This is a genomic window from Nocardia pseudovaccinii (assembly GCF_050942345.1).
Classification (GTDB): Bacteria; Actinomycetota; Actinomycetes; order Mycobacteriales; family Mycobacteriaceae; genus Nocardia; species Nocardia pseudovaccinii.
This window is the reverse complement of sequence record NZ_CP192074.1, coordinates 7,105,700-7,163,370: the sequence shown is the minus strand read 5'-3', so window position 1 is coordinate 7,163,370 and position 57,671 is coordinate 7,105,700. Positions and strand designations below refer to the sequence as shown.

The window sequence follows — 57,671 nt, the reverse complement described above, 5'->3', positions numbered from 1 at the left end:
CGGGTTCCGGCTTGCCGGTGGTCACCACCCCCAAAGCCCCCGCTACCCCGCCATTTTCGATGAGCAGCGGCTGTGCGATCAGTGTTCGCCCGGCATGTTCACTGCGACCAGGCCCCGACACCAGCACCGGTCGCTCGGTCGCCACCGCCCGCCTGGCCGCATCGGCGAACGGTTCGGCCAGATCCGAATGCGGCCCGTCCCAAGCCAGCAGCATGCCGTCCGGATCGGCGACGCCCAATGCGTCGGCCCCGGTCAGTGTCCGCAGATGCGGCGCGGCCTCCTGGGCGGACCGATCGTTCAACCCCTGCCGCAACGGGCGCGCGGCCAGCGAGGCCGTATGCAGTGCGCTGTACACCGCCCGCTCGGCCGGAGTGGTCACCACTCGTCGGGTTCGAGACCAGACCAGCAGCGCGCCGACGATCAATACCGCCCCGGCGACAACCGCGACACCGGCGGTCGTCATCGCGGGCTCACCGAACGTCTCCGCCACCTCATCGCCTGATTATCGCGGTGGTCCCACCGAATCAGCGCCCAACAGCGCCGCATACAGTCGTGTCCATGACCGCGGGCTACTCCGGGACGCCGCTGGCGAAGAAGATCGGAATCAAATCCGGCCATCGTGTAGTGCTGCGGCATGCGCCCGCAGGCTGGGCGATACCGGATCTACCACCGGACGTCGCGATCGCCACCGATGAGCCCGAGTCCGCGGATGTCGTCCTCGCTTTCTTTCGCGAACTCGCCGACCTGGCCGACGAGGCCCCGGAACTGGCCGCCGCACTGAAGCCGGGGGCGATGCTGTGGATCGCCTGGCCGCGCAAAGCGGGTGGGCACGTCAGCGATATCGCCGAGAACGATCTGCGCGAGCTATTGCTGCCCATCGGTGTCGTCGATGTGAAGGTGGCCGCGCTCGACAACGATTGGTCCGGTTTGAAATTCGTCTGGCGCAAGCGCGCTTGATCGAGGGCTCGCGTAGTGTCGAGCGATCCGTGGACCACCCCACTGTCGCGGAAATCGGACAGCCGCAATGCTGGGTCGCGAGACGCGCCGGTGATCTTCACCACCGACACGCCGAGCACCTGCGTCAGCCCGGCGCGGGAAGCCGAACTCGTCGGTGGGGACCCCTAGAATCGCTACACCAACCCCCGTCGAGACCTTGGGAGGAAGGACCGTCTTGGCCGCCTCGTCCGGATCGTTCGTTCACCTGCACAACCACACCGAGTACTCCATGCTCGATGGTGCGGCCAAAATCTCTCCGCTCTTCGCCGAGGCGAACCGGCTGGGAATGAACGCGGTCGGGATGACCGACCACGGCAATATGTACGGGGCTTCGGAGTTCTACAACTCCGCCAAGAAGGCCGGTATCAAGCCGATCATCGGCATCGAGGCCTACATCGCACCGGGTTCCCGGTTCGACACCAAGCGCGTGCAGTGGGGTGATCCCAGCCAGAAGGGCGACGACGTCTCCGGTTCCGGCGCCTACACGCATATGACCATGGTCGCGGAGAACGCGACCGGCCTGCACAACCTGTTCAAGCTGTCCTCGCTCGCCTCGCTGGAAGGTCAGCTCGGCAAGTGGGCGCGCATGGACGAGGAGATCATCGCCGAGCACGCCGCGGGCATCATCGCCACCACCGGCTGCCCCTCGGGTGAGGTGCAGACCCGCCTGCGCCTCGGCCACGACCGCGAGGCCCTCGAGGCCGCGGCCAAATGGCAGGAGATCTTCGGACCGGACAATTTCTTCCTCGAGATCATGGACCACGGCCTGTCCATCGAGCGCCGGGTCCGCGAGGGACTGCTCGAGATCGGCAAAAAGCTCGGGATCCGGCCGCTGGCCACCAACGACTGCCACTACGTCACCAAGGACGCCTCGACCAACCACGAGGCGCTGCTGTGCATCCAGACCGGTAAAACACTCAGTGACCCAACGCGTTTCAAGTTCGACGGTGACGGTTACTACCTGAAGTCCGCGGAGGAGATGCGGGCGATCTGGGATATGGAGGTGCCCGGCGCCTGCGATTCCACCCTGTTGATCGCCGAGCGGGTGCAGTCCTACGACGAGGTGTGGCAGCACCGCGACCGGATGCCGATCTTCCCGGTGCCCGATGGCCACGACCAGGCAAGCTGGCTGCGCCGCGAGGTCGACCTCGGGCTGCGGCGTCGTTTCCCGGACGGCGCGCCCAGGGATTATCTGGACCGCGCCCAGTACGAGATCGGCGTCATCCTGGAGATGGGCTTCCCGGCCTACTTCCTCGTCGTCGGCGACCTGATCAACCACGCCCGCGAGGTCGGCATCCGCGTCGGTCCCGGCCGTGGTTCGGCGGCCGGTTCGCTGGTCGCCTACGCACTCGGCATCACCAATATCGACCCGATTCCGCACGGTCTGCTCTTCGAGCGGTTCCTCAATCCCGAGCGCGTGTCGATGCCCGATATCGATATCGACTTCGACGATCGCCGTCGCGGTGAGATGGTCCGCTACGCGAGCGAGAAGTGGGGCGCCGACCGGGTCGCCCAGGTCATCACCTTCGGCACCATCAAGACCAAGGCCGCCATCAAGGACTCGGCGCGAGTGCTGTTCGGCCAGCCCGGATTCGCCATCGCCGACCAGATCACCAAGGCGCTGCCGCCGCCGATCATGGCCAAGGACATCTCGGTGTCCGGTATCACCGATCCGGAGCACGAGCGGTACAAAGAGGCCGCCGAGGTGCGCGAACTCATCGGGAGCAATCCGGATGTCGCGAAGATCTACGAAACCGCGCGCGGCCTCGAGGGCCTGATCCGCAACGCCGGTGTACACGCCTGCGCGGTCATCATGTCCTGTGATCCGCTCACCGACGCGATCCCGGTCTGGAAGCGGCCCCAGGACGGTGCGCTCATCACCGGCTGGGACTATCCGTCGTGTGAGGCCATCGGCCTGTTGAAGATGGACTTCCTCGGTCTGCGCAACCTGACCGTGATCGGTGACGCGCTGGAGAACATCCAGGCCAACCGCGGCATCGACCTGGATATGGACCGGCTGCCGCTCGACGATTCGCGCACCTACGAATTGCTTTCGCGCGGTGACACGCTCGGCGTGTTCCAGCTCGATGGTGGGCCCATGCGTGATCTGCTGCGCCGCATGCAGCCGACCGCGTTCGAGGACATCGTGGCCGTCGGCGCGCTGTATCGCCCCGGCCCGATGGGCATGAACGCGCACAATGATTACGCCGACCGCAAAAACGACCGGCAGGAAGTCAAGCCGATCCATCCGGAGCTGGAGGAGCCGCTAAAGGACATCCTCGGCGAGACCTACGGCCTGATCGTCTACCAAGAGCAGATCATGCACGTCGCGCAGAAAGTGGCCGGCTACTCGCTCGGTCGAGCAGATATTCTGCGCCGCGCGATGGGTAAGAAGAAGGCCGAGGTGCTGGCCGCGGAGTTCGAGGGCTTCGAGGAGGGCATGCAGGCCAACGGATATTCCAAGGCGGCCATCAAGGCGCTGTGGGACACCATCCTTCCGTTCGCCGGTTACGCGTTCAACAAATCGCACGCCGCCGCCTACGGCCTGATCTCCTACTGGACCGCCTATCTCAAGGCGAACTATCCCGCCGAATATATGGCGGCCCTGCTCACCTCCGTCGGCGACGATAAGGACAAGGCCGCGGTCTACCTGTCCGATTGCCGCCGCCTCGCGATCACCGTGCTGCCGCCGGATGTCAATGAATCCGAGATGAACTTCGCCTCGGTGGGTAAGGACATCCGCTTCGGCCTCGGCGCGGTGCGCAATGTCGGCGCCAATGTCGTCACCTCGATCATCCAGGCGCGCAAGGAGAAGTCGAAGTTCACCGATTTCTCGGACTACCTGAACAAGATCGACGCCATCGCCTGCACCAAGAAGGTCACCGAATCCCTCATCAAGGCGGGCGGATTCGATTCGCTCGGACATCCGCGCAAGGGTCTGCTGCTGGTGCATTCCGATGCCATCGATGCGGTGATGTCCACCAAGAAGGCCGAGGCGATCGGCCAGTTCGACCTGTTCGGCGGCCTGGACGACGGCGACGAGTCGGTGGCCTCGGTCTTCAATGTGAAAGTGCCCGAGGACGAGTGGGAGACCAAGCACAAGCTGGCGCTCGAGCGGGAAATGCTCGGCCTGTACGTGTCCGGGCATCCGCTCAACGGTGTCGAACATGTCCTTGCGGCACAGGCGGATACGGCGATTCCGGCCATTCTCGAAGGTGATATCAAGGACGGCGCCCAGGTCACCATCGGCGGCATCCTCGCCTCGGTCAACCGTCGCATCAATAAGAACGGCCTGGCCTGGGCCTCGGCGCAGATCGAGGATCTGACCGGTGGTATCGAGGTGTTGTTCTTCCCGCAGGCCTATTCGGTGTACGGCGCGGATGTGGTGGAGGATGCGGTCGTCCTGGTGAAGGCAAGGGTGTCGGTGCGCGACGACCGGATCTCCTTGATCGCCAACGATCTCGCCGTCCCCGACCTCTCTTCGATCGGTGTGGCCAAGCCGTTGGCGGTCGTCATGCCGACGCGGCTGTGCACGCCCGACAAGATCGGCGAGCTCAAGCGCATCCTGTCGAGACATCCGGGCACCGCGGACGTCCATGTCCGCCATGTGGGCGCACGCGACAATACGTCGCTGTGGAAATTGGATGACAGCCTGCGGGTTTCACCGTCCTCGGCCCTGATGGGCGACCTCAAGGCGCTGCTCGGTCCAGGCTGTCTCGCGGGCTGACGGTGTTCGTCTGAATCGATTGCGGCGGTCCCGCGAACGTTCTCGTGTGGTCGCCGCATCTCGGAGATCGTGCGTGTTTTCGGTGCGAACCTCGGCGGACGCGAAGACGGTGCGCGGCCACCGGAGCAGGGTGAATCGCCCGACTGCCCGAACCCCGGACGGGTTCGGGCAGTTGCGGCACTGGCGAAGGTGGTGCAGTCCGCGCCGTATTCACTGTCGGCGGGGTCCGATCGAGAAGCGTTGCGGTGGTGCGTATTCAGACCTGAGTCCGACCATGGCGCAATCCACCGGGCTGACCGTCTCGACCTGCTGGGCCCGGCGGTATAGGGCGGCCGCGCAACCAAACGGGGCCAGTGCCGCGAAGACCACGCCGATCGAGGCGATGACTTCCAGCTGGCAATACGCGTTCAGGCAGTAAGTTCGGCCATTACCCGATCCGGTGGGCCGACCGTGTCAACCTCCTGGGCCCGGCGGTGTAGGGCCGCCGCCCAAGCGACGGTGGCCAGTGCCGCGATGGCGAAGGCCTCGCCGATCCAGGCGACCGACGGGTAGCCGAGACCACCGCCGATGGCCAGGCCGCCGAGCCAGGGGCCGACGGTGATGCCGACATTGAATGCGGAGAAGTTGATTGCGGTCGCGAGGGTGGGTGCGGCCCCGGCGAGTGCGAATACGCGGGTGTTCAGTGCCGGATTCGTGGCGAATCCGAAGGCGCCCAATAGGAATACGAGGAGTACGACCGGTGCGGGCTCGGTCGCGGTCAGTGCCAACACCGCCGAGATGACGATCAACCCGATCATGCCGACGGTCAGTACTCGGAAGGGATGGGCGTCGGCGGCTCGGCCCCCGACCGTGATACCGATGAGCGCACCGATGCCGTACAGGGTGAGCACCAAGGGAATCCAGCTCTCCGCGATTCCGGTGGCGCGGGCCAGGAGTGCGCCGAGGTAAGCGAAGATGACCAGCTGTGCGCCGGTCGAGAGCGCGGTCGTGCTGTAGGACAGCCACAGGCGCGGATTGACCATGGTGCGCAGTTCGCGGCGCAGATCCGGCACCTGGGCAGGGCGTCCGCCCGGAATCTTGGCCGCCACCCCAGCCATGGCCAGCGCGGACGGGATGGCGACCGTCCAGAACGCCGCCCGCCAGCCGAGATGCTGGCCGATCACCGTACCTGCCGGGAGCCCGACGATATTGGCCACGGTCAGCCCGCCGGCAACAATGCTCATGGCCCGACCCCGGGCGTTCTCCGGCACCAGGCTCAGCGCCGTGGTCGCGGCGACCGCCCAGAATCCGGCGTAGACGAATGCCCCGATCACCCGTGTTCCGAAGAGCACCCAGTAGCCCGGGGTCAGCGCGGCCACCACATGGGCCGCGATGAACACTCCGAGGAAGGCCAACAGGGCGGTGCGGCGCGGCCAGTGCAGGGTGATCACGGCCAGTGCGGGTGCGCCCACCAGCATGCCCAGAGCGAATGCCGAAATCAGCAGGCCTGCTTGGGGTATGGAGACACCCAGGTCACCGGCCATTTGGGTGAGCAGGCCGGAGAGCATCAGCTCTGAGGTGCCCTGGGCGAATATGGATAGCCCGAGTATGTAGACGGCTAGTGGCATCGAGAGCCCTCTTCCATTTTGGATTGATCAGTTCAAAATTCGAGCAGAAAGAAGCGACGCTGGGCTGAATGCTGCGCCGGGCGAGCAGCGGTGGCCTAGTTCCCGCTAGTGCTCCCATTCGACGTTGATGGCGGCGGAGGTGGAGGCTAGAGCACGCTCAACGCTGTGGTGGCGATCGCCTCCAGAGTTTCCCTATCGGCTCCACCGCGTGCCGCGACGCGCATACCGCTGATCGTGGTGATCACGAAATGGGCCAGCGTGCGGGCATCTTTGCCCGCATCGATCTCGCCGGACCGCTGGCCCGCGCGGATGGCCGCCGTCAGTGCGTCGAGCCTGCGCTCCAGGTCGGCGCGCAATGTCGCCGCCACTCCCGGATCGCGCGGCGCCAACTCGACCGTCGAGTTGACCACCAGGCAGCCGATGGGGTCGTCGGCCGGTGCATCGATGGTGTGGCGCAGTAGCGTCCGGATCTTCGCTCGCGCGGGCAGGTCGCCGTCGAGCACTTCGAAGATGGAGGCGTTCTTGCTGCTCATATACCGCCGCAGTGCCCGGTCGAACAGTTCGTGCTTACTGGTGAAGGTGTTGTAGATGCTGCTGCGGCCCAGACCTGTTGCGTCGCAGAGGTCTTGGGTCGAGGTGCCCTCGTAGCCCGCGGACCAGAACGCCCGCATGGCCGCGTCCACCGCTCGGTCCTCGTCGAACGCCTTCGGTCGTGCCATGGGTTCAAGCTAGCACGTTTTGAACTAATCAGTCCAATATGGATGGGACTACGGCGAGACCACGACTCCGAGCGACAGCGCGGCGAGGAACTTGGGTCCGTCCGCATAGAACTCGTCGAACTCGCGGATCTCGAATCCGGCGCTCTCGAGGGTGCCGCGAATATCGCGATCGAGATTGCAACCGCCCGCAATCGCCTTCTCGATCGGATTCAACCGGTGCTGCCACGCCTGGACACCCGGATCCGGCGCGAGCCCGTGTTCGACGAAATGCAGGGTTCCGCCGGGAACGAGCACCCTGCGCACCTCGGCCAGCGCGGCCGCGATATCCGGAATGGTGCACATCGTCCAGGTCGAGAGTGCGGAGTCGAAGCTGTTATCGGCGAAGGGCAGCGACTGGCCGTCGAGTCCGGCGCGTTCGATCGGCACGGTGGCTTCGGCCAGCCGCTTGTCCGCCAGGCGCCAGCCGAGGTCGGCGGGTTCCACGGCGCTGATCGACTCGACCCCAGTCGGATAGAACGGGATATTCAGTCCCGATCCGAAGCCGAGCTCCATCACGCGTCCGTGCAATCCGGCGCAGGCGCGCTCGCGCTGCGGATTGTTCATCTTGGCCCCGCAGACCAGATTCACCAGCCGCGGCACGAACTGATCGTTGTAGATGCCCACGCACCCACTCTGTCAGGATCCGCGCGCCGCGGGCAATGGTCAGTCGGTCGGAAAGGGCGCGTCATGTGTCGGCGGGCCGTGCGATCGCCGACATGCGATGCTGGCTCGGTGACCTTGTTCGAGGTATGGGCCCCGCGACCGGAACGGGTGCGCATCGAGGTCGATGGCGCCGTGCATCCGATGACAAGGTCGCCCGACGGTTGGTGGCGGGCAGATGTGCACGCCGTACCGGGTACGCGCTACGGCTACCTGCTCGACGACGACCCGACCGTCCTGCCCGATCCGCGCTCGGCGCGCCAGCCCGACGGCGTGCACGGCCGCTCGGCGCTGCACGCCCTCGATCCGGCCGGATGGACCGATGCGAACTGGACCGGCCGCCCACTGGCGGGCGCGATCATCTACGAACTGCATCTGGGCACCTTCACTCCCGAGGGAACCTTCGACGCCGCCGTCGAGCGCCTCGACCACCTCGTCGAACTCGGTATCACCATGGTCGAGTTGATGCCGGTCAACGCCTTCGACGGTAGCCACAACTGGGGCTACGACGGTGTGCTCTGGTATGCCGTCCACGAGCCATACGGCGGACCGGATGGTTTGCAGCGCTTCGTGAATGCTTGCCACGCAAAGGGTTTAGCGGTCGCCCTCGATGTCGTCCACAACCATCTCGGTCCCTCCGGCAACTATCTGCCCCGCTTCGCGCCCTATCTGACCGAAGGCCGCAATACCTGGGGGCAGAGCCTCAATCTCGACGGTCCGTACTCGGATTCGGTGCGCCGCTTCATAATCGAGAACGCCCTGCGCTGGCTGCGCGACTTCCATATCGACGCACTGCGACTCGATGCGGTGCACGCACTCGTCGACCGCACCGCCACCCACCTGCTCGCCGAACTGGCCGCCGACACCGAATCCCTTGCCGCACATGTGCGTAGGCCGCTGACATTGATCGCGGAGAGCGACCTCAATGATCCGCGGCTCATCACCCCACGCGCCGCAGGCGGCTACGGCCTGACCGGTCAATGGAACGACGACCTGCACCATGCGGTGCACACCGCGGTTTCCGGTGAACGCCAGGGCTACTACACCGATTTCGGTTCGCTGCGCTGTCTGGCCCAGACACTGACGCGCGGATTCTTCCACGCCGGAACCTATTCCAGCTTCCGCGGTCGCATCCACGGCCGTCCGATCGACACCCGGCTCATCCCGGCGAGCGCGTTGCTCGCCTATACCTGCACCCATGATCAGATCGGCAATCGGGCGATCGGGGACCGTCCCAGCGCCTACCTCACCGACGGGCAGCTGGCGATCAAAGCCGCATTGGTGCTGTTCTCGGCATACACGCCCATGCTGTTCATGGGGGAGGAGTGGGGCGCGCGCACCCCGTTCCAGTTCTTCACCTCGCACACCGATCCGGTGATCGCGGCCGCCACCGCCACCGGCCGCAAGGACGAATTCGCCGAACACGGCTGGGACAGCGACGAGATTCCGGATCCGCAGGACCCCGAAACCTTCCTGCGGTCGAAGCTGAATTGGTCCGAACTCGAACACGATCGCCACACACGGCTGCTGTCCTGTTATAGAAAGCTGATCGGTTTGCGACGCGAGCGAGCCGAAATAACGGACCCGCGGCTCACGCATGTATCTGTCGACTATGACGAGAATGCCCGCTGGATCGCGGTGCGCCGTGGCCCGCTGACGCTGGTGTGCAATCTTTCCGAAGAGCAGGTCAGCGTGCCTATCGCCGGTCTTTCGCTGCTGTCTTGGGAACCCGCGACCGAAGGCGTCTCCGCGACGGAGATACCGGGCCACTCGTTCGTGATACTCACCGGCGCATAGCGGAACCCCAGGTCGGAAAGCGTTTACCGAAAACCTCCTGAATATAACTGTCCGAGACACAATATTGCCGAGTGTGACCAGCGCCATTACCTTTGGAATATGAGCAACGTGGCTTCACCCGGGGACCTAGCGAATCTCCCCGATGGGGTGGGTGGCAGCGCCGCCACCGAATTCGCACCATTGGTACGCGCATTCGCGAAGGTCTTCGGGCGCCGTCGGGGGGCGGGCGGCGCGTTGGCCGTCCATCTGCACGGCGAACCGCTGGTCGATATCTGGACCGGGAGCGCGGGTGACAAACCCTGGAGCCAGGACACCGGCGCGATCATCTTCTCCGCCACCAAGGGCATCACCGCGACGGTCATCCACCGGCTGGCCGATCGGGGTCTGCTCGACTACGAAGCGCCGATGGCCGAGTACTGGCCGGAGTTCGGCCAGAACGGCAAGGGCGATATCACCATTCGTCAGGTGATGACGCACAGCGCGGGACTCGGTGGCCTCAACCCGATCGCGGCCGGGCTCGAGGATGTGCTCGACCACCAGCTGATGGAGCGGCGTCTTGCCGCCGCGAAACCCGATCGTCTGCTGGGCACCCCTGCCTATCATGCGCTCACCTTCGGTTGGTTGCTCGCCGGATTGGCCCGCGCCATTACCGGCCAGGGGATGGCGGAGCTGTTCCGCACCGAGGTCGCCGAACCGCTCGGCATCGACGGTCTGCACCTGGGCAAGCCGTCCGCGCAATCGTCGACCGTCTACGCGCCGTTGGCGGGATCCCAGCTCAGTCTGATCGGAAAGCCGGTCAGCACAAGGGTTCTGGGTCGCAGCTACGGCCTGCCCGGTGCGCTCGGCGCGGCCGCACGGTGCCTGTTCCTGCCCGGACTGGAGACCATCCTGGAGGGTGAAATCCCGCCGATTCTCGATACCGAACTCGGTGCGGGCAACGGCGTCTGCACCGCCCCCGCGCTGGCCACCATGTACGGCGCGCTGGCCAATGGTGGCATGGCGGGCGGCGTGCAGTATCTGACGCCGCAAACCATCAAGGCGCTCAGTCGAATCCGGACCTACCGGCTCGACCGCACCCTGTTCTACGCGCCCATGCTCTGGCGCCTCGGCTATCACTCACTTCCGATGCCGGGCGCGCACGGCGGCTTCGGTCATATCGGCCTCGGTGGCTCCTTCGGCTGGGCCGAACCCCGTCTCGGCCTGTCCGTCGGATTCGTCCACAATCGCCTCTCGGCCGCGCAGTTGAGCTTCGACCAGGCCGCGGCCGGTTGGCTGTTGCCGATGGTCATGACGGGTGTGCGCACGACCCGCCGGTCCGTCACCGTAGTGGAGACGCCAGAGGCCGCATAAACGCTGAAACCGGCCGCGCGGACGATGTTCGCGCGGCCGGTTCGGGTCGAGTGGGTCTCTAGGTGAGGTAGCGGTAGGCCGGGGAGCCCGGATCCAATCGCTCGCACTGGATCGGCGAGTCCTGCATCCGCTCCAGCAGTGGGCCGAGCCCTTCCGGCGCACCGAGTTCGATACCGACCAGCGCGGCACCGGTTTCCCGGTTGTTGCGCTTGACGTATTCGAACAGGGTGATGTCGTCGTCGGGACCGAGCACTTCGTTGAGGAAGCGCCGCAGCGCGCCCGGCTCCTGCGGGAAATCCACCAGGAAATAGTGCTTCAGGCCGCGGTGCACCAGCGAGCGCTCGATGATCTCGCCGTAGCGGGACACATCGTTATTGCCGCCGGAGACCAGGCACACCACCGTCGAACCGGGTTCGATCGTGATTTCGGCCAGCGCCGTCGCCGACAGCGCGCCCGCGGGTTCGGCGATGATGCCCTCGTTCTGATACAGCTCGAGCATGGTGGTGCAGATCGCGCCCTCGTCGACCTGCATCATGCGGAAAGCGCCTGCACCACTTGGTGATTCGGTCGCGGTCAGCAGCGGCAGCGAGCCGTGCGATACCACCCGGCCGCCGAATGCGGCGATCGCCGCATAGGGCAGGCGGCCGATCCGGCGCACGGCGGCGCCGTCGACGAAAGGATCGATCTCCGGCAGCGTCACCGGGCCACCCGCGACCAGGGCCGCGGTCATCGAGGCCGCGCCCGCGGGTTCCACACCGAGGATGCCGGTGCTCGGCGAGCGCTCTCGCAGGTAGCTGCCGATGCCCGCCAGGCAACCGCCGCCGCCGACCGGGATCACCACCAGGTCGGGGGTCCGACCGCCGAGCTGTTCCAGGAATTCGGGCGCGATGGTGCCCTGTCCGGCCGCCGTGCGCGGATCGTCGAACGGCGGCACCATCGTCGCGCCGGTGCGCTCGACATCCTCGGCGGCCGCCGCAGCGGCGGCGTCGTAGGTTTCCCCGACCGCGATCAGCTCGACGAATTCGCCGCCGTGTACCCGGATGCGGTCACGCTTCTGCTTCGGTGTGGTGGTCGGCACGTAGATGCGGCCCTTGATGCCCATCGCATTGCAGGCGAAGGCCACCCCCTGGGCGTGATTACCGGCGCTGGCCGCGACCACGCCCGCGGCTCGCTCGGAGTCGGTGAGCTGCACGATCAGGTTGTAGGCGCCGCGCAGCTTGTAGGAACGGACGGCGGTGAGGTCTTCGCGCTTGAGGTAGACCTGCGCCCCGGTCAGCGCGGACAGCCGGGGACTGTGCTGCAGCGGGGTGGGCTCGATAATGTCGGCAATTCGCTTGGCGGCGGCGTCGATCTCGTCTGCGGTCAGCGCGGGACGAGAAGTGGACTGGTCGTCGAGAAGTTCAAGCGGATTGGACACTCGAAATATGGTGCCACCCGCCGCGTCGGGCGGACGCGTCGGGTGGGCGTCGTAGGACGGCAATCGGTCGGTTTCCCGGCCGGAGCTACCGCGGAGTGAGGACGAAAACCGGGATCTCGCGGGTCGTCTTGGTCTGGTAGTTCGCGTAATCGGGCCAGACCTCGACCGCCCGCTCCCACCACAGCGCCTTCTCCTCGCCGGAGACCTCGCGCGCGGTGTAGTCCTTGTTCGCAGTGCCGTCACGCAGCTCGACATGCGGCTCGGCCTTGATATTCCAGTACCAGACGGGATGCTTCGGCGCGCCGCCCAGCGAGGCGACGACCGCGTACTCGCCGTCGTGTTCGACCCGCATCAGCGCGGTCTTGCGCAGCAGCCCGGTCTTCGCGCCCTTGGTGGTCAGGACGATGACGGGCTTGCCCTGCAGGGTCAGGCCCTCGGTGCCGCCGGAATTCTCGATCAGCTCGGCCTGCTCACGGGCCCAATCGGATGTGCTCGGTGCGTACTCACCTGTCAATGGCATGACACCCGCAACAACGCGGCGCCCGCCTCTGTTCCCGCCGAAATGTTAGGTAGCCCGAACTTCCCCATCCGTGTAGCCTGACGACATGGCAGTGGTCCCCCTTCAGACTCGCCCCACGGCGGTGGATATCGCAGGCAGCGCGTGGCCGATGTACAAACTCGAGGCGATCGCCCTCGGTCTGGTCCTCTGCCTGGTCCTCGCGCTGATCACCGGGTCGCTGCAGGTCGCGGTGCTGGTCGCCGCCGGGGTCGGAACCGGCCGCTGGGTTATCGGCTGGGTCGGCGCGCGCGGCACAGCGTAGGCAAACGGTGCGTCGTCCCTGAGGCGCTCTCCGCGGATCGGGAAGTTGTAGCCGAAGGTTCCGATGAAGCCCACCATCACGATCGGCCAGAGCAGTTGCGGATGCGCGCGCACGTAGCGAAGACCCCTGCGCAGTCCGGAACCATCGAAGAGCCCGGCGCGCCCGCCGGGGGAGTCAAATGACGGCTAGAGCTCATCGACCGCAGTCATTTGGTGGCCCATAACCCCCCTCACCATCAACCAGCATTTGACCACCTTCGACAACGCCCGAGAACGCAACCACAGCCGGTCGACTGAGCTGGAAGCCGCGGGCCTGCCCACCTGACTGCGGAAGGTAAGCCGGGTACGGCACTCGACGCGCCCAGCATTACCCCGCAAACCCACCGAACGGCAAACTATCCGAGGCCACCGAACACGAGGAGTCGGTGCCCAACCACAGCACCCACCGCAGCCCAACCAACCAACAGCGACGTGGCCATGGAGGCACCCCATTTCAAGATCAGGTGGAATCCGTGGCGGCATCGGCCGAGAAGCCCCCGCCACCAGTGCCACCTGATCTTGAAAGAGGCCTAGGCGACGTCGAGGGGGAGGGTGCGGAGTTCGGTGCGGGAGAGGACGCCGAGTTTGGGGTAGGCCTTGTAGAGGTGGTGGCCTACGGTGCGGGGGCTGAGGAAGAGTTGGGCGGCGATGTCGCGGTTGGACATTCCTTGGGCGGCGAGGCGGACGATCTGGAGTTCTTGGGGGGTGAGGCGGGCGAGGACGCCCGTGGTGGGGCGGGTTGTGGTGCCGACGCCGAGGGCGGCGAGTTCGGTGCGGGTGCGTTCGGCCCACGGTGCGGCGTCGAGGCGGTCGAAGGTTTCCAGGGCGGGCTGAAGTTGGTTGCGCGCCTCGGTCTTTCGACGGTTGCGCCGTAGCCGTTCACCGAAAAGCAACTGGGTTCTGGCCTGTTCGAAGGGCCGCCCGCCGTGTTCCAGTGCAGCTTGAAAGTGGCTGTCCGCCTTGGCTTCCGGCCCGGTCAATGCCAGGCAGCGCTCGACCAGCGCGGTGACCCACTCTTGTCGCGAGACTTTCGCCCAGCCGCGAAGCCGATCCAGCGCGTCACCCGCTCGCTCGGGGCTGCCCATGCGCACCGCCGCCTCGATCAGATCTGGCAGGGCCCGCAAACCGATCACGTGGTGGCGGGCGGGTTCCACGGTCAACAGCTCCAGCCTGGTCAGCGCGCTGTCGACCCTGCCGAGGCCGAGATCGAGCACGCCGAGCGCCGCCTGCGTCCACGGTGCGCCGGGCGCGGCCGCACCGCCGAGTTCTTCGGCCAGGGCACGGTCGACCAACTCGCGGCAATCCTGTTCGCGCCCCTCCAATGCCGCCAGATAGGCGAGATAGCTCGACATCTGGCTGATCCAATGCCGCTGCCCGATATCCTCGGCGATCCGCAGTCCTTCGAGCGCGGCGATGCGACCCTCGCGCGGTCGGCCGAGGAACAGTTCGGTCTCGGCGCGGAAGAACAGCAGGGTGGGCAGCAGTGCGATGCGGCCCTGGTCGCGGCATTCGGCAATGAGGGTCTGCGCCAGCTCCGCGGATTGTTCGTCCTGGCCGACGACCAGCCCGACGCCGCACATCTGCACCAGGTCGCGCGGGCTGTCCGCACCGTTGCGGCGGGCGGCGGCGGCAGCGTCGCGCAGGTCGATGGTGAATCGGCCGTCGATGCCAGCGACCGTGTAGCGGGCGATGGGTGTCATCGGTTCGGCGTCGGGCAGGTCCAATGCGTTGATGTGCGCGGCGATCTCGGCGAGTTCCGGTGCGCCGAGGTACCAGGCCGTGTGCACCGCCTGCATGAGGATCCGCGCGGCGCGGGCCGGATCGTCGGTGCGCACCAGATCGGCGTCCGCGAGCAGCAGTTGATGCGCCGAGAGTGGTTTGCCCGCACTGAATTCCGCGGTGGCGCGAACCAGATCCAGTCGCGTCCCGAGCATTCGGTCGGTGCTCAAACCGGCCGCGCGGTCGGCCAGACGGCTGGCGCGGTCCAATTGTCCTGCCTCACTGGCGGTTTCGGCGGCAGCCACCAACCGTCGGACGCGGGCAAACGCGTCGGTGCTCAAACCCGCGGCGCGTTCGTACGCGGCGACGGCACCGGAATAGCCGCTGCGCCGACGCGCGCGATCGGCTGTGTCCTCCAGCGCTGCTGCGGTGGTCTCGTCCGGCCCGGTCGCCGCCGAGGCCAGATGCCAGGCGCGCAGGTCGGCGTTCTCGGGTTCGGTCAGTGCGGCGGCGATGGCGGCGTGCGCGGCGAGCCGCTGCGTCAGCGGCGCACCCTGGTAGACCGCCGAACGCAGCAGGGGATGCCGGAAACTCACGCCATCGCTACCGACCAACCCGGCGTCTGTGGCGGGCTGTAGGTCCGATAGGTGTGCCCCGAGCTCGTCGGCCGCACGCAGCACCGTGGTGAGATCGTTGGTGCCCGCCGCGGCCGCGATCAGCAGCAATGTCCGAGTGGCTGAAGGCAGTCTGGAAACTTGGCCGTGAAATGCCACCTGGAGCCGCTGTGTCAGCGGCAGGGGATTCGGCCCGTGACCGGAATCGTTGCCCTCGGCCGCCAGAACTGCGGGCAACTCCAGCAGCGCGAGCGGATTACCGCCCGCCTCGGCGAGCAACCGGTACCGAATAGCGGGTGAAAGATCCGGACCGCGCCTGTCCACCAGCGCGGCCGCCGACTCCTGCGCCAGGCCGGTCAGCGCGAGCTCGGGCAGGCCGGGCGCGGGAAAATCCTGTTCGCCGGTCCGCGTCGCGAAGATGATCACCACGCCTTCGGCATCGAGTCGCCGGGCCGCGAACAGCAGCGTCTCCGCCGTCGCCCGATCCAGCCAATGCGCGTCATCGATCAAACAAAGCAGCGGCCCCTCGGCCGCCTCCTCCGCCAGTAGCGACAGTACCGCCAACCCGATCAACATCCGATCCGCCGGATCATGCTGTGCCAGACCGAATGCCCCGCGCAGCGCATCCCGCTGCGGTGCGGGCAACCCGTCCACCAGTGCGATTCCCGGCTTGATCAGCAGATGCAGGCCCGCGAACGGCAATTCCGCTTCGGACTCGATTCCGGCACTGCGCACCGCCGGAATCCCCTGCGCCGCCGCATAATCCAACAGCGCCGTCTTTCCGATCCCCGGCTCGCCGCGCACCACGAGCACCCCGCTGCGTCCGGCGCGAGCCGCCTCCAGAAGCCGATCGATCCGAGCTTGTTCGACTTCTCTTCCGTGGAGCATCTGCTCACCGTAACCGCCGACCGAACCCGAGTGACCGACACCCGTTTCATCGACGCCTGGGTGGCAGCGGCATCCGGCGATTCCACTCGGTCGTGGCCGCGCCAGGATACTCGCGAAAATCCCGTTCGGAGCGTGCCTTTTGCGTTGAAAGACAACATTTTCATTAACATCCGCCGCGGATGCCTCGATGATTCGGGTAGTCGAGTACGCAGGTTTCGACGGCAATCGGGGCGGAGGATCTACTCATGAAACGACTGGTGGTCTGTTGCGACGGCACCTGGAAGGCCGAATCCAGCAGCACGGTATCGAATATCATCAAGATCGCGCAGACGATCAGGTACGAGGCGCCGGGACCGTCGGGGGAGTCGATCCCGCAGTGGGTCAGCTACGTATCCGGGCCGGGCGCGCGCGGCTTCCTGGCCGACCGCCTGATGGGTGGTGCGTTCGGACTCGGACTCGAGGCGAATCTGTCCTCGGCGTATTGGCATCTGGCACTGAACTGGCAGCCGGGGGACGAGATCTACATCTTCGGTTTCAGCCGCGGTGCGTACACCGCCCGTAGCCTGGCGGGTCTGATCGGCCGCATCGGAATCATGACGCCGGATGCGATGATCGAGGGAAAGTACCCGGAGGCCTTGCGGATTCACCATCAGCCCGCGCCACAGCGGACCCCGGAGAATCCGGATCCGAAGGAGCCGCGGGAGTGGATCGACTTCCGCAAGGCGAACTGCTGGGATGCTCCGGCCAAGATCGACTTCATCGGGGTCTTCGATACCGTCGGCGCACTCGGCGTGCCCGGACTGACGTCGCTGCGGCACCGGTTCCACGATGTGAAGCTCGGACGCAATGTCTACTGCGCGCGGCAGGCCCTGGCACTCGATGAGCGGCGGCGCAATTTCGAACCGTGCCTCTGGGAGGTGCCGATCGAACCGGATGTGAAGTACTCCCACGACTACGACCGGGTGAAGCAGGTCTGGTTCGAGGGCGTGCACAGCGATGTCGGCGGCGGCTACAAGGAATGCGGACTTTCCGATATCACGCTGCGCTGGATGGTCGAACAGGCCGAGGCGGTCGGACTCGTCTTCGACCGCGACCGGCTCGAGGGACTGTCCCAGCGGTGCGCGGCTTCGGGTGCGAAACATATGGAATTGCATCGCTCGCTCGGCATCGGATACCGAATCCTCAATGTGCTGCGCACCATTCGCCAGCCGAGTAATCCGCGGTTCTACTGGGATTCCTGGCGGCGGCTGTATACCGACGGGGATCGCGGCGTGCGCCTGGCCTCCACCGCGCACGACGCCGCGGACTACCAACCCGCGAATCTGCGGCGTTGGCTGAAGGACAACGACGGCATGGTGCCCGAGACGCTGATCGAGAAGACCGGCACGGTAACGGCCATCACGCCGGAGGAGCCCTCAGCGCACGAGTAGCGCTACCGGCAGCCGGGCGAACAGCTTTTCCAATCGAGCTCGGCCCTGGAAGGTATGGCCGGTCAGCCGGTCGGTCCAGTTGCCCTGCGGCAGCTCCAAAGTGGTATCGGTCCACCCGGTTTCGGCCAGGCCGAGGCTGTGCCGGGTGGCGGCCACGATCACCTCGGGCGTTTCACCGGCCCGGCCGCGCGCGTAGGCGACCAGCCTGCTTTCCTGCTCGCCGGTGGCGAAAAGCGGCAGGTAGGTGCCGCCGACGAAACAGTCCGGACGTTCACGCCGTAACCACAGCGCGTAGGCGACGATCCACATCTTGGCCGCGCCGGTGGTATCCAAAGCCGGTGTACCGGTGAGTGATTGCAGCAGTCCGGCGCGGGCCGCGAAATCCACGGGGCGGCGGTTGTCCGGATCGACGAGCGTGTCCTCCCATAGCTCGCAGCCCTGATAGATATCGGGAATTCCGGGCCCGCACAGCTGCAGCAGCTTCTGCGACAGTGAATCCGACCAGGCGTGCGGGGCGAGTTCGTGCACCAGATCACCGATTTCGGAGCCGATCGGCCCGTCGATCACCGCGTCAAGCCAGCCGTGCACCTTCTTCTCGAATCCGACATCCGGTTCCTCCCAGGAAGTATGGACACCGGCCTCGCGAATCGCCTTCTTCGCGAACAGATGCAGTCGCTCGCGCAGTCCGGCCACGGACGAGGCCGGTCGGCCGTCGGCGGGCCAGACACCGAACATGTTCTGCAGCAGGAACAATGTCGTCGCGCCGTCGGGACCCGGAGTGATCTCCTGCCAGGATTCGACGGCACGCGCCCAGGTCTCCGCGGCCTGTGACAGCAACCCGATCCGGGCGCGCACATCCTCTCCGCGCTTGGTGTCGTGCGTCGACAGTGTGGTCATGGTGGCGGGCCAGCGTTGCGCGCGTTCGCTATTGGACAGGTGGAATTCGTTGAGCGAGTGGCCGAATCGGGCCGGATTGCCGCCCACCTCCTGCAGCGAGACCAGCCGCGCCGCCTGGTAGAACATGGTGTCCTCGACGGCCTTCGCGGTGATCGCACCGCAGACCTGGCTGAACCGAACGGCCGCCTCGCCATCGGACGCCAGCGCCGCCACCAGCACGCTCAGCGGCACCGTCAGTTCGCTATTGCGCTTCTCCACCTCGGCGACCACCGCGCCGGTCATACCCGCCAGCGGTGCGTAATCCACCCGGTAGACCGGCATGAAGGCCAGCACCTCGATGGTGGCATTGGTCAATGCCATGGTGTCGAAGCTTTCGGCATGCGCGTCGCGCTTGATCGCGGCGACCAGGCGCCGGATCTCCGGGGCCAGGATGTTCTCCGCCACCGCGCGTTTGATGCGGTGTTCGGTTTCGCCGATCCAGGCGCGATCGCTGCCGTGCCCGGCGACTTTGCGCGACAGTTCGGTCAGCGTCTGTTCGCCGTCGGGGTCGATCAGTACGCCGCCGTAGTCGGACAGTGCGTCGTAGCCGGTGGTGCCGTCGACCGGCAGTGTCTTGTCCAAGGGTTCGCGGTTGGCGAGGATCTTTTCCACGAGTAGTAGCCGGTGCGGGCCGATGAGCCGACGCAGCTTCGTCAGATACGCGGTGGGATAGGACAATCCGTCCGGATGGTCGACCCGGACGCCGTCGATCAGATCGTGTTCACACCACGCCGCCAGCTCGCGGTGGGTGATCTCGAAGACCTCGGGATCCTCCTGGCGTACCGCGGCCAAGCTGCCGACCGCGAAGAACCGCCGGTAGGTGCACAGCCCGGCCTTCCAGCTGACCAGCCGGTAGTGCTGTTTGTCGTGGATGCGCAGTGCGTTGTCGCCGTCGGTGCCCGCCGCGATGGGGAAGCGCAGATCGTGCAGTGCCAGCATCGGCTCCGAACCGGACCGGTCCACCGTCAATGCGGCCGGATCGTTTTCGCTCTGCAGCACCGGCAGTGCCAACCGGCCGCCCGCGCCATTGCCCGCACTCCAGTCGATATCGAAGAAATGCGCGAACTGTGATTCGCGGCCGTTGCGCAGCACATCCCACCACCACGGGTTCTGCCGGGGATCGGCCACGCCGACGTGGTTGGGCACCAGATCGACGATCAAACCCATACCGCGGCTGCGCACTTCGTCCGCGAGTGCCTTGAGTCCGGCCGGGCCGCCGAGGGCCGCCGAAACCGTGGTGGGATCGGTGACGTCGTACCCGTGCGTCGAACCGACCGTCGCGGTGAGGATCGGCGACAGGTACAGATGCGAAATACCCAGCTGCTGTAGGTATTCCGCGATCGCGCGGGCATCGGTGAAGGTCAACGCGTCGGGGCGCAGTTGGAGTCGGTAGGTGCTGCGGACCGTCGTCTGCCGGGCCGGGGTGCGGCCGCGGGAGATGGGGTCGGTGTGGTGGGTCTGCATATCGGACTTGGGCGTCTCGATCTTCGGCGTCTCGGTCATCGGCGGTTTCGGTTATGCGGGGCAGTGGAGGACGAGCAGACAACGGGCGGGGACGGCGACCGTGCTCGCCGCCGGGTAGGTGGCATCGGCACGGCCGTCGGGCACCGAACAATCCAGTGCGACAGCCCATTCGGCGCCGTAATCCGGATCGGGCAGTACGAAGTCGAGTCCGCTGTCGTGGGCGTTGAAGCACAGCAGGAACGAATCGTCGGTGATGCGCTCGCCGCGCGGGCCGGGTTCGTTGATGCCGAGGCCGTTGAGATAGACCGTCAGCGACTTGCCGAAACCGCTGTCCCAGTCGGCGGGTGTCATCTGCTCACCCGCCGGGGTGAGCCAGGCGATATCGCGGGCGTGCTCTTTCGAGCGGATCGGCCGGCCCGCGAGGAAGCGGCGGCGCCGGAATATCGGATGCGCCGTGCGCAGTGCGATCACCCGCTTGGTGAATTCGAACAGGTCCGAATTCGTCTGCATCAGCGACCAATCCATCCAGGCCAGCGGTGAATCCTGGCAGTAGACATTGTTGTTGCCCTGCTGGGTGCGGCCCATCTCGTCGCCGTGAGCGAGCATCGGGGTGCCCTGACTGAGCACCAGCGTGGCCAGCAGATTACGACTCTGCCTGGCGCGCAATGTGAGTATCTCCGGATCGTCGGTGCAGCCCTCCACCCCGCAGTTCCACGAGCGGTTGTAGCTCTCGCCGTCGCGATTGCCCTCGCCATTGGCCGCATTGTGTTTCTCGTTGTAGGACACCAGATCCCGCAGCGTGAAGCCGTCGTGTGCGGTGATGAAGTTGATGCTCGCGCTCGGCCTGCGCCCGGTGGCCTCGTACAGATCCGAGGATCCGGTGAGCCGGGAGGCGAATTCGCCGAGGGTGGCGGGTTCCCCGCGCCAGTAGTCGCGGACGGTGTCGCGGTACTTGCCGTTCCATTCGGTCCACTGGCCGGGAAAATTGCCGACCTGGTAGCCGCCCTCGCCGACGTCCCAGGGCTCCGCGATGAGCTTCACCTGGCTGACCACCGGATCCTGTTGCACCAGATCGAAGAAGGTCGAGAGCCGGTCCACGTCGTGCAGTTCCCGTGCCAGCGTGGCAGCGAGATCGAAGCGGAACCCATCGACGTGCATATCCAGGATCCAGTAGCGCAGCGAGTCCATGATCAGCTGCAGCGTATGTGGGTGGCGCACGTTCAGGCTGTTACCGGTGCCGGTGTAGTCCATGTAGTGCGACGGGTCCTCGTCGACCAGGCGATAGTAGGCCGCATTGTCGATCCCGCGGAAGGCTAGGGTCGGCCCGAGATGATTGCCCTCACCGGTGTGGTTGTAGACGACATCGAGGATCACCTCGATGCCCTCGGCATGCAGTGCGCGCACCATGGCCTTGAATTCGGTGACCGCCGCACCGCCGCGTGGGCTGGCCGCGTATTCGTTGTGCGGGGCTAGGTAGCCGAAGCTGTTGTAGCCCCAGTAGTTTCGCAGACCCTGATCCAAAAGGACGCGGTCGTGCAGGAATTGGTGCACGGGCATCAGCTCGATCGCGGTGATGCCGAGTTCCTTCAGATGTTCCACGATCGCCGGATGCGCGATACCGGCGTAGGTCCCGCGCAATTCCTCCGGAATGTCGGGATGCGTCATCGTCATGCCCTTGACGTGCGCCTCATAGATGACCGTCTCGTGGTAGGGCCGATTCGGTGGACGGTCGGCGCCCCAGTCGAAGAACGGGTTGATCACCACGCCGGTCATGGTGTGCCCCAGCGAATCCTCGCCGTAGGTGTAGAGCGAGGAGTCGTTGTCGAATTCGCCGTCGAAGGCCTTGCCATAGGGATCGAGCAGCAATTTGCTTGGATCGCAGCGCAATCCGTGCTCGGGATCGTAGGGTCCGTGCACCCGGAAGCCGTAGCGCTGGCCGGGTCCGATGGTCGGGAGATAGGCGTGCCAGACGTAGGTGTCGACCTCTTCCAGCGGCACTCTGGTTTCGGTGCCGTCCCTGGCGATAAGACACAGTTCGACCGCGTCGGCAACCTCGGAGAACACCGAGAAATTGGTGCCTGCGCCGTCGTAGGTCGCGCCCAGTGGGTAGGCGGTGCCGGGCCAGACACCGAGGGGTGTCACCTCACCGGGCGCTGCGTCGGGCTGAGCCATGTCAACGACACTAGCGCCAGCCGGATCGCGCTCCGTGCGGGTGGTTGCGGCCGGGCGAGTCAGTCCTGGTCGGGGCCGGTTTCGAGCCAGCGCCGCCGGTAGCCGAGCCGGGTGGCCAGCCGGGCGAGTCCGCCGAATACCGCATGCTGCAGCCAGACCGGGATGCCCGCGAGATAGCCGTCCTGGTAATCCCACAGCAATGCCAGCGCCAATGGGTCGCGCGGCATCCGAGAGCGGACGGTGGTCTTGTGTGCGGCGTCGAGGTTGTGCCAGAGCTGGAACATCTCCCAGTGCCGCAGCGGCGGTCGGATCTCGTGATCGAAGACGGTATCGGGCGCCTCGCTCCAGAACTCGTGTACCGCGCGCGGCGGTGCGGTGAGCGAATCACCCGGATGCACAACGGTTTCCGTGCCATCGATCTTGAAGCGGAGCCGACCGCTACGCAGCGTCCACGATTCGCTGAGCACCGGATGCCAATGGCGGCCCGCCTGCCGGTCCGCTTCCGGCAGTTGATGTTCCAGCCGCAGGTAGGGGCCACGCTCGTCCTCGCCGCGTTCGACGAAGGTTATGCGGTGGCCGTTGCGGAAGGTGAGTGTGTCTCGCATATCTCCAGATATAAAGGTAACCTTCATAATGTGTCAACGGTTGAATCGCACACCACGCTGTTGAAGCTGCTCGGCCAGGCGACCCATGCCTTCGAACGCGAGCTGAATCGGGAATTGCGGGCGGCGCTGCGCGACGATCTGCGCCCGGCGCATTACGCGGTGTTCCGCTATCTGGCGCCGGAAGGGTCGCGTATCAGTGCGTTAGCCGAGGAAGCGGGCATGACCCAGCAGTCGATGGGGGAGTTGGTGACGCATATGGAGCGGTGCGGGTATGTGGAAAGGAAGGTCGACCCGGATGACCGGCGGGCACGGCTCGTAGTGCTGACCGCCGAGGGGCATGCGGCGCTCGGCGTGGCGGCGGAGCGGATCAGCCGAATCGAACGGAAGCTGGTGGCGACTCTGAACGAGCGAGGGTTGGCTGAGCTGTGGCAATCGCTGAGCCGCGTACACGAGGCGCTGATCGACTGAGTTTCACCGCCGCTTCGGCAGCGTCAGTCGCCAGGTCTGGCCGACCAGATCGTGGCCGAAGCTGTGGTGCGGATTCGATTCCACGAGTTCGAAACCCGCGCGCTGATAGATATGCCGCGCGGAGGTGAGGATGTCGTTGGTCCACAGCATCATGTCGCGGTAGCCGACCTCGGTGGCGAATCGCACGCAGCGCTCGACCAGTGCGGAGCCGACGCCGAGGCCGCGCGCGGTCGGCTCGACCAGCAGTAGCCGCAGCCGGGCCGTGGTCTCGTTCTCCGCGACACAGAAAATACAGCCCACCGGCTCGCCGTCGTATTCGGCGATCCAGGCGTGTTCGCGACGCGCGTCGTGGTCGTCCAGATAGTCCGCGACAATGCGGGCTACGAGTGCCTCGTAGCTGGTATCCCATCCGTATTCGGCGGTGTAGAGCGCCGCATTGCGCTGGATGACCCAGCCGTAATCGCCTGGTTTCGGGACGCGAAGCACCAATTCGCCGAGGCCCGGCCCGTCGAGTATGCGCTGGATGGTGCGCATGGAGGTGATCAGTCGCGCGCGCTCGGCCGGTTTGTGCGCATTGAGGAGGTAGCCGACTTCCGCGCTCGAGCGCTGATTGAGCACGGCGAAGATCTCCCTGCCGCGGTCGGTCAACCGGACCTCTTGGCGCCGCCCATCGCTTTCGGAGCGATTGCGCTGGACCAGTCCGTCCTTCTCGAAGCGGGCCAGGATGCGGCTCAGATAGCCGGGGTCCAAGTCGAGCGTGCGGCGCAGCGTGACGACCTCGCTCGCGCCGGAGTCGGCCAGTTCGAACATGATTCGCGCTTCGGTGAGTGAATATTCGCTGTCCAGCAGGCCCTCGCGTAGCACCCCGATGACCCGGGTGTAGCGGCGGTTGAATTCGCGCACGGCGTCGATATCGGCGGCGGCAACGGTGGTCACGGCGGCTCCCAATCTTTGACTGAGTCAAAGAATACGTCGGAACGGTCGAGTTGGTGTGGAAATCGACGGGGGATCGTGCGCGCGCAGCTCGAGTGGTAACTTGAACACCGTTCAAGCCCAGCTGGGCTGTCACGCGATCGCGAGGAATCCTGTGGCATGAGTTCACCCACCCCGCCGGCTCCGCCGACTGCCACCTCCCTGACCCCTGACGAGATCACCGCCATCGACGCCGAACATGTCTGGCATCCCTACGGCGGCTTTCCCGCGACGACCGAACCGCTGGTGGTTTCCGGTGCTTCCGGAACCCGGCTCACCCTCGCCGACGGTCGGGAATTGGTCGACGGGATGAGTTCGTGGTGGGCGGCCATCCATGGCTATCGGCATCCGGTACTGGATGCCGCCCTGGTGGCACAGTCGCAGCGGATGAGTCATGTGATGTTCGGCGGGCTCACTCATGAACCGGCGGCTCGGTTGGCCAAGTTGCTCGTCGAGCTGACGCCCGCCGGTCTGGACAAAGTATTCCTGTGCGACTCCGGTTCGGTATCGGTCGAGGTCGCGGTGAAGATGTGCCTGCAGTACTGGCGCGCCGCGGGTAAGCCGGAGAAGCGGCGGCTGCTCACCTGGCGCGGCGGGTATCACGGCGATACCTTCACGCCGATGAGCGTGTGCGATCCGCAGGGCGGCATGCACGCGCTGTGGACCGATGTGCTCGCCGAGCAGATCTTCGCACCGGCACCGCCGCGTGAGTATTCGGCCGAGTACGTGGCCGAGTTCGAACGGTTGCTGGCCGCGCATGCGGAGGAACTCTCGGCCGTCATCGTGGAGCCGGTCGTACAGGGTGCGGGCGGGATGCGCTGGCACGATCCGCGGTATCTGACCGATCTGCGGCGCCTGAGCGACGAGTACGGGGTGCTACTGGTCTTCGATGAGATCGCGACCGGATTCGGGCGCACCGGAGCGCTTTTCGCGGCCGATCACGTCGCGGTGAGCCCGGATGTCATGTGTGTCGGCAAGTCGCTCACCGGCGGGTATCTGACCTTGGCCGCCGCGCTCTGCACCTCCCGGATCGCGGAGACCATCAGCGCCGGGCACGGCGGGCTCATGCACGGTCCGACCTTCATGGGTAATCCGCTGGCCTGCGCGGTCGCGGTGGCCTCGATCGAGCTACTGCTGCAACGGGATTGGCGCGCCGAGGTGACCCGTATCGAATCGGAGCTGAATGCCGGTCTGGCCCCGGCGCGTTCGCTGCCCGGGGTGGCGGATGTGCGGGTGCTGGGGGCGATCGGCGTTGTGCAACTCGATCATCCGGTGGATATGCGCAAAGCCACCCACGCCGCCGTCGAAGCGGGCGTCTGGCTGCGTCCTTTCCGCGATCTGATCTACACCATGCCGCCCTTCATCAGCACGACCGAGGACATCGAACGCATTACCGCCGGTATGGTCGCCGCCGCTCAGGCCTGACGCGTCAGGCGCGTTTGCGGGTGTCGTGCGCGGTTTCCGCGTTCTCGGGACGGTCGGTGTCGGAGACGATCTCCCAGACCCGGAAGACGCAGTGGTAATCGTCGGCCCAGCCGGAGGCGATCAGCAGGTAGTTGTCGCCGTCGCGCAGCAGGACGCGGCGACCCGGAAGTCTCGGATGCTGCGGGGTGAAAGTGGGCACGAGCGAGTGCATTTTGGCCAGGGCCTGCTCGCGCGTGCCGACCACCTCCGCGAGCACCCGCGGCGACCAACGCTTGTGATCGCCGGAACCTGTTGTCTCTTCGACGACTATCGCCCACCGTGGCATTCGGCCCTACTCCCTTTGGCGGAAATGCCGCGCCACCGTCGGTCGGTGGCGACCTTCAACGATTGGCTCCCACGGTACCAGTACCAGACCCCGCCCATGCGGCTTGAACGGTGTTCAAGTATGCTGCGGAGCTGTGACTACCGATCCGTTGGGCTGGCTCGACGAACGCGCCGCCGAGCGCGTGCGCGTCGGGTTGCGCCGTGAGCTGCGACCCCGTGCGGCACAGTCGCCATCGATCGACCTCGCCTCCAACGACTACCTCGGGCTGGTACGTCATCCGGAGGTCATCGAGGGCGCGATCGAGGCCGTGCGACGCTGGGGCACCGGGTCCACCGGATCCAGGCTCGTCACCGGCACCACTTCCGAACACGAGCAACTCGAGACCGAACTCGCCGAATTCGTCGGCGCCGAGGCCGGTTTGGTCTTCGCCTCCGGCTACGCCGCCAATCTCGGAGTGGTGACCGCGCTCGCCGGGCGGGGCGCGCTGGTCGTCTCCGATGCGGCCAGCCACGCTTCGCTGGTCGATGCCTGCCGGCTCTCGCGTTCGCGCGTGGAGATCGCCGCGCATTGCGATGTCGAGGCGGTCGAGCGGTTGCTGGCCGATCGGACTGAGGAACGGGCGCTGGTACTTACCGATTCGGTATTCAGTGCCGACGGTGATATGGCTCCGCTGGCCGAGTTGCACCGGGTCACCCGGGCGAATGGCGCGGTACTGATCGTGGATGAGGCGCACGGGCTCGGTGTGCGCGGCGCGGGTGGGCGCGGGCTGGTGCACGAGGTCGGCTTGGCCGGGGAACCGGATCTTGTCGTGACCGCGACCCTGTCGAAAGCCCTTGCCGCACAGGGGGGTGTGGTATTGGCCAGCGAGCGGGTGCGTGCGCATCTGATCGATTCGGCGCGGACGTTCATCTTCGATACCGGACTCGCACCCGCCGCGGTCGGTGCGGCGCGGGCGGCGCTGCGGTTGTTGCGCCGAGAGCCCGAGATGGCGGGTCGGGTGTTGGAGCGGGCCGCCGATATCGCGCGCATTGCCGGTGTGGCGGAACCGGATTCGGCGGTTGTCTCGGTGGTGCTCGGCGAGGCGCAGGTCGCGTATGACGCCGCGCAGGAATGCCGCGCACGTGGACTCGATGTCGGATGCTTCCGTCCGCCGACGGTGCCCGAGGGGACATCGCGGCTACGGCTCACCGCACGGGCGAATCTGACTCCCGGCGAACTCGATACCATCGCAACGGTCCTCGGCGAGGTGCTGGCGCAGGCGCGTGGATTGGTGATCGCATGAGTGTGCTGTTCGTGACCGGTACCTCGACGGAGGTCGGTAAGACCGTAGTGACCGCCGCGCTGGCCGCAGCCGCGCTGGCCGCCGGTCGGTCGGTGGCGGTGTGCAAACCGGCCCAAACCGGTGTGGCGCCGGGTGAACCCGGCGATCTAGCCGAGGTCGAACGCCTCACCGGTGTCACGAGAACGGTCGAGATCGCGCGCTATCCCGATCCGTTGGCTCCGGACACCGCCGCGCGCCGGTGCGGGCAGCCGCTATTGACGCTGAGTGAAACCGCCGCCGCCATCGACTCTCTCGCCGATGCGGATCTGACCCTGGTCGAAGGCGCGGGCGGATTGCTGGTCCGCCTCGGCGAATTCACGCTGCTCGAGCTGGCGCAGAAGCTCGATGCTCCGGTACTCGTCGTCGCCGCGGCTGGACTCGGGACTCTCAACCACAGCGAATTGACCACGCGTGCACTGTCATCCGCCGGTGTCCGCTGTGCGGGGCTGGTTATCGGCTCCTGGCCGGATGAGCCCGGGCTCGCGGAGGAGTGCAATCGCACTGATCTGTCTCGGGTTACCGGGGTCGAGTTGGTCGGCGCGGTGCCCGCGGGTGCGGGTGGGTGGGATCGCGAGCGGTTCTCCGCCGTTGCACCCGGTTGGTTCACTCCCAGTTGGGCGGACTGACCCGAATCGGCCCCGGCACGATTACCATCCATCGGTCACCGGCGAGATGACCATCACCATCGACTTGGTCGACGCCGACGGCGGCACCCAGATCAACGCCGTGCACGACGGACTGCCCGCTCGACCACAACGAACTCGGCTGGAGCATCCCCCGCGGCAAGCTCGCCACTCTCGCCGAAACCGGCGAACTGCCCTGATCGCGGCAACAGTCATCGTCACGGCTCGATACTGAACACAGGCACCAGATTCCAGCGCTCGAGCTGTGTGCGGACCTGCGACGACGCGCGTCACCTCGACCTGCTGGTCGTGGGTTTGCGACCGGTTGTCGGCGAATATTTCCACCGCCAACTCAGCGATTGCCACGCGCACTTGCCTGGCAGCACTCGCGAACCGTACCTAGAGTGGAGAAGATGTCGCCGTTGGACGATCGGCACCCGTCCACCGTCTCGGACTGGGACGACGCGCGACGGAGGGCCCGGCTTCGGGAGACTCGTCTCGGGCACGGGTGGCAGACGTTGCGCCGCACCAGGTTGGCGCTGCTGCGGGTCGCCTTGATATTGCTCGCTGGGCTCATCGTGTTCGCCCAGTACTGGGTGCACGACGTCACCCCCGAACGCGATCGGCTCGCGCGCACCGAACCCGCCGTCCTGCCGATCGCGACCCCCGCGCACGATCGCGACTGGGACACGGTCGTCGTCGATATGGTCGGTCTCGGTGGACTCAATGCCAGCAATACCGCGGCCGCGCTGCCCGCCCTCGGCGATATGGGAGTGGTCTGGGCCATCAAATACGACAATCAAGGTATCGACACCAAGGTGATCGCGGATCTGATCATCCGCGCCGCCCAGATGTCGGGGCTGAAGAACGTTGTGCTGGTCGGACACAGTATGGGCGGGGTCATCGCGCTCGAGGTCGCGCGGCATATCCACCTCGACAGCGACCTGCGCCTGGTGGGAGTGATGCTGGACTGCACGCCGGTGGATTTGAACGCGGTGCGTCCGGAGAGTCGCGGTGCGGGCGAGGATATGGTGCGCTGGATGGGCTGGCTGCCGGGGGCGCGGGAAAGTCGCACCCTGCGGTTGGCGGTCGAAACCTATGCGCGCCGTGACCGATTCGTCGATCGCGGGGCCAACGGATTGCCCGGAGTCCGGCTCGAGCCGATGCGCGATGTCGTCGAAGAAGTGTTGCGCGACAAGGTCTTCTCCAAAGACGTGGCAAGCAACGGCCTGATCGAGACGCAGTTCCTGGCGATCGTGGCGGGCGGTGCGATCAACGATCTGCGCGCGCTGTCCCGGCCCGCCGACGGCAAACCGCGCCCGGCCATCGTCTTCATCCGCCCGCGCAATCCGGATAACGACCGGGTGGTGGATGTCGAGTACTCCCATCAGGTACTCATCGAGCGGGCCGGTGGCGTCGACGGCTCGCTGCTGGTCGTCATGCCGCGAAATACCGGACACGCCAATCCGATGCAGCGCCCCGAGGAGTACAACCGGATCATCGACCAGCAGATCCTGCCGTTCATCCAGCGATACCAGGAGCAGGTGCGCGCGACGATCTCCGCGGCGGCGCCGCGCTGAGTCGGCATCGGGCCCTGTGTTGGAATCAGGCTAAGGCAAACCGTATGCGGGCCGGTTTCGTCTTGATTCAATCACCGCATGTTCCGACCACGTACGTTCCTGACCGGCCTGCACGGCCGCACTATTGCCGCGTTGCTCGCTGCGGCGACCGTTGCGAGCCTGGGTGTGACCGGCTGCGCGAGCGACGACAAGCCGGTCGGTAAAACCGACGCCCCGCTGCCCACCGAAATCCCCGCGGGCACAAAGCTCGTGCTCGCCGATCAGCAAGAGCGGTTCAAGTCGGTACTCCAGTTCTCCGGCGAACTCGACAAGCTTCCGTTCAAGGTGGAGTTCGCCAACTTCATCGGTGGACCGGCCATCCTGGAGGCATTCCGGGCCGGCGCCGCCGATGTCGCGACCGTGGGTGATGTCCCGCCGATCCATGCGCAGGTCGCCGGTCAGGATGTGCCGATCGTCGCGGCTTACCAATCCAATCCGAACGCACTGAAACTCGCGGTGGCGCCGGGCAAGACGGCCACCACGCTCGCCGGCCTGAAGGGCAAGAAGATCGCCTACGCGGAGGGCACCGCCCAGCAGGCCGCGGTGCTGCGGGCGATCGCCAAGGCCGGGCTGAAACCCACTGATGTGCAACTGGTTCGGCTGCAGCTCGCGGAGTTCCTGGACGCGGTGCGCACCGGCCAGGTCGATATCGCGCCGCTGGCCGAACCGAACGTCACCCGGCTGTTGCGTACCCCGGGCGCCTCACTGATCCCGGATTCGGAGACCACCGGCATCTACGGCGGTGTCGGCTATCTGTACGCGCGCCGCGCCGCGGTGACCGATCCGGCCAAGGCAGCTGCGACTCGGGCGGTGGTCGCCGCCTATATTCGCGCCTACCAGTGGGTCAATACCCACCAGGAGGAGTGGGCGCGCAAGTACTACGTCGAGAACCAGAAGGTCAGCGCCGATGATGCCAAACGCATCGTCGATTCGTTAGGCACCTACACCTTCCCGCATCTGGATCAGCAGCTCATCGATCGCCAGCAGGGCACCATCGACGCGATCGACAACGCGGGCGAACTGCCCAAGAAGGTGCGCGCCGCGGACGATTTCGATCTGCGCTTCGACGCCGTCATCATCCAGGCCGTCACCGAGAGCGGCGCCGCGTTCGAACCGAAGGCGAAATAGCGATGGCTACCTTGGATGCCGGTGTACTCGGCCGGATCGGACGAAGTTCACGCACCGCCGCGGAGCCGGTATCGGCCCGCCGCAAGCCGACTCGTCCCCGGCTCGGACCGGGCCGCCCGATTCCGTTCGGCATCGCCATCGGGCCCGTACTGCTGATCGCCGCATGGGTGATCGGATCCGCCTCGGGCGCACTGGATGAGCAGACACTGCCCGCGCCGTGGACGGTCGCCGAGACCGCACGCGATCTGCTCGCCGACGGCAGACTGCAGTCGAACCTGCTGACCTCGCTGAAGCGCGCGGCCTGGGGCCTCGGGCTCGGCGTGGTGATCGGTGTGGTGCTCGCCTTGATCGCCGGATTGAGCCGCGTCGGTGAAGCCCTGCTGGACGGGCCGATTCAGATCAAACGCTCGATTCCGACGCTGGCGCTGATCCCGCTGTTCATCGTGTGGTTCGGCATCGGGGAGGACATGAAGCTCATCGTCATCACGACCAGTGTGGCGATTCCGATCTACATCAATACCCATGCGCAATTGCGTGGTGTCGACAGCCGCTATGTGGAATTGGCCGCGACGGTGGGTCTTTCGCGATGGGGATTCGTCCGCCGGATCGCGTTGCCCGGTTCGCTGCCCGGATTCTTCACGGGCCTGCGGCTGGCGGTAACCATTTCCTGGCTGGCCCTGGTCGTGGTCGAACAGGTGAACGCCACCAGCGGCATCGGCTATCTGATGACGCAGGCGCGTACCTACGGCCAGATCGACGTCATCGTGGTCGGCCTGGTCATCTACGGCCTGCTGGGATTGTTCGGCGATCTCGCCGTGCGCGCGACGGAACGGAGGGCGCTGTCATGGCGGCAGACGATCGCGGACTGAATGTGGTCCGAACCCGCGGGCTGCGCCGGGGTTTCGGTGACCGCGTTGTGTTGCACGGTATCGATCTCGATATCGCGCGCGGCGAATTCGTCGCCCTGCTCGGGCGCAGCGGTTCGGGTAAGAGCACCTTGCTGCGTGCGCTGGCCGAACTGGATCGCGATGTGCTCGGCTCGGGTGAGTTGCGAGTGCCGACGGAACGTGCGGTGGTGTTCCAGGACTCGCGGCTGCTGCCGTGGAATCGGGTACTCGACAATGTGACTCTCGGTTTGAAGAGTAGCGACGCCGCCGAGCGCGGTCGCACCGCTCTGGCCGAAGTCGGTCTCGCCGGGCGGGAAAAGGCTTGGCCCAAGGAGCTTTCCGGAGGTGAGCAGCAGCGCGTCGCCTTGGCACGGTCGCTGGTCCGGGAGCCGGAGTTGCTGCTGGCCGATGAGCCCTTCGGTGCGCTGGATGCGCTCACCCGCATCAAAATGCATGTGCTGCTGCAAGACCTGTGCGCCAGGCACAAGCCCGCCGTCTTGCTGGTGACCCACGATGTCGATGAAGCGGTGCTGCTCGCCGACCGCGTACTCGTCCTCGATGAGGGACGTATCGCCGTCGACCAGCGCATCGATCTGGAACGTCCACGCCGCCACATCGATCCGGACTTCAACCACCTGCGCGAGCTGCTGCTCGCCAGCCTCGGCGTCGATGTCGGGGCCCTGCACGATGAGAAGAAAGCCTCATGACCCGCCAACTCAGCCTCAATGCGTTCATCTACCCCTCCGGACACCACGAGGCGGCCTGGCGGCATCCGCAGAGCCGACCCGACCGGATCTACGATGTCGCCTACTACCAGGAGATCGGCCGCACGGCCGAAGCCGCGAAACTCGACGCGGTGTTCTTCGCCGACGGGCCCGCGCTGCGCACCAATGTCAAGCACAATGCGGCCTCGGGTCTGGAACCGATCACCCTGCTGACCGCGATCGCGACGGCCACAACCCATCTCGGGCTGATCGCCACCGCGTCCACCACCTACTACGAGCCCTACAACCTGGCCAGGCTGTTCTCCACACTCGATCACATCTCCGGTGGCCGGGCGGGCTGGAATATCGTCACTACCGGAACCGACCTCGCCGCAGCGAATTTCGGACTCGACAAACATCCCGATCACGCGACGCGATACGCGCGGGCGCGAGAATTCGTCGATGCGGTTGTCGCGCTGTGGGACAGCTGGGAGGACGACGCCATCCTGCTGGACCAGGAGGCGGGCATCTACGCCGACCCGGACAAGATCCATCCGATCGACTTCGTCGGCGAGTACCTCAGCGTGCGTGGGCCGTTCAACGCGCCGCGCACCCCGCAGGGACATCCGGTGCTCGTACAGGCCGGTGCATCGAATGACGGCCGGGCCTTCGCGGGCCGGTACGCCGAGGCGATCTTCACCGCGCATCAGCGGCTGGAAGACGCGCAGGCGTTCTATGCCGATATCAAGGCCAAGGCCGCCGAATTCGGCCGGGACGCCGAGCAGATCAAGATCCTGCCCGGCATCAGCCCGTTCATCGGCGATACCGAGGCGGCGGCCGAACAGTTGGAGCGGGAGTTCAACGAGCTCACGGTGCCCGAATACGGGCTGAAGCAGTTGGAGGGCATCGCCGGGGAGAGCTTGCGGAACCTGCCGTTGGATGAACCGGTGCCGCTCGAATTGTTCAGCGATGCGGGCGATGTCACCGACAACGAGCGCAGTCGTCGGCAAGTAGTCGCCGGAATCGTGCAGCGGGAACGGCCCACCGTGCGCGGGCTGCTGCATCGTCTCGCCGGTGCCCGTGGACATCGGGTCTTCGCCGGTACGCCGGAGCAGGTCGCGGACACCATCGAGGAATGGTTCCGCAATGGCGCCGCCGACGGTTTCAATGTGATGCCGCCCTACTACCCGGGTGGTCTGGAGGTCTTCGCCGAGCAGGTCGTCCCGATCCTGCAGCGGCGCGGCCTGTTCCGCACCGAATACACCGGAACCACACTGCGCGACCACTTCGGTCTGCCGCGCCCGGAGAGCCGGCACGCCCGGCGACCGGCGCTCGCGCAGTGAGCGGCTGTATCGGTCCGCATCGAGCCGAGCGAGATTTCCATCGTCGGGCCCAACGGGTAACGCCACGCTGGCGCGGAACCCGGCTGGTACCAGGCGGCCGCGGCAGGGCGGGTTCGTCGTGGGAAGGCATGTGCTGCATGAGCTTTCGACGTGAGCAACCTTGTATGTCCCGTCCAGCGCAGGGCTATCCGCACCGGTGCCCTCGCACGGCGCGGGCACTATGAGCGAGCGCGTCGGCGCCACGACAGAATCCGTACGCTTGCGTTCACTGGTGTGGACTGTGTTCGTGCCGGTGGTGCTCTACGGCATCGGATCCGGCGCGGCCGCACCCATGTACGCGTTGCGCGCATTGGATCTGGGTGCGTCGGCCGGTGTCGCCGGAATCGTCGTCGCGCTGAGCGGGTTGGGGATGGTGCTGGCCGATCTGCCCGCGGGGCGGATCGTCGCGCGCATCGGGGAACGCTGGGCGATCGCCGTCGGATCGGGCCTCGGTGTGGTCGGGGTGCTGTGCGCGATCTTCGCCCCGCATACCGGGGTGCTGGCGGTTGGTGTGCTGCTCAATGGAACCGCCAGTGCGGTGTGGGGTTTGGCGCGACAGTCCTACATCGTGGCTGTTGTGCCAGCAGACGAGCGGGGGCGTGCGTTCTCGGCTTTGGCCGGTGCCTCGCGCCTCGGATCGTTCTGCGGACCGTTCATCGGGGCGGGAATGGTGTATGCGATGGGGCCGAGCGGTGCGCTGTGGTTGCAGTTCGGTACGACCGTCGCATCGGGCGCGGCGATGCTCGCCATCCGGTCGGCGGTCGCCGACGATGCGGATGCCGCCGATCACACCCTGCGTTCGGTGGTCGTCGAAAACCGCAGGGTGCTGGGCACACTCGGTCTGGCGGCACTGCTGATGGGTGGTGCCAGGGCGACGCGTACCGCGCTGCTCCCGCTGTGGGCCGCGCATATCGGCGTGAGTGCCGCCGCTACGAGCCTGATATTCGGCATCGCCGGAGCAATGGACGTGCTGCTGTCCTATCCGGGCGGCATCCTGCTCGATCGCTACGGCAGCCGCGCCACCGGCGTGCCGTCGATGGTGCTGTTCGCGGTCGGCTTCGCAGCGCTGCCACTCACCTCGACGGCGCTCGAACTCACCGGTGCCGCCGTCCTGCTCGGGCTCGCCAATGGCGTGAGCAACGGCATCATCATGACTGTCGGCGCGGGCGTCGCACCGCCGGGCCAGCGTGCGGAATTCCTCGGCGCCTGGCGTCTGACGCATGACATAGGCATGTTCGCGGGACCGATTGCCGTCGGCTTGATCAGTGCCGCAACGGTTCTCGGTGCCTCGGCGCTCGCCGTCGCCGCTGCGGTATTCGCAGGCGCGGTCGCCATGCACCGCTGGTTCCCTGGCGCCTATCCCGCCGTGTTCGCAGAAGCACGCCGCGACCATGCCCGGACGCCCGACTGAGCGCTCGGCCCGCCCATAACGCAGCACCCTGGTACGTGCCGTGCACCTTCTGCGAGGTGTTCGAGGGCCCGGTTCCTATGCGCTTTGGTACTGCGAGACGCTGATCGCGTTCGGCGTGCCAGTCCTGTTTACGGCGCACACCCAGTGCTTGCCTCGAATAGATTGCGTCTTGTGCGAGGTATTCGCTGGTATGCGAAGCCTGCGCCGATGCGCTCGAGTGCTCAGGACGCCGGTCGAACTCGGCCGAGATAGGCGAGCAGCCGGTCGCCCGGGGCGCTGGTCGGCGGTTCGATCGGCGGAGCGAACAGGGGCCACCGGTCCGCGACCGGGACGAGTTCCGGTGCGACCGCCAGCAACTCGCGGGCGAGATGCTCCGGGATCGATGGGGCTTGGCGATCGGTGGCGGCGAGATCCCAAGCGTGGACTGTCAATTCGAGAGCACCGACGATCCCGAGGACGCGGGCGGGCACCGGCTTCCCGAAGACGACCACCGACCCGGGGTGCTCAATCGCCCAGTCACCGAGCAGGGCCACGGCTCGACTTCGAATATGCAGCGTCCCCGCACAATTCGGAAGCGGTGCACCCGGCGTGAGCCGAACCCGCCCACCCGCCAGACCTTCCCGCAATGCGGCAATCGACTCGTCCACATGCGCGAGCAGCATGCGCGTATTCCAGCCCTGGCACGGCGTGGGCCCTGACAGATCGGAACCGATGCCGGGCAGTACCGACAGCAGATACGCGACGGCCCGCTCGAGCAGATCATCGCTCATGGCAGTGCGGGCTCGGGCGATACATACGACGTGGGCAGTCCGAACGCCGCGAACATCGAGCTGTCGTGATATGAGACGACATGCGCGACCCCGGTCGCGGTCACCGTCAGGATCTGCAGCGATTGCGCCTGACCGCGCAGGTAGAACGCGAATCCGGGCTGACCGTTCGCGGCGATCGGCACCATCCGGACCTCGCCCGCGCCATAGGGACACTTCGCCCGAACGAGCTCGATGATCGTGGTATTGCCGCGGAACCACTCCTCGATCGGCGGCATCTCCCACACCGCATCCGACCGCAACAGCGTGACGAGCGTATCCATATCGGCGGCTTCGAATGCGGCGGCATAGCGGTCCAGCAGCGCGCGGATTTCGGGGTCGCCCGGCTCGGCCACCGGCGTGTCCGGCTCCAGTTCCGCGAGCGACGCATGTGCGCGCTGCAGCATGCTGTTGACCGCGGCAACGCTGGTCCCGATCAGCTCGGCGACCTCGGCGGCCTTCCAGTGCAACACATCTCGCAGTATCAACACCGCACGCTGACGCGGCGGCAGATGCTGCCAGGCGGCGATCAATGCCAGCCGCATACCCTCGCGCGCCGTGACGATGGCGGCCGGATCCGAGGTCTCGGGTGCGACGAGCCCATCCGGTATCGGCTGCAGCCAAGGAATCTCGGGCGCGAAGTTCACCGGGCGCGTGGGATCCGCGGTGGGCTCGGACAATCCGGTGGGCAGCACCCGGCGTCGCTGCTCGAGCGCATTGAGACACGCATTGGTGGCGATCCGGTACAGCCAGGTCCGCATCGAAGCGCGCCCCTCGAAATCGCCGTATCCGCGCCAGGCCCGCAGCAGCGTCTCCTGCACCAGATCCTCGGCATCGTCGACCGAACCCAGCATCCGGTAGCAGTGGGCGAGCAGTTCACGCCGATACGGCGCGGTACGGGCGGCGAATTCGTCGCGGTCGGTCATATGCAGTCCTTCCGGGTGCCCCGAATGGTGTCCCTCTGAAATATCGACCGCCGCGCCGCCCAGAACTCATCGGTGCGATGAGTTTCGGGCGGTGGTCGGTCGGTATCTGTGCGTGCCCGAACCATCTGGCACACCGAAACCAAAGGAAGGATCACCGTGAGCACACCAATCGTTTCGGCGGTGACACAGCGCTGGGTGCTGGTACTCGGCGCGGTCGCGTCGCTGATGGCGGCACTGGACACCCTGGTCGTCGCCACCGCACTGAGTACCATCCGGCACGACCTCGGGGCGTCGCTGCAGACGCTCGAATGGACCGTCAACGGATACAACCTCAGCTTCGCAGTCTTGCTGATGACCGCGGCGGTACTCGGCGACCGTTTCGGACGCAAGCGGATGTTCATGGTCGGGCTCGGTATCTTCGTCGCCGCGTCCGCGGCCTGCGCGATATCGACCACCGTCGCGACCCTCATCGCCGCCCGCGTGGTGCAGGGCATCGGCGCGGCATTGATCACGAGCCTGGCGTTGGCGCTGGTCAGCGCGGCGTTTCCGCCGGAGAAGCGCGGTATGGCGATGGGGCTGCTGCAGGGCATCACCGGTCTCGCCGTCGCGTGTGGCCCGCTGGTCGGCGGGGCAGTCGCGCAGGGGTTGTCCTGGCAATGGATCTTCTGGCTGAACGTGCCGATCGGGCTGATCGCTCTGCCGCTGGTGGCGGCCCGTGTTCCGGAGGGCTCCGGCCCCGACACCGCGGTGGACGGCACCGGATTGGCGCTGGTCACCGGCGGTGCTTTCGGTGTGGTGTGGGGTTTGGTGCGCGGCAATATCGCGGGCTGGTCGAGTTCGGAGGTGCTGATCGCGCTGGTCGGCGGGATCGCATTGCTGATCGCCTTCGCGGTCTGGGAAGCGCGCACCCGCGAACCGATGTTCCCGATGCGGCTTTTCGTGAATCGCGGTTTCGCGGCGGGAAATACCGCCATCTTCCTCACCTTCGCCGCCCTGTTCGGTGAGGTGTTCTTCTACGCGCAGTTCCTGCAGGCGGTCCTGCATTACGGCCCACTCGGCGCCGGATTGCGCCTGCTGCCATGGACCCTCACGCTGTTCTTCTGCGCACCGGTCGCCGGTGCGCTGGCCGACCGGATCGGGGAGCGGCCTCTGATGGTGAGCGGGCTGGCCCTGATGGCGGGCGGCATGCTCTGGATCGCCGTCATCGCCGACCCGGCGATGACGTACGGCTCCTTCGTCGTTCCGTTCATCGTCTCCGGCGTCGGCACGTCGATGGTGCTGCCATCGGCACAGAGTTCGGTGGTCGGCGCGGTCGAACACGCGATGCTCGGCAAGGCGGCCGGTGCCAACAGCATGATGCGCGAGTTGGGCGGGGTATTCGGAATCGCCATCGCGGCAGCGGTTTTCGCCGCAGCCGGTGGATACGGTTCAGTGGATGAATTCACCGACGGATTCGGCCAGGCGATCGAAGTCGGTGCGGCACTCGCTCTGCTGGGCGCGGTGGTCGCACTCGCACTGCCCGGGCGCAGGGCGGGCGCAGCAGTTGACCTCGAGGGGGTGACAGTATCCGTCTGAGCCGTCAATCCTGGTGGGGCGAAATGCTTTCCAGCCATGGGTGATCGGGGTGCACCCGCGACAGCCACTCGAACAGCCGGGACCTTTGGGAGCGGTCCATCATGGGTAGCGCACGACGGAAATCGGCTTCATCCTTGTCGCGGCGTGCCTTTGCCTTGAACAGGAGCGCGACTTCGGGAGTCGCGTACGGAATGCCCTCGCTGGTGTGGCGGATCAGATCTTCGTAGAGCAGGGTGATCGATGGGTCGCGGCGGCACACCCATCGATCACCGACGTGCGGTTCCCGAAACACGTCGAGCCGATAGCACCCGATCGCGGGTTCGCGTAGCCAGGTCTGATGGAAGTCTGCCGACTTCGCCGGAAACGGCCAGATTCGGTGGTCACCGATAACGTCCCACTCGAAACCGGGAAAAGCAGCGACAACCTCGCTGAATCTGCCTTGCGGGACACCGATTTCGAGGTCGCTGTGTTCCCGAGCCCCGCCGCCGGTGAACAGATCCAGCGCCCACCCCGCGGTCACGCACCACGGAACCGTGACATCCGACAACCGCTGCGCGACTTCGGCGGGCGTCCACGCCGCCCACAGTCTTTCGCATTCCTCCGCCGAAACCGCCCGCCCGTCCTCGGGGGACTCTCCAACATCCGGATCAGGCATCTGGACGTTCCTTCCAGGCGTGTGCGCCGACGAAAGGATTCAGCGTACGCGGGTGCCGAGCAGATGACGCACGCCGCCGACGAACAGTTGCAGACCGAAGTCGAAACGCGCTGTCGCGTCCGGGGTTTCGTTGAGCGGTGAGGCGTCGTCGGTGAGCGCACCGGCCGAATCCATCTGCATTCTGGACTGTTCGTCCACGGTTTGTCCGAGCACGTAGTACAGCAGCGTGTACGCCGCGAGTTCCGCTTCCGGCCGTGGCATCCCGCCCCGGATCGCGGCGCCGACGAGCCGTTCCCGACCCTTGCTCGTGGTGAGCCGGGAGGCATAGGTCGCCGAGACCAATTCGGCTCCGTCGCGATAGGCGAGCAGGCAACCGCGCAATCGGTGCGCCAATTCGGTGATCTGGTCCGACCAGTCCTCGGCCTCGATCGGATCCTCCATCGGGGCCAGAATCCGGTCGGCGACCGCGCCGAGCAGCGCCTGCTTATTGGGGAAGTGCCAGTACAGCGCACCGGGCTGGACCTGGAGTGAACCGGCGAGCCTGCGCATGGTCAGGTCGGCGAGACCGTACTGGTCGAGAATGGCGATGGCGCCGTCGACCACGTCCGCGCGGTGCAGCTGCACGCTGTTTCCTTCCCCGAGGTGCTTTGACTCACTTGTTACCGCTACCCTAGCCTGAACACCGTTCAAGTTGCACGGCCACCTCGGCCGGACGAAGGGATTCGTGCAGTGACCCAGGCACCCGTCCAAACCGACATTCTGGCGACCGCCCGCGAGCAGGTGCTCGAGCGCGGCGAAGGCCTGACGCAGGAGCAGACCCTCGAGGTGCTCCGGCTCGGCGACGACCGGCTGGAGGAACTGCTCGCCCTCGCACACGACGTGCGCATGAAGTGGTGCGGTCCCGAGGTCGAGGTCGAGGGCATCATCAGCCTCAAGACCGGCGGTTGCCCCGAGGACTGCCACTTCTGCTCGCAGTCGGGCCTGTTCCAGTCGCCGGTGCGCGCCGCCTGGCTCGATATCCCCAGCCTGGTCGAAGCCGCCAAGCAGACCGCCAAGACCGGTGCCACCGAGTTCTGCATCGTCGCGGCCGTGCGCGGTCCGGACGAGCGGCTGATGGCGCAGGTCGCGGCCGGTGTCGAGGCCATCCGCAACGAGGTCGACATCCAGGTCGCGTGTTCGCTCGGCATGCTCACCCAGGAGCAGGTCGACCAGCTCGCCGCCATGGGCGTGCACCGCTACAACCACAACCTGGAGACCTCCCGTTCGCACTTCCCGAACGTCGTCACCACGCACACCTGGGAAGAGCGCTGGGACACCCTGCGCATGGTGCGCGCGGCCGGTATGGAGGTCTGCTGCGGCGGCATCCTCGGCATGGGCGAAACCCTGGAGCAGCGTGCGGAATTCGCGGCGAACCTGGCCGAGCTCGAGCCGGACGAGGTACCGCTGAACTTCCTCAACCCGCGTCCCGGCACCCCGTTCGGCGACCTCGAGGTGCTGCCCGCCGCCGACGCACTGCGTGCCGTCGCCGCATTCCGGCTCGCGCTGCCTCGCACCATCCTGCGCTTCGCGGGCGGTCGCGAGATCACCCTCGGTGACCTCGGCGCCAAGCAGGGCATCCTCGGCGGTATCAACGCCGTCATCGTCGGCAACTACCTGACCACCCTCGGTCGGCCCGCCGAAGCGGACCTGGATCTGCTCGGTGAGCTGAAGATGCCGATCAAGGCGCTCAACGAAACACTCTGAATCGGTCACGAAAGAGGCTGGCGCCGTGAGTACTGTCATGGATATGGACGAGCGCTACAACCCGTTCACCGGCAAACGCATCGTGCCGGGGCTCGACGATACGGTCCCGGCCGCCGCGGCACTGGGACTGGAGCCGCCGCGCTTCTGTGAGCAGTGCGGTCGGCGCATGATCGTGCAGGTCAGCCCGGACGGCTGGTGGGCGAAATGCTCGCGGCACGGCGTGCTGGATTCGAAGAATCTGGAACACCGCTAGTGGTGGCCGAATACGGCGACGTCGGCACCGCCGCGCCGGGCTCGGCCCGGCTGGTGGGCGTGCGGCGCGAGCTGCGGGCCGCCGCGCTGATCGCGGTCGGTGTGGTACTGCTCAGCGTCGTCGGCGGCGTGGTGTGGGCCTTCGTCGCGCCCGCCGAGCAGTATCTGGTGGTCAAGGCGCGCGCAGGCGAGGTACCGGCCAAGGGCGCGGCCCTGACCGGGGAGAGTGTGCACCAGTTCGACGCGCTGGCGATCTTCGTCTGCATCGGCGCGGTGCTGGGTGTGCTGACGGCGATCGGCGCATGGCGTTGGCGTCGCGTGCGTGGACCGCTGCTGCAACTGGGGCTGCTGATCGGTTCCGGCGCAGGCGCTTACGTGATGTCGAAGGTCGGCGAGCAGATAATGCAGTGGCAACATCCTATGCCCCACGACCCCGCGGTCGGCCAGATCGTACTGCTGCCAGTGGACGTCGGCAGTTGGCTGGCGCTGCTCGTGCAACCGCTGCTCGCCTCGCTGATCGTGCTGTTCCTCGCTGCGCTCAGTCCGACAGAGGATCTCGGCACCGGCTTCAGCGGACCGCTCGGCGATTCGCGGCCATACTTCACTGCGGCAAGCGGATTCGCGTCCGTCGACAATGCCGATTCGTATCGTGGCGCTGCGAATGGCGGGCCGGTGCCCTACGGTGTGCCGTATGACGGCTTCGGACCGCCCGGTTCGGATCGCGCGCGCTGACGTTATCCGAACCGTTGCCCACGCGGCGGCACAGACGTACCAGAACGGCCTAGAATTATGGGACACGCTGTGCGTTCAGAGAGGAACGGATCGTGGCCTTCGTCGGTAGCGGACCAGTGGTCGAAGAACTCGACGCGAAATTCTGGCGGGTCGTCGAGCCGCTCGTCTATCACGGTGCCACACAGGAATTCGTCATCCCAGCGGGCTTCCGCACCGACTTCGCGTCGGTGCCGCGGGCATTGGTCTGGCTGATACCCCGCTACGGCGCCTACACCCGCGCCGCCATCCTGCACGACTATTTGCGGAGCTCGCACGAGGTGAGCACCGCCGACGCGGACGGCCTGTTCCGCCGCTGCCTACACGAGTTCAACGTATCGGTACCGCGCCGGTGGATGATGTGGGCCGCAGTGCGTTCGGGGAGCGGACTGCGCGGCGCAACTCTCGGTGATATCGCACGCTTTCTGCTCGTCGCGATTCCCTCGATACTGTTCCTGGCGATCCCGGTCGTCGTGGTGCAGGTATTCCTGTGGCTGTTCTGGTTGGTGGAGTTGGTGTTCTGGACTCTAGCGCGCGTCGGACAGCGCACCGCCGCCCCACCACCACAACCCCAGATGAAGACCGCCTGACCGTCCGGTCCGGAACTCTCTTCAAACAGTTCGACCTGCGTATTCGCCTGTTCTGATCGAGGCTCGCGTTCGCGACCCGTCTTAGTCTCATTGCACGCCAGGGGGTGTCGCTCCCGCTATCGGAACGTGCAGGAGGACAGATGGAATCGCGTCTGCGACCGTCGCCGAGAACCGTTTTCGCACAACAATTCGCCGCGCTGTTCGAGGCCGCGGGCAATCCGACGTTGCGTCGGGTGGCGACCGCGGCGGAGGTACGGATGCGGGCGGCACGAGCGCCCGGCCAGAAGAACGGAGCCTCGGTCCAGCGCATCAGCGACTGGAAGTCCGGACGCAACGTGCCCGCGCGATTCGAATCCCTGCTGCCCGTCCTGCTCACGCTGATCGACGAGGCGCGCAAGTCCAGTAAGCCGGTGCCGCCCGCACTACTGGATGTGCAGGAATGGCAACGGTTGTGGGCGGCTTCGAATGCCTGGGATCCGGCATCCGAAGCCACCGAAAGTCCCTATCTCGGTTTGACCTCCTACCGGCGGGCCGACGCCGAGTTGTTTTTCGGCCGGACACGGCCGACCGCGGAGCTGGCCGAATTGGTCCGCGCCACAGTGGGTCCCGAGGGCGACGGCGGCATTGTCATGCTGGTCGGTGCCTCCGGCGCGGGTAAATCCTCGCTGCTGGCAGCGGGTTTAGTTCCTGCCATCACCGAGTCGGTCGAGGAGTGGGCGATCGCAACCGTGACTCCCGGTGCCACACCTGTCGCGGCACTGCTCGCGGCCGTTTGCGCGGAATCCGGCGGGGAGGCTGTAGATGGCGCAGTCGGAGCCGTGTCGACTGACGTTGCTGTGCATGCGGGACACGTGGACGACGCCGGGCGCGGAGAAAGCTCGGTACTCGCCAGTGACTTACGGCCCATCGCTGGTTCCGAAAACGCCAACGGTTCCACAAAATCCGTCGCTACTGCGCTCGCTGAATGGGGCACGGGCAAGCGTCGACTCCTGATCGTCGACCAGTTCGAAGAACTCTTCACCCTGTGCCGCAACGAGAACGAACGTGCGCTCTTCCTCGCCAGCCTGGAACATCTCGCGATCCGCGGCGAACGCGAACCGGCGGCCGTCGTTATCGCCGTCCGCGCCGACTTCTACGCCCGCTGCCTCGACATCCCCGTCCTGGAAGACGCTCTCAAACACCGTAGCTACCTCCTCGGCCCGATGCGTCTCGACGAACTCGCCGAAGCCATCACCCGCCCCGCCGAATTGGCAGGCTACAAACTGGAATCCGGCTTGGAAGAACTCGTCATCAGCGAGTTGTGCGGACTCGGCGGCGACCGCAGAGCCTACGACCCCGGCGCCCTACCCCTGGTCTCGCACGTGATGGCGGCGGTATGGCAGCGGCGCGACGGCACCCGCCTCACCATCGACGGCTACCACGCAGCGGGCGGCGTCATCGGCTCTGTCGCCGCCACCGCCGAAAAAGCCTGGAGCGAACTGACCGAATTCCAACAGTCCATCGGCAAACAGGTACTCCTCGGCCTGGTAGCAGTCGGCGACGACTCCCGCGACACCCGCCGCAAAGTAACCCGCACCGAACTGATCCAACAAACAGTGGCCGCCGCCGAGACCGCGCTAGAAGTGCTGGCGCGCATCAGACTGATCACCCTCGACGCCGAATCCGCCTATCTGACACACGAAATCGTCCTCGACGCCTGGCCCCGCCTACGCATGTGGATCGACGAGGACCGAGTCGGATATTTGGAACGTCAACGGCTGCAAGCGGACGCGGCCGACTGGGCGACCGGTGATCGCGATCCCTCGCTGCTCTACCGCGGCGCGCGGTTGATCACCATGCAGGAGCATGCGGACAAGGGCTCGATCGGCGTCGTGGCGGAAGAGTTCCTGGCGGCATCACAGCAGGCACGGCTGCGTACGCAGCGGCGGTCGTCGGCGCGGATGGCGGTGCTGGCCCTGCTCGGTGTGATCGCACTTGTGCTGGCCGGTGTTGCCTTCGTGCAGAGTGGCACTGCGAAAACCCAACGCGACAATGCGATTTTCGCCGGGCTTCTCGCAGAGGCCGACCGACTACGCGATCGAGATCCATCACTCTCGGCTCAGCTGGTCCTGGTGGCGAACAAGCTTCGGCCGGATGATCTCGAAACTCGGGCACGTTTGCTCGATACGCAGACCCCGCCGCTGGCGACGCCGCTTGTCGGTCATGTGGGCGTAGTGTGGGACTTCGCCCTCCGGCCGGACGGAAAGGTCTTCGCTTCCGTCGGTAGTGACCAGACCGTTCGCCTGTGGGACTCGTCCGATCCTGCGCACACATTCGCATTGGGCAAACCGATTGTCGGGCACCAATCCTCGGTCGTTTCGGTTGCGTTCAGTCCAGACGGAGGTCTGCTCGCGTCGGCGAGCTACGACCGGACTGTGCGGCTGTGGGATGTGCGGGCACCGGAAAATCCGATCTCGATCGGCGCACCGATTCCGACCGGGGGTAGCGGTGTCCTCAGCTTCGGTCCGGATGGAAAGGTGCTCGCAATCTCCGGCGGCGATCGTGCGGTTGCGTTCTGGGACATAGCGAATCCAGCAGATCCGCGACCCATCGAGACCCAATTTTCGGACCTCGGCGCCGTATCGTATATCGGGGCATTCAGCCAGGATCGGCGTTTGATGACCACCATTGATCTCCAGCACAACCTACAACTCTGGAACATTGCCGACCCCAGGCAGGTTCGGCCTGTCAGCCGACTGTTCGGTGCTGGCTCCGCCGCCATCTTCAGTCCGGATGGTCGGATCCTCGCCGTGGGTGGTGGCGAAAGTCAGACGGTGTCGCTTTGGGACTTGTCCGATCCGGCGATACCACGCCAGATCGGAAGGCCGATCGTCGTCGGCTCGTCGTTGGTGGGTGCCCCGTGGGCATTCAGTTCGGACGGCAGGCAGCTGGCGATCGGGTTCACAGACGCGAAAATAACCGTTCTGGGGCTCGACAATCCGGAGCAGCCGGTTGTTTTCAGCACCCCGACTATGAAGGACATCGGCGTTGTGCGGGCCCTCGCATTCGGTCCTGGTGGACACCTGCTGACCGGGGGTTTGGAAGGTCCGATCAGGATGTGGTCGCTGCCCGATCCACAGTCTGGTGCGTCGGGCTTCGCCGATCGCATAACCGGGCTGAATATGAATTCCACCGGCAGTGTGCTGGCATATGGCACAACATCGGGAACCGTCGAGATCTTGCGCACCGACAATCCGCGCGCGGTACGTCTGGTGGGCCGAATACCGATGAAGGATCCGTTCCCGGACGTGGTGGTCAGTCCGGATGGACGCACCATATTGGTCAGAGGAATGAAGGAAGGTGCGGCGCTGTTCGACATCTCCGATCCCGTGGCTCCGCAGCTTTTGGCAGAACTGCCGAGGAGTAGGTACGGCTCGAATGCGGCGGCGTTCACTCCCGATTCGAGGTACTTGCTCAGCATGGACAATCCGACAGGGTCGGAGGGGCCGATTCAGATATGGGATCTGTCGGATCGTGCGCGACCGCGTGCTGTCGGCGCGCCGATCGACGTAGCGGGCGGGCGCGATCTGGTGTTGCGCCCAGATGGTCGAGTGCTGGCGGCTATCGGCGAAAACGTGGCGTTGTGGGATATCTCGAACCCATCCGAGCCGCGACGACTCGGGCAAGTATCGACCGGTCGGCCGGAGCGATTGACGCGCGCCGCGTTCAGCCCAGACGGACATGTCTTGGCGAGCTCGAGCGACGACCGGACCATCCGACTCTGGGATGTCAGCGATCCGGCTGCTCCCACACCTATCGGCGATCCTTTGGTCGGCAATTCCGTCGAGGTCACATCGTTGGCGTTCAGCCCTGATGGACATCTGCTCGCGTCGGTGAACCTCGACTCGGAAGTTCGTATGTGGGATTTCAGCACGGGCGTTCGCGCTGTCGCGGTGCGGTATGCGCTCGCAACCGCGGTGTCGAATGACGGGCGGTATTTGGCATTCCACCCCGCGGGCGAGTTCCTGCTGACTGCGAGCGGACCAGGCGGCATCCGGTGGTGGGATCTGGACCCCCAGCACGCAGCGGACCGCGTTTGTGATGTCACACGTGGGTTGCTTACTCCACAGGTATGGCGGGATCACGCGCCGCAGCTCCCATACCAACCGCCGTGCGGGTGAAAAATCAGTGGTGGCGGTGTTGGGGGCGCGGATACCGTTGGCGCACAAGGTCGAGCATGGGAAGGAGGTGGCGATGAGCGAGGATGTGTTGACCAGGCATGGGCAGGGGGTGCTGGTTCCGGAGGTCGGGAAGTCGGAGCGGGCGGATCTGGTGGCGTGGCGACGGCGGGATGCGTTGCGGCGGTCCAGTGCCGCGCAGCCGATTCCCAGTGCGCGGCGGTATCGGCGGAAGGCGAAACATAAGGGACGGGAGCGGGATTGAGGTTGCGTCCCATGTGACCCCGTTTTCACGTGCGAAGGCATGTGAGGACGGGGTTTTCTGTTGTCGATGGGGCAGAGCAGCTCGGACGAGATGGTGGCTCCCGGTGTCAGATTTTCGGCATTGGGCATCTGGTGAGCAACCCGTTTGTGGCGATATCATCGGACAGTCACGAAAGTGGTTCTGCCGCAGGGCTTCACTGCCCATCACCACAAGCATTCATCCGCTCCGAAACGATGAAAAGGCGACCGGCTTCCGGTCCGGATAACTCGTATCCGACTGTGACCAGCCATATTCGGCGACTCTGCCCAGCATCCCGTACCGGTCGGAGCGGTCGCTCCCTACGGTGTGAGTTGTTCGAACCGCGGAGCTGGATTTCGGTCTCGGCTCCGCGAATCACCGGAAGGATTCAGCGATTCGGAGGGGAGAGCAATGTCCTGGAAATCAGCGGCAGCGGAGTCGGCATTCCCATGCCTCTGGCCGGTGTTCGTTTTGAGCTCCGGGCACCTGGGGGTGCCCGGCGGGCTGTCCGAGTAGAAGGGGAGTGCCCTGGTCGATGGTGACCAGGGCACGCTCGGATGCCGTGGCCCCTATGGCAGTGGCCACGGCACAGTCCATTTCGAGCTCGGCGATCGCTTCGGGGGAGCGGTCGCCGAACTGGGCGGGGCGATCGTGGGGCAGGCGATCGCGGGGGTCAGGTGGGTGGGCGCAGTGCGGCGAATTCGTCGGTGACTCGGATTTCGGAGTCGGTGAACCGATAGACCGCCGCGGGGCGCCCACCCGCCCGGCCGGGGGATGCGGTCGCGCCGGTCGGCGTGATCACCTTGCGGCGGGTCAGAACTCGCTGCAGATTCGTCGTGTCGACCTCGTAACCGAGCGCGGCGCAGTAGATTTCGCGCAGCGTGGACATGGTGAACCGCTCGGGTGCCAGCGCGAAGGCGATATTGGTGTAGGAGAGCTTCGCGGCGAGCCGGGTGCGCGCGTGTTCGACGACCGTGCCGTGATCGAACGACATGCGCGGCAGCTGGGAAACCGGATGCCACGTGGTGTCCGAGGGCAGCTGCGGGTCCGCGGTCAGCGGCACCAGCCCCAGATAGGCCGAGGCGATCCGCCGTGGTGCGGGCACCCGGTCCGGATTGCTGAATACCGACAGCTGCTCCAGATGCGCCAGCTCGCGCACATCGACCTTCTCGGCGAGCTGGCGCCGGGCCGAGACATTGAGGTCTTCGTCGTCGCGCAGCCGTCCGCCGGGTAGCGACCAGGTGCCCTTCTGCGGGTCGAGTGCCCGCTCCCACAGCAGCACCGCGAGTTCGGTCCGCTGACCGGGCGGACATGGCCGAATCAGCTCATCTGTCATGCGCGCAGGGCTACTACCTGCGGTGATGTTGTCGGGGAAGCGCCGAACCTGGAACACCGCGGTGAGTGTTTCGTGGATGGTGCTACTATGGGCCACGTTTTCGATTATAAGTCGAAAACCTGGTTTGGTGCGAATCGGCTGGCATGTGAAAAGGCACAAGGGCCGAGCGCACGAGGAGAGGAGCCATCATGGCGACGACGGGTGTGAAGCTGGCGCCCCCGCTGATGGGACAGGTAGTCGACGGTCCGACCGGATTCTCCGGTGTCGAGGCCACACCGGAGTGGGCGGCCGAGGTCAAGCGCCTCGCCAGGGAGCGCAACGCGACGATTCTCGCGCACAACTACCAGTTGCCCGAGATCCAGGATGTGGCCGACCATGTCGGTGACTCGCTGGCGCTGTCCCGCATCGCGGCCGAGGCGCCGGAGGACACCATCGTGTTCTGCGGTGTGCACTTCATGGCCGAGACGGCCAAGATCCTCAGCCCCGAGAAGACCGTGCTCATTCCGGACCAGCGGGCGGGCTGTTCGCTGGCCGATTCCATCACCGCCGACGAATTGCGGGCCTGGAAGGCCGAATTCCCGAATGCGGTGGTCGTCTCGTATGTGAACACCACCGCCGCGGTGAAGGCCCTTACCGATATCTGCTGCACCTCCTCGAATGCCGTCGATGTGGTCGCCTCCATAGATCCCGGCCGCGAGGTGCTGTTCCTGCCGGATCAGTTCCTCGGCGCGCACGTCAAGCGGGTCACCGGCCGCGAGAATATGCACATCTGGGCGGGCGAATGCCATGTGCACGCCGGAATCAACGGCGACGAGCTGACCGAACAGGCCCGCACCCACCCGGATGCCGAACTGTTCGTGCACCCCGAATGCGGTTGTGCCACTTCGGCGTTGTACCTCGCGGGCGAGGGCTCGTTCCCGGCCGACCGGGTGCACATTCTGTCGACCGGCGGGATGATCGACGCCGCCAAGGCCGCGAAGTCGAATCAGGTCCTGGTGGCCACCGAGGTCGGCATGCTGCACCAGCTGCGCAAGGCCGCCCCCGGCATCGACTTCCAGGCCGTGAACGATCGTGCGTCCTGCAAGTACATGAAGATGATCACCCCGGCGGCGCTGCTGCGCTCGCTCGTGGAGAACACCGACGAGGTGCACGTCGACCTGGAAACCGCCGCGCTGGCCCGCAATTCGGTGCAGCGCATGATCGAAATCGGCAACCCGGGCGGTGGCGAATGAACGGCCGCGAACGGAGCGCGACTTGCGTGCTCGTCCGGAGTGGCGGTGCGGAATGATCGCCGGGGTGGTCGGTAGCGATATCGCTGCCGACCAGGTCGAGAAGGGGCGAGGCGCATGAGCGAGCGAACAATCGACACAGCCGCCCTGGTGGTCATGACGGAGCCGAGCGCCAGCGAGGCGCAGGCATGAGCGCCGCGCCTCGGATCGACTGGGAGGCCGCCGCCGATCTGGTCGTGATCGGCGGGGGCGTCGCCGGGTTGACCGCGGCACGAACGGCATCGCTGCGCGGGTTGCGGGTGCTCATCCTCAGCAAGGGCGGCCCGACGGATACCGCAACCCAGTACGCCCAAGGTGGCATTGCCGTCGTCGCGCCGCATGAGGATTCGGTGGAATCGCACATGCGCGACACGGTCGAGGCGGGTGCCGGACTGTGTGACGAGACGGCGGTGCGGTCGATCGTGGAAGGCGGCCAGGCCGCCGTCGCTGCACTGACCGATCTGGGTGCGGTCTTCGATCTCGCTCGGGACGGCCAGATCTCGCGCACCCGCGAGGGCGGTCACAGCACGCGGCGGATCATCCACGCCGGAGGTGACGCCACCGGTGCCGAGGTGCAGCGCGCGTTGAACGCGGCCGGGCTACCGGTCCTGTTCGGTGCGGCGGCACTCGAAGTCGTCACCGGTCGCATCGGTGTGCAGGGTGTGATCGCGGTGTCGGAGAACGGATTCGGGGTCGTGCACGCACCGGCGGTGCTGCTGGCCACGGGCGGCCTAGGTCAGCTGTACGCGCTGAGCACGAATCCGCCGGGCGCGACCGCCGATGGCATCGCGCTGGCGCTCTGGGCTGGCGCGACGGTGGCCGATCTCGAATTCGTGCAGTTCCATCCGACGGTGCTCTACACCCCCGGCGGACTCGGCAGACGCCCGTTGATCAGCGAGGCGGTCCGCGGCGAAGGCGCGATACTCGTCGATTCCGAAGGGAATTCGGTGACCGCGGGTGTGCACCCGCGTGGTGATCTGGCACCGCGCGATGTGGTGTCGCGTGCGATCGCCGCACGGATGCGCGCCCTCGGCACCGATCACGTCTATCTCGACGCCCGAGCGATCGGCAGCTTCCCGCAACGGTTCCCGACGATCACCGCATCCTGCCTGGCCGCCGGGATCGACCCGCATGCCGATCTCATTCCGGTCGCACCTGCCGCGCATTATCAATGCGGCGGGGTCGTGACCGACACCCACGGCCGGACCGCGGTTCCGGGTCTGTATGCCGCTGGTGAGGTGGCGCGTACCGGACTGCACGGTGCCAACCGCCTGGCCTCGAACAGTCTGCTCGAGGGACTTGTGGCCGGTGAACGGGCCGGGGTGGCCGCCGCCGAACGTCTCGGCGAGGAAGCGCACGTGACGGACGTGTCCTTCCACACCATTCCGCGCGCCGCCCGAGCCTTGGTGCAGCAGTCGATGACCTCGCATGCCTCCGTGGTTCGCGATGCCGCCGGACTGGCGGAGGCGTCCGTGCGGTTGCGAGATGCGGTGTCGCACAGTGCGGCAAGTCGCTTGCGTGCCGAGTTGACCACTGCCAAACAGCGATTGACGGGTACGGCGATCGAGCTCTCGGCGCTGAACAGCAGCGGTGCGGTGAGTACCGGTGCGGCGTCGCACGACACCGAAGACCTCAACGGTGCGGCTGCGACACAACGCATCACCGCGTTCGAGGACGCCGCCCTCACCCTCACCGCCCAGGTGCTTCTGCTCTCCGCGGCAGCCCGCACCGAAAGCCGCGGCTCGCACACCCGCTCCGACCACCCGACCCCCGACGATCACCAACGCCGCAGTCGCGCAGTACGGCTGGGCCCAGAAGGTCACCCCGTCCCCGCCCCGGACGGCCTCGACCTCACCACCTGGACCCAGGACGCCATCCCCAGCGCCTCATGACCGCGGCAAGCATGAGAACAGTAGGACGAGGAGTGCACTGATGGGACTGGATACCGGCCTGGATCGTGACGAGGTGCTGGCCCTGATTCGCACCGCTCTGGATGAGGATCTGCGCTACGGCCCCGATATCACCACGGCGGCAACGGTTCCCGCCGATGCGGTGGTGAAGGCGTCGGTGGTTTCGCGTCAGCCGGGCACGGTGGCCGGGCTCGATATCGGCCTGCTCGTGCTCGACGAGGTGATCGGTGCGGGCAACTACGAAATCACCGACCGGGTCGCCGACGGCACCCGGGTCGAGCCGGGCCGGTCGGTGCTGGGGCTGGTCGCGCCGACCCGCGGCCTGCTCACCGCCGAACGCACCATGCTCAACCTGGTCTGCCACCTGTCCGGCATCGCGACCGCCACCGCCGCCTGGGTCGACGAGGTCGCGGGCACCGACTGCCGCATCCGCGACAGCCGCAAAACCCTGCCCGGCCTGCGTGCCCTGCAGAAGTACGCGGTCCGCGTCGGTGGTGGCGTCAACCACCGCATGGGCCTCGGCGATGCCGCCCTGATCAAGGACAATCACGTGGTAGCCGCGGGTTCGGTGGTCGCCGCCCTCCGCGCGGTGCGCGAGCTCGCCCCCGATATCGCCTGCGAGGTCGAAGTGGACAGCCTCGAACAACTGGACGCCGTCCTGGCCGAAAACGTCGAACTGGTCCTGCTCGACAACTTCCCCCTCTGGCAAACCCAAGCCGCTGTCCAACGCCGCAACGCCCAGGCCCCCACCACCGAACTCGAATCCTCCGGCGGTCTGACCCTCACCGACGCCGCCGACTACGCCCGCACCGGCGTCGACTACCTGGCCGTCGGCGCACTGACCCACTCGGTGCGCGTCCTCGACCTCGGCTTGGACATGTAACCGTCAGGCGGTGAGTTCGCGTTCCAACGGCGTGCGGAAGCGGGGGATGGCGCGAACTTCGCCGTACCAGGCGGTGATGCGGGCGGCTTCGGCTTCGATGAGAGATTCCGCTTCGGAGCCGATGTCTTCCAGTAGGCGGTAGACGATTTCGCCGTCTTTGCGCTGGGCCCAGCCGCCGACTATGCGCCCGTTCCACCAGATGGTGGGACCGACGTTTCCGTTGCGGTCGAAGAGATTTGAAGCGTGGGGGCCGAGGTACCAGTCCCGAGACTGCCAGCCCATGGGGGTCGGGTCGAGTGCGGGGAGCAGGGCAGCCCAGGGTTCGGACTCGGGGGTCGGGTCTTGGTCGTCGGCGAGTAGCAGACCGGTGGTGCCGTCGAGATCGACCTCCACCACATCGAGTTGGCCGAGGGCCTTGCGAACCTCCGCGAGTGTCCAGCCGGTCCACCACTTGATATCGGTGATCGGCGCGGGCCCGAAGGCACAGAGCCACTGCCGGACGAGTTCGGCGCGTGCCGCATCGGCGGGCATGCTCGCAATACCTTGCGGCAGCCAGGTTTCTATCGGCGCCCAGGTGTATTGGCTGCTCGTCCAACTCCCGTTCGGCCGACCGCGCACGATGCGCCCCTCGACACCGAGGATCACGAGCACCCAGGTGGTAATGCTGGTGGGGCGCGAATACGCCTTGTCCGGAGCGGGATTCACCTGCGTGCGCAGCCGGGGCACGTCCTTGCTGAGCTGCGCGCCGGTCGCCGCCCCGCGCGCCAAGAGCGCTTTGTGCGTTTCGTCTTCGACATCGGCCAGCCACGCGCGCACATCCCCGTCGACCACACCGGCCTGCTCGATGAACCTGCCATAGGTGCGACGTTGCTTCTCCGCCAACGCATCCGCGCACGACGCCTGCAATACCGGCAACAACTCGACCGGTGCGATGAACATCGTGCGCCGCATCGCCAGCAGGCGCAGCAGCGTCCGATCGTCGTACAGCGCCTTCTCGACATGTGCGGGCTCAGCGGTGAGACTGCGCGCGCCCACTGACAGGTACACCGTCGCTGGATCGGTCGCATGCAGGACGACGAGGGATCGGACGAGATCGGCAACGTCATCGGTGCGACACGCTGGTGTCAGCCGATGCCGCTGTGCCAGCCGGGCCCGCCGCTCCGCCGCATCAATCGAACGCATATGCGAATACTAGCGGTCAGATGCCGAACTGCTGCGGATCCACCCCCAGCGCCTGGCATGCCTCCCGTACCGCCGCGATCTCGTGCTGATCGAAATTCCCGTCCGCATTGCCGATCATGATGCCGATCTGGACGACCGCATGCGCCTCGGTCGGCTTCCCCGCCGCCTTGCCGATCTGCTGCAGCACATGCGCCCGCCCGAATGCCGGATCGCCGACCAGCCGATTGCAGTTGTCCTCGAACAGGTCACGCAATTCATCGGTCGGGAAGTTCTGCAGCACCGGATCGGAGCCGATGAGTCCGGCCACCCGCATGCGCTCGGCCGGATCGATGGTGCCGTCGGCCGCCGCGACGAGTGCGCACATGCCCATGCTCGCGTCCCGGAACGAACCGCCGCGCAGCTCGTTCTTCTTGGCCAGCAACTGCGCTCGCCACTGCGGGGCCTTGTCCATCAGATCCATCAGGCGACCGATATTGGTCGCATTGCTGATGAGACGGTTCAAGAAGGCCATGGAAACTCCCCGGAACGAGGTTCGGACGACAGACGGGCCCGAACTCTGGATCGACATCGCGCACGGTAACAGAACCCACCGGGACACGCCTGCCCCCGAAACACCGCCGAATTGCGTCGGCTGCCAGGCGCGCACCAGATCGAGCAAACCCGGAAAACGGGCGTCGAGATCTTCGATCCGCACCCGGCTGCGGCGCTCCAGTCCGTACTGCCGCTGCCGGGTGACACCGGCCTCACGCAGCACACGGAAATGGTGCGTCAGTGTCGATTTCGGCCGATCGATATCGAACCAGCCGCACGAGCGGTCGGCCTCGGGGATTCGAGCAGCAGTTTCTGCACCATGCTCAGCCGCAGCGGATCGCTGAGCACGCCGAGCACATCCTCCAGCCGCAGTTCGGCACGTTGCGGCTCGGGCAGCGTGGTCGCGACGGTGTCGGTCGATGGCATCGGCTCTCCTGCGGATCGCGAATTTCTCGAAATCGTTTTGCTTGCTACGGCTTTCACGGTCGTCGCACGGCTCGACCTGCCCAAGGGCGCGCGGACGTGGCCCATGGATCCGCATCCCCGCGGTCGCACCGGGCGGACGCACGGCCGTGCTGCTCGGTATCGCGGTATTCGCGCCGGGTATCACCGCGACATCATTCGTGCTCTCACTCGGCCCCTCGCTGCTGTCGAACCTCTTGGGCGCGACCAACCGCGTGCTTGCAGGTGGCTTGGCCTTCGTTATGTTCCTCGGCGCCACCGGCATCCAATGCGCGGTGCTCGGCGCGGTATTCGTCGCGACTCGCTCCGGCACCGTGACCGGACAGCGATAGCCGCATGTCATCATTCCAGCATGAGACACCTACTGCTGACGCTCGGCTGTGCGCTGTTCGCCGCGGTGTCGACGACAAGCCTTGTCGCACCGCCCGTTTCGGCCGAACCGGAATGTGCGGTCACGGTGGACGTGCGACCGGTGACCCTGACAGTGGACGGCGAGGACGCCACCGGCCGGGTATACGAACCGCACCGCTGCGCGGCGGGCGATCCGGCGCCGCGTGATCTGGTCGTCGCGGTCCATGGCCACGACGGCACCTCCGCCGACTACGCCGAATATCTGACGTCGATCGCCCGCCGCACCGCGACCCCCATCCTGTCCATGGACGCCCGCGGCGCGACCAGTGTCTGGCGGACCGGTGACTGGAATCTGTGGGCGGGCTGGCGCGATATCGTCACCGCCACCCAGTGGTACAAGAACGAGCATCCGACGATCGGCCGCACCGTGCTGTGGGGCTGGAGTCAGGGCGGCACCATGAGCGGACTCGCGGTGGCGTACGGTCCGCGGGGACTCTTCGACTACTGGGTCGACAATTACGGCCCCGCGGACGATTTCACCATGTGGCTGGCCTCGGCGGGCGTCGATCCCGCACTTCCCGGCCAGATCGAACGCGATGCGGGCGGCTGCGCCCCGACGGTCTGCCCGCAGGCCTATGCCGAACGTTCGCCCGTTCTCCTTGCCGCCCGGATGAGCATGAAACGCGCCTTCCTCATCCACGGCACCGGTGACGATGTGGTGCCGTACCCGGCGACCCTGGAAATGCGAGCCGGACTGCTCGCCGTGGGCAAACCCACCTCGATGTACACCATCGTCACCGGCCGCGATCTGAACGGCGCCGTCGTCCCGGGCGATCACAGCGTCGGACCCGCCTACTTCGAGGGCGGCTGCGTGGTGGAGCGCCTGCTGCTCGGCACCGAACCCGTCGACGGACCCGACCGCGACTATCTGGTCGACGTGGCCCGCGGCATCGTGACCGCGCCCCCGGCCCCGCCGAACGCCAAATGCGCCGCGTAGGGAACACCTGTCGGTGCGTTGTGGTTCATTCGGGCAGGACCGGATACAAGGAGAGGTGCAATGAAGCCGAATGACCCCGCTTACCACTGGAGTGGCGCGGAATTGGACCTCGACGCGTACTTGGCCCGCATCGGCTACACCGGCGACCGAACCCCGACGCTGGCCACCCTGCGCGCCCTCGTCCACGCGCACACCACCACGATCCCATTCGAGAATCTGGAGTCCATTCTCGGCCGCCCCGTGCCGCTGGATCTGGAATCGTTGCAGGACAAGATGATCCGGCACCGGCGCGGCGGCTACTGCTACGAGAACGTCGGCTTGTTCGCGGCCGCGCTGGAACGGCTCGGCTTCGGGGTGACCGGTCTCAGTGGCCGGGTCACCATGGGCGTGTCCGAGGGTCTGCGCCCGGCCACCCACGCCCTGCTGCGCGTCACCACCGGCGATGACGATCGCATCTGGATCTGCGATGTCGGCTTCGGGTCCGGACCGCTCGCACCCTATGAACTGGTCGAGGGCGGTGAATTCAGCCTCGGCGAGTGGCGCTTCCGGCTCGAACACACCACCGGCGAACTCGACAGCGATCTGTGGGTGCTGCACCAATTCGGCCGCGACGGCTGGATCGACCGCTACACGTTCACGCTGAACCCGCAGTACCGCATCGATTTCGCGGTCGGCAACCACTTCGTCTCCACCTCGCCGCGCTCACCGTTCACCGCCCGGCCGTTCGTGCAGCGCTTCCTCCCGGACGTCCATCACGTACTGGACAACCTCACCCTCATCACCGAATATCCGGACGGCTCCAGCGAAACCCGCGAACTCGAACTCGCCGAACTTCCGAAGATCCTCACCGAGGTCTTCGACATCGACCTGTCCGAACCCGACGCCAGCGCTCTCGCCCAGGGGCCCTGGCTCGCCTGAAATCCGCTCCGTGCGGGTTACCCAGGCTCGTTGTCGTCCGGCACTAGAGTCGGCCGGGTGCGTGCTTACCGGAATCTTCTCGTTCTGTTCGCAGCCTCCGCCCTGGCCCTGAGTGGTTGCAGCCAAGGGCGGGCCCAGCCCGACACCGTCGCCGGGCAGTTCGCCGATGCGCTCAGCCGCGACGACATCGCCGCGGCCGCCGCACTCACCGACGACCCGACCAAGGCATCGGATGCGCTGGGCAAGCTCTACGACGGACTCGGCAAGGATGTGAAATACGAGGTCCACAGCGTGGACAAGAACTCCTTCACCCTCGCCGCCACCTGGAAGTTCGGCAAGAACGAGTGGAGCTACACCGCCAACGGTTCCGCAGGCGATTCCGGCGACGGCTGGAAGATCAAATGGGATCCCAATGCCATCGCACCCGGTCTCGCCCTAGGCCCGCTGAGCTACGCCACCACCTACCCGAAGCCCGCGCGCATTCTGGAGTCGTCGGGCGGTGAGTTGATGACCCAGCAGGTAGTCACCCTGGTGAACGTCGCCCCCGGTGCCGATACCGCCGCGCTCGCCGCGGTGCTCGCTCCCGTCGCCGCCGACATCACCGCGCAGTCGCTGCAATCGGATCTGGCTGCGGCGCAGGGCAAGTCGATCACGGCGGTCACCCTGCGCGACGCTGATATCGCCCCGATCCAGACGGCGCTGGCCGCAGTCCCCGGCGTCACCCTCGCGCCGCAGACGCGCCTGCTCGCGACCGACAAATCCCTCGCGTCTCCGGTGCTGTCCGGCCTCGCCGACCTGTGGCAGAGCTCCGCCG

General features: G+C 66.3%; 50 protein-coding genes (2 of these 50 running past the window's edge). 30 read left to right on the top strand and 20 right to left on the bottom strand.

From position 1 onward, the window contains the following. Positions 1–463, bottom strand: the 5' portion of a protein-coding gene (locus tag ACQPZ2_RS32245) for a histidine kinase (RefSeq protein ID WP_433527576.1). 737 nt of this gene lie to the left of the window's left edge; only the first 463 of its 1,200 coding nucleotides appear in the window; its start codon is at positions 461–463; its stop codon lies beyond the left edge, outside the window. 95 nt (positions 464–558) lie between these two features. On the opposite strand from ACQPZ2_RS32245, the gene ACQPZ2_RS32240 reads away from it, so the two are divergent. Both ACQPZ2_RS32240 and dnaE read left to right on the top strand, forming a co-directional pair. Next, positions 559–957 carry a DUF3052 family protein gene (locus ACQPZ2_RS32240; RefSeq protein ID WP_433521889.1) on the top strand — a complete coding sequence of 133 codons (399 nt, stop codon included), beginning with the start codon at positions 559–561 and terminating at the stop codon, positions 955–957. A gap of 214 nt (positions 958–1,171) precedes the next feature. Continuing rightward, the gene (dnaE, locus tag ACQPZ2_RS32235) at positions 1,172–4,723 is read left to right on the top strand and encodes a DNA polymerase III subunit alpha (protein WP_433521888.1); all 3,552 of its coding nucleotides are present in this window, start codon (positions 1,172–1,174) and stop codon (positions 4,721–4,723) included. Between the two features lie 407 nt (positions 4,724–5,130). On the opposite strand, the gene ACQPZ2_RS32230 is transcribed toward dnaE, so the two are convergent. The 3 genes from ACQPZ2_RS32230 to ACQPZ2_RS32220 form a co-directional block, all read right to left on the bottom strand. Beyond that, on the bottom strand, positions 5,131–6,330 hold the full coding sequence (locus ACQPZ2_RS32230; RefSeq protein ID WP_433521887.1) for a Cmx/CmrA family chloramphenicol efflux MFS transporter: 1,200 nt from the start codon (positions 6,328–6,330) through the stop codon (positions 5,131–5,133). A 146-nt stretch (positions 6,331–6,476) separates the two neighbouring features. After that, positions 6,477–7,049, bottom strand: a complete 573-nt coding sequence (locus ACQPZ2_RS32225) for a TetR/AcrR family transcriptional regulator (RefSeq protein ID WP_433521886.1) — start codon at positions 7,047–7,049, stop codon at positions 6,477–6,479. Positions 7,050–7,097: 48 nt separating this feature from the next. Then, entirely contained in the window at positions 7,098–7,712 is a 615-nt protein-coding gene (locus ACQPZ2_RS32220) for a class I SAM-dependent methyltransferase (protein WP_433521885.1), read from the bottom strand. A 108-nt stretch (positions 7,713–7,820) separates the two neighbouring features. On the opposite strand from ACQPZ2_RS32220, the gene treZ reads away from it, so the two are divergent. Next, complete coding sequence (treZ, locus tag ACQPZ2_RS32215; RefSeq protein WP_433521884.1) at positions 7,821–9,545, top strand: malto-oligosyltrehalose trehalohydrolase; 1,725 nt, start codon at positions 7,821–7,823, stop codon at positions 9,543–9,545. Positions 9,546–9,644: 99 nt separating this feature from the next. After that, positions 9,645–10,895 (top strand): serine hydrolase domain-containing protein, encoded by a 1,251-nt coding sequence (locus tag ACQPZ2_RS32210; RefSeq protein WP_433521883.1) that lies wholly within the window; start codon positions 9,645–9,647, stop codon positions 10,893–10,895. A 58-nt stretch (positions 10,896–10,953) separates the two neighbouring features. Here the strand turns inward: ACQPZ2_RS32210 and ilvA are convergent, their stop codons facing one another. Next, a complete protein-coding gene (gene ilvA / locus ACQPZ2_RS32205) occupies positions 10,954–12,312 on the bottom strand; it encodes a threonine ammonia-lyase IlvA (RefSeq protein ID WP_433521882.1) in 1,359 nt (452 codons plus the stop codon). 85 nt (positions 12,313–12,397) lie between these two features. Beyond that, positions 12,398–12,832, bottom strand: coding sequence for a nitroreductase family deazaflavin-dependent oxidoreductase (locus ACQPZ2_RS32200; RefSeq protein ID WP_433521881.1), 435 nt, complete (start codon positions 12,830–12,832; stop codon positions 12,398–12,400). 85 nt (positions 12,833–12,917) lie between these two features. Here ACQPZ2_RS32200 and ACQPZ2_RS32195 point away from each other — a divergent pair, with 85 nt between their 5' ends. Then, positions 12,918–13,133, top strand: a complete 216-nt coding sequence (locus tag ACQPZ2_RS32195) for a hypothetical protein (protein WP_433521880.1) — start codon at positions 12,918–12,920, stop codon at positions 13,131–13,133. 568 nt (positions 13,134–13,701) lie between these two features. Here the strand turns inward: ACQPZ2_RS32195 and ACQPZ2_RS32190 are convergent. Next, complete coding sequence (locus tag ACQPZ2_RS32190) at positions 13,702–16,392, bottom strand: ATP-binding protein (protein ID WP_433521879.1); 2,691 nt, start codon at positions 16,390–16,392, stop codon at positions 13,702–13,704. Between the two features lie 245 nt (positions 16,393–16,637). Here ACQPZ2_RS32190 and ACQPZ2_RS32185 point away from each other — a divergent pair, with 245 nt between their 5' ends. Continuing rightward, positions 16,638–17,822, top strand: coding sequence for a DUF2235 domain-containing protein (locus ACQPZ2_RS32185; protein ID WP_433521878.1), 1,185 nt, complete (start codon positions 16,638–16,640; stop codon positions 17,820–17,822). Here the strand turns inward: ACQPZ2_RS32185 and treY are convergent. Genes treY through ACQPZ2_RS32170 form a run of 3 tightly spaced genes read right to left on the bottom strand, consistent with a single transcriptional unit; the run spans position 17,808 to position 22,999 of the window. Further along, positions 17,808–20,222, bottom strand: a complete 2,415-nt coding sequence (gene treY / locus ACQPZ2_RS32180) for a malto-oligosyltrehalose synthase (RefSeq protein WP_433527575.1) — start codon at positions 20,220–20,222, stop codon at positions 17,808–17,810. The genes ACQPZ2_RS32185 and treY overlap by 15 nt on opposite strands. A 51-nt stretch (positions 20,223–20,273) precedes the next feature. Further along, on the bottom strand, positions 20,274–22,394 hold the full coding sequence (gene glgX / locus ACQPZ2_RS32175) for a glycogen debranching protein GlgX (protein ID WP_433521877.1): 2,121 nt from the start codon (positions 22,392–22,394) through the stop codon (positions 20,274–20,276). A 59-nt stretch (positions 22,395–22,453) separates the two neighbouring features. Beyond that, positions 22,454–22,999, bottom strand: a complete 546-nt coding sequence (locus ACQPZ2_RS32170; protein WP_433521876.1) for a cupin domain-containing protein — start codon at positions 22,997–22,999, stop codon at positions 22,454–22,456. Between the two features lie 30 nt (positions 23,000–23,029). Between ACQPZ2_RS32170 and ACQPZ2_RS32165 the strand changes: the two genes are divergently transcribed. After that, the gene (locus ACQPZ2_RS32165; RefSeq protein ID WP_433521875.1) at positions 23,030–23,467 is read left to right on the top strand and encodes a MarR family winged helix-turn-helix transcriptional regulator; all 438 of its coding nucleotides are present in this window, start codon (positions 23,030–23,032) and stop codon (positions 23,465–23,467) included. Positions 23,468–23,470: 3 nt separating this feature from the next. On the opposite strand, the gene ACQPZ2_RS32160 is transcribed toward ACQPZ2_RS32165, so the two are convergent. Next, a complete protein-coding gene (locus ACQPZ2_RS32160; RefSeq protein ID WP_433521874.1) occupies positions 23,471–24,403 on the bottom strand; it encodes a bifunctional helix-turn-helix transcriptional regulator/GNAT family N-acetyltransferase in 933 nt (310 codons plus the stop codon). 156 nt (positions 24,404–24,559) lie between these two features. Here ACQPZ2_RS32160 and ACQPZ2_RS32155 point away from each other — a divergent pair, with 156 nt between their 5' ends. Further along, on the top strand, positions 24,560–25,864 hold the full coding sequence (locus ACQPZ2_RS32155; protein WP_433521873.1) for an adenosylmethionine--8-amino-7-oxononanoate transaminase: 1,305 nt from the start codon (positions 24,560–24,562) through the stop codon (positions 25,862–25,864). A 4-nt stretch (positions 25,865–25,868) separates the two neighbouring features. On the opposite strand, the gene ACQPZ2_RS32150 is transcribed toward ACQPZ2_RS32155, so the two are convergent. Continuing rightward, positions 25,869–26,189, bottom strand: coding sequence for a hypothetical protein (locus ACQPZ2_RS32150; RefSeq protein WP_433521872.1), 321 nt, complete (start codon positions 26,187–26,189; stop codon positions 25,869–25,871). Positions 26,190–26,322: 133 nt separating this feature from the next. Between ACQPZ2_RS32150 and ACQPZ2_RS32145 the strand changes: the two genes are divergently transcribed. From ACQPZ2_RS32145 to ACQPZ2_RS32110, 8 genes are all read left to right on the top strand, one after another. After that, positions 26,323–27,471, top strand: a complete 1,149-nt coding sequence (locus ACQPZ2_RS32145; protein WP_433521871.1) for an 8-amino-7-oxononanoate synthase — start codon at positions 26,323–26,325, stop codon at positions 27,469–27,471. Continuing rightward, entirely contained in the window at positions 27,468–28,136 is a 669-nt protein-coding gene (bioD, locus tag ACQPZ2_RS32140) for a dethiobiotin synthase (protein ID WP_433521870.1), read from the top strand. Before ACQPZ2_RS32145 ends, bioD begins: the two co-directional genes overlap by 4 nt. A 410-nt stretch (positions 28,137–28,546) precedes the next feature. Continuing rightward, the gene (locus tag ACQPZ2_RS32135; RefSeq protein WP_433521869.1) at positions 28,547–29,713 is read left to right on the top strand and encodes an alpha/beta fold hydrolase; all 1,167 of its coding nucleotides are present in this window, start codon (positions 28,547–28,549) and stop codon (positions 29,711–29,713) included. A gap of 78 nt (positions 29,714–29,791) precedes the next feature. Next, entirely contained in the window at positions 29,792–30,880 is a 1,089-nt protein-coding gene (locus ACQPZ2_RS32130; protein WP_433521868.1) for an ABC transporter substrate-binding protein, read from the top strand. A gap of 2 nt (positions 30,881–30,882) precedes the next feature. Then, on the top strand, positions 30,883–31,749 hold the full coding sequence (locus ACQPZ2_RS32125; protein WP_433521867.1) for an ABC transporter permease: 867 nt from the start codon (positions 30,883–30,885) through the stop codon (positions 31,747–31,749). Then, entirely contained in the window at positions 31,725–32,474 is a 750-nt protein-coding gene (locus ACQPZ2_RS32120) for an ABC transporter ATP-binding protein (RefSeq protein ID WP_433521866.1), read from the top strand. Before ACQPZ2_RS32125 ends, ACQPZ2_RS32120 begins: the two co-directional genes overlap by 25 nt. Beyond that, entirely contained in the window at positions 32,471–33,814 is a 1,344-nt protein-coding gene (locus ACQPZ2_RS32115; protein WP_433521865.1) for an LLM class flavin-dependent oxidoreductase, read from the top strand. The genes ACQPZ2_RS32120 and ACQPZ2_RS32115 overlap by 4 nt, the downstream gene beginning before the upstream one ends. Before the next feature lie 259 nt (positions 33,815–34,073). Continuing rightward, positions 34,074–35,264, top strand: coding sequence for an MFS transporter (locus tag ACQPZ2_RS32110; protein WP_433521864.1), 1,191 nt, complete (start codon positions 34,074–34,076; stop codon positions 35,262–35,264). Positions 35,265–35,485: 221 nt separating this feature from the next. On the opposite strand, the gene ACQPZ2_RS32105 is transcribed toward ACQPZ2_RS32110, so the two are convergent. Then, a complete protein-coding gene (locus ACQPZ2_RS32105) occupies positions 35,486–36,034 on the bottom strand; it encodes a maleylpyruvate isomerase family mycothiol-dependent enzyme (protein WP_433521863.1) in 549 nt (182 codons plus the stop codon). Then, entirely contained in the window at positions 36,031–36,996 is a 966-nt protein-coding gene (locus tag ACQPZ2_RS32100) for a sigma-70 family RNA polymerase sigma factor (RefSeq protein ID WP_433521862.1), read from the bottom strand. The genes ACQPZ2_RS32105 and ACQPZ2_RS32100 overlap by 4 nt, the downstream gene beginning before the upstream one ends. A gap of 156 nt (positions 36,997–37,152) precedes the next feature. Here ACQPZ2_RS32100 and ACQPZ2_RS32095 point away from each other — a divergent pair, with 156 nt between their 5' ends. Beyond that, positions 37,153–38,571 carry a DHA2 family efflux MFS transporter permease subunit gene (locus ACQPZ2_RS32095; RefSeq protein WP_433521861.1) on the top strand — a complete coding sequence of 473 codons (1,419 nt, stop codon included), beginning with the start codon at positions 37,153–37,155 and terminating at the stop codon, positions 38,569–38,571. 4 nt (positions 38,572–38,575) lie between these two features. On the opposite strand, the gene ACQPZ2_RS32090 is transcribed toward ACQPZ2_RS32095, so the two are convergent. Both ACQPZ2_RS32090 and ACQPZ2_RS32085 read right to left on the bottom strand, forming a co-directional pair. Beyond that, positions 38,576–39,226, bottom strand: a complete 651-nt coding sequence (locus ACQPZ2_RS32090) for a nucleotidyltransferase domain-containing protein (RefSeq protein ID WP_433521860.1) — start codon at positions 39,224–39,226, stop codon at positions 38,576–38,578. 39 nt (positions 39,227–39,265) lie between these two features. Continuing rightward, positions 39,266–39,850 (bottom strand): TetR/AcrR family transcriptional regulator C-terminal domain-containing protein, encoded by a 585-nt coding sequence (locus ACQPZ2_RS32085; protein ID WP_433521859.1) that lies wholly within the window; start codon positions 39,848–39,850, stop codon positions 39,266–39,268. A 105-nt stretch (positions 39,851–39,955) separates the two neighbouring features. Here ACQPZ2_RS32085 and bioB point away from each other — a divergent pair, with 105 nt between their 5' ends. From bioB to ACQPZ2_RS32055, 6 genes are all read left to right on the top strand, one after another. Beyond that, on the top strand, positions 39,956–40,969 hold the full coding sequence (bioB, locus tag ACQPZ2_RS32080; RefSeq protein ID WP_063042115.1) for a biotin synthase BioB: 1,014 nt from the start codon (positions 39,956–39,958) through the stop codon (positions 40,967–40,969). 37 nt (positions 40,970–41,006) lie between these two features. Then, positions 41,007–41,222 carry a hypothetical protein gene (locus ACQPZ2_RS32075; RefSeq protein ID WP_174566222.1) on the top strand — a complete coding sequence of 72 codons (216 nt, stop codon included), beginning with the start codon at positions 41,007–41,009 and terminating at the stop codon, positions 41,220–41,222. Positions 41,223–41,224: 2 nt separating this feature from the next. Continuing rightward, entirely contained in the window at positions 41,225–41,953 is a 729-nt protein-coding gene (locus ACQPZ2_RS32070) for a DUF2567 domain-containing protein (RefSeq protein ID WP_433521858.1), read from the top strand. Positions 41,954–42,045: 92 nt separating this feature from the next. Beyond that, positions 42,046–42,579, top strand: coding sequence for a DUF1353 domain-containing protein (locus ACQPZ2_RS32065; RefSeq protein ID WP_433521857.1), 534 nt, complete (start codon positions 42,046–42,048; stop codon positions 42,577–42,579). A 140-nt stretch (positions 42,580–42,719) separates the two neighbouring features. After that, positions 42,720–46,739: a hypothetical protein gene (locus tag ACQPZ2_RS32060; protein ID WP_433521856.1), complete on the top strand. Its 4,020-nt coding sequence runs from the start codon at positions 42,720–42,722 to the stop codon at positions 46,737–46,739. A gap of 73 nt (positions 46,740–46,812) precedes the next feature. Beyond that, entirely contained in the window at positions 46,813–47,001 is a 189-nt protein-coding gene (locus tag ACQPZ2_RS32055) for a hypothetical protein (protein ID WP_397087997.1), read from the top strand. Positions 47,002–47,692: 691 nt separating this feature from the next. Here the strand turns inward: ACQPZ2_RS32055 and ACQPZ2_RS32050 are convergent. After that, positions 47,693–48,451: an NUDIX hydrolase gene (locus tag ACQPZ2_RS32050; protein WP_433521855.1), complete on the bottom strand. Its 759-nt coding sequence runs from the start codon at positions 48,449–48,451 to the stop codon at positions 47,693–47,695. Between the two features lie 92 nt (positions 48,452–48,543). On the opposite strand from ACQPZ2_RS32050, the gene nadA reads away from it, so the two are divergent. The 3 genes from nadA (at position 48,544) to nadC (ending at position 52,416) form a co-directional block, all read left to right on the top strand. Further along, complete coding sequence (gene nadA / locus ACQPZ2_RS32045; protein ID WP_433521854.1) at positions 48,544–49,587, top strand: quinolinate synthase NadA; 1,044 nt, start codon at positions 48,544–48,546, stop codon at positions 49,585–49,587. 185 nt (positions 49,588–49,772) lie between these two features. Then, positions 49,773–51,515 carry an L-aspartate oxidase gene (locus tag ACQPZ2_RS32040; protein WP_433521853.1) on the top strand — a complete coding sequence of 581 codons (1,743 nt, stop codon included), beginning with the start codon at positions 49,773–49,775 and terminating at the stop codon, positions 51,513–51,515. 40 nt (positions 51,516–51,555) lie between these two features. Then, positions 51,556–52,416: a carboxylating nicotinate-nucleotide diphosphorylase gene (gene nadC / locus ACQPZ2_RS32035; protein ID WP_433521852.1), complete on the top strand. Its 861-nt coding sequence runs from the start codon at positions 51,556–51,558 to the stop codon at positions 52,414–52,416. Between the two features lie 3 nt (positions 52,417–52,419). On the opposite strand, the gene ACQPZ2_RS32030 is transcribed toward nadC, so the two are convergent. Genes ACQPZ2_RS32030 through ACQPZ2_RS32020 form a run of 3 tightly spaced genes read right to left on the bottom strand, consistent with a single transcriptional unit; the run spans position 52,420 to position 54,555 of the window. Continuing rightward, positions 52,420–53,598 carry a winged helix DNA-binding domain-containing protein gene (locus ACQPZ2_RS32030; RefSeq protein ID WP_433521851.1) on the bottom strand — a complete coding sequence of 393 codons (1,179 nt, stop codon included), beginning with the start codon at positions 53,596–53,598 and terminating at the stop codon, positions 52,420–52,422. Positions 53,599–53,614: 16 nt separating this feature from the next. Next, a complete protein-coding gene (locus ACQPZ2_RS32025; protein WP_433521850.1) occupies positions 53,615–54,352 on the bottom strand; it encodes a tellurite resistance TerB family protein in 738 nt (245 codons plus the stop codon). Between the two features lie 14 nt (positions 54,353–54,366). Next, positions 54,367–54,555 carry a hypothetical protein gene (locus ACQPZ2_RS32020; protein ID WP_433521849.1) on the bottom strand — a complete coding sequence of 63 codons (189 nt, stop codon included), beginning with the start codon at positions 54,553–54,555 and terminating at the stop codon, positions 54,367–54,369. On the opposite strand from ACQPZ2_RS32020, the gene ACQPZ2_RS32015 reads away from it, so the two are divergent. The 4 genes in view from ACQPZ2_RS32015 to ACQPZ2_RS32000 are tightly spaced (at most 60 nt apart) and all read left to right on the top strand, a layout consistent with a single transcriptional unit that may run on beyond the window. Beyond that, positions 54,549–54,923 (top strand): hypothetical protein, encoded by a 375-nt coding sequence (locus ACQPZ2_RS32015; RefSeq protein ID WP_433521848.1) that lies wholly within the window; start codon positions 54,549–54,551, stop codon positions 54,921–54,923. The genes ACQPZ2_RS32020 and ACQPZ2_RS32015 overlap by 7 nt on opposite strands. 20 nt (positions 54,924–54,943) lie before the next feature. Continuing rightward, on the top strand, positions 54,944–55,939 hold the full coding sequence (locus ACQPZ2_RS32010; protein WP_433521847.1) for an alpha/beta hydrolase family protein: 996 nt from the start codon (positions 54,944–54,946) through the stop codon (positions 55,937–55,939). A gap of 60 nt (positions 55,940–55,999) precedes the next feature. Beyond that, a complete protein-coding gene (locus ACQPZ2_RS32005) occupies positions 56,000–56,857 on the top strand; it encodes an arylamine N-acetyltransferase family protein (protein WP_433521846.1) in 858 nt (285 codons plus the stop codon). Positions 56,858–56,914: 57 nt separating this feature from the next. Next, positions 56,915–57,671 carry the beginning of a penicillin-binding transpeptidase domain-containing protein gene (locus ACQPZ2_RS32000; protein WP_433521845.1) on the top strand. Its footprint extends 986 nt past the window's final position, so the window shows 757 of its 1,743 coding nt (coding positions 1–757); the start codon lies at positions 56,915–56,917; the stop codon falls past the right edge of the window.

Coding starts and splice junctions, on each gene's coding strand:
- ACQPZ2_RS32240 (WP_433521889.1), top strand. CDS start 559: ATGACCGCGGGCTACTCCGGGACGCCGCTGGCGAAGAAGATCGGAATC.
- ACQPZ2_RS32230 (WP_433521887.1), bottom strand. CDS start 6,330: ATGCCACTAGCCGTCTACATACTCGGGCTATCCATATTCGCCCAGGGC.
- ACQPZ2_RS32225 (WP_433521886.1), bottom strand. CDS start 7,049: ATGGCACGACCGAAGGCGTTCGACGAGGACCGAGCGGTGGACGCGGCC.
- ACQPZ2_RS32210 (WP_433521883.1), top strand. CDS start 9,645: ATGAGCAACGTGGCTTCACCCGGGGACCTAGCGAATCTCCCCGATGGG.
- ACQPZ2_RS32200 (WP_433521881.1), bottom strand. CDS start 12,832: ATGCCATTGACAGGTGAGTACGCACCGAGCACATCCGATTGGGCCCGT.
- ACQPZ2_RS32195 (WP_433521880.1), top strand. CDS start 12,918: ATGGCAGTGGTCCCCCTTCAGACTCGCCCCACGGCGGTGGATATCGCA.
- ACQPZ2_RS32190 (WP_433521879.1), bottom strand. CDS start 16,392: ATGCTCCACGGAAGAGAAGTCGAACAAGCTCGGATCGATCGGCTTCTG.
- ACQPZ2_RS32185 (WP_433521878.1), top strand. CDS start 16,638: ATGAAACGACTGGTGGTCTGTTGCGACGGCACCTGGAAGGCCGAATCC.
- treY (WP_433527575.1), bottom strand. CDS start 20,222: ATGCAGACCCACCACACCGACCCCATCTCCCGCGGCCGCACCCCGGCC.
- glgX (WP_433521877.1), bottom strand. CDS start 22,394: ATGGCTCAGCCCGACGCAGCGCCCGGTGAGGTGACACCCCTCGGTGTC.
- ACQPZ2_RS32170 (WP_433521876.1), bottom strand. CDS start 22,999: ATGCGAGACACACTCACCTTCCGCAACGGCCACCGCATAACCTTCGTC.
- ACQPZ2_RS32155 (WP_433521873.1), top strand. CDS start 24,560: ATGAGTTCACCCACCCCGCCGGCTCCGCCGACTGCCACCTCCCTGACC.
- ACQPZ2_RS32150 (WP_433521872.1), bottom strand. CDS start 26,189: ATGCCACGGTGGGCGATAGTCGTCGAAGAGACAACAGGTTCCGGCGAT.
- bioD (WP_433521870.1), top strand. CDS start 27,468: ATGAGTGTGCTGTTCGTGACCGGTACCTCGACGGAGGTCGGTAAGACC.
- ACQPZ2_RS32135 (WP_433521869.1), top strand. CDS start 28,547: ATGTCGCCGTTGGACGATCGGCACCCGTCCACCGTCTCGGACTGGGAC.
- ACQPZ2_RS32130 (WP_433521868.1), top strand. CDS start 29,792: ATGTTCCGACCACGTACGTTCCTGACCGGCCTGCACGGCCGCACTATT.
- ACQPZ2_RS32125 (WP_433521867.1), top strand. CDS start 30,883: ATGGCTACCTTGGATGCCGGTGTACTCGGCCGGATCGGACGAAGTTCA.
- ACQPZ2_RS32120 (WP_433521866.1), top strand. CDS start 31,725: ATGGCGGCAGACGATCGCGGACTGAATGTGGTCCGAACCCGCGGGCTG.
- ACQPZ2_RS32115 (WP_433521865.1), top strand. CDS start 32,471: ATGACCCGCCAACTCAGCCTCAATGCGTTCATCTACCCCTCCGGACAC.
- ACQPZ2_RS32105 (WP_433521863.1), bottom strand. CDS start 36,034: ATGAGCGATGATCTGCTCGAGCGGGCCGTCGCGTATCTGCTGTCGGTA.
- ACQPZ2_RS32100 (WP_433521862.1), bottom strand. CDS start 36,996: ATGACCGACCGCGACGAATTCGCCGCCCGTACCGCGCCGTATCGGCGT.
- ACQPZ2_RS32090 (WP_433521860.1), bottom strand. CDS start 39,226: ATGCCTGATCCGGATGTTGGAGAGTCCCCCGAGGACGGGCGGGCGGTT.
- ACQPZ2_RS32075 (WP_174566222.1), top strand. CDS start 41,007: ATGGATATGGACGAGCGCTACAACCCGTTCACCGGCAAACGCATCGTG.
- ACQPZ2_RS32060 (WP_433521856.1), top strand. CDS start 42,720: ATGGAATCGCGTCTGCGACCGTCGCCGAGAACCGTTTTCGCACAACAA.
- ACQPZ2_RS32055 (WP_397087997.1), top strand. CDS start 46,813: ATGAGCGAGGATGTGTTGACCAGGCATGGGCAGGGGGTGCTGGTTCCG.
- nadA (WP_433521854.1), top strand. CDS start 48,544: ATGGCGACGACGGGTGTGAAGCTGGCGCCCCCGCTGATGGGACAGGTA.
- ACQPZ2_RS32040 (WP_433521853.1), top strand. CDS start 49,773: ATGAGCGCCGCGCCTCGGATCGACTGGGAGGCCGCCGCCGATCTGGTC.
- nadC (WP_433521852.1), top strand. CDS start 51,556: ATGGGACTGGATACCGGCCTGGATCGTGACGAGGTGCTGGCCCTGATT.
- ACQPZ2_RS32030 (WP_433521851.1), bottom strand. CDS start 53,598: ATGCGTTCGATTGATGCGGCGGAGCGGCGGGCCCGGCTGGCACAGCGG.
- ACQPZ2_RS32015 (WP_433521848.1), top strand. CDS start 54,549: ATGGCATCGGCTCTCCTGCGGATCGCGAATTTCTCGAAATCGTTTTGC.
- ACQPZ2_RS32020 (WP_433521849.1), bottom strand. CDS start 54,555: ATGCCATCGACCGACACCGTCGCGACCACGCTGCCCGAGCCGCAACGT.
- ACQPZ2_RS32010 (WP_433521847.1), top strand. CDS start 54,944: ATGAGACACCTACTGCTGACGCTCGGCTGTGCGCTGTTCGCCGCGGTG.
- ACQPZ2_RS32005 (WP_433521846.1), top strand. CDS start 56,000: ATGAAGCCGAATGACCCCGCTTACCACTGGAGTGGCGCGGAATTGGAC.